This window comes from Bradyrhizobium sp. AT1, from assembly GCF_001590795.1.
GTDB lineage: Bacteria > Pseudomonadota > Alphaproteobacteria > Rhizobiales > Xanthobacteraceae > Bradyrhizobium.
Genome location: NZ_JXDL01000001.1, coordinates 2707618 through 2755343, shown reverse-complemented (window position 1 = coordinate 2755343; position 47726 = coordinate 2707618). Strand labels below are relative to the sequence as shown.

General features: G+C 65.3%; 42 protein-coding genes. 14 read left to right on the top strand and 28 right to left on the bottom strand.

Translation table 11 applies throughout. From position 1 onward, the window contains the following. Positions 1–473 (bottom strand): DUF2147 domain-containing protein (locus SE92_RS13085; RefSeq protein ID WP_063203499.1); only part of this gene is annotated, 473 nt, incomplete at its 3' end. Between the two features lie 141 nt (positions 474–614). Here SE92_RS13085 and hpnO point away from each other — a divergent pair. Then, positions 615–2006: an aminobacteriohopanetriol synthase HpnO gene (gene hpnO, locus SE92_RS13080; RefSeq protein WP_063196075.1), complete on the top strand. Its 1392-nt coding sequence runs from the start codon at positions 615–617 to the stop codon at positions 2004–2006. Between the two features lie 509 nt (positions 2007–2515). Here hpnO and SE92_RS13070 read toward each other — a convergent pair. From SE92_RS13070 to SE92_RS13040, 7 genes are all read right to left on the bottom strand, one after another. Continuing rightward, positions 2516–2701, bottom strand: coding sequence for a hypothetical protein (locus SE92_RS13070; protein WP_063196073.1), 186 nt, complete (start codon positions 2699–2701; stop codon positions 2516–2518). A 103-nt stretch (positions 2702–2804) separates the two neighbouring features. Further along, positions 2805–3572 carry an anti-sigma factor family protein gene (locus SE92_RS13065; RefSeq protein WP_063196072.1) on the bottom strand — a complete coding sequence of 256 codons (768 nt, stop codon included), beginning with the start codon at positions 3570–3572 and terminating at the stop codon, positions 2805–2807. Beyond that, positions 3569–4117: a sigma-70 family RNA polymerase sigma factor gene (locus SE92_RS13060; RefSeq protein WP_063196071.1), complete on the bottom strand. Its 549-nt coding sequence runs from the start codon at positions 4115–4117 to the stop codon at positions 3569–3571. Before SE92_RS13060 ends, SE92_RS13065 begins: the two co-directional genes overlap by 4 nt. A gap of 127 nt (positions 4118–4244) precedes the next feature. After that, a complete protein-coding gene (locus SE92_RS13055; RefSeq protein ID WP_063196070.1) occupies positions 4245–4580 on the bottom strand; it encodes a cupredoxin domain-containing protein in 336 nt (111 codons plus the stop codon). A gap of 14 nt (positions 4581–4594) precedes the next feature. After that, on the bottom strand, positions 4595–5539 hold the full coding sequence (locus tag SE92_RS13050) for a metallophosphoesterase family protein (protein ID WP_063196069.1): 945 nt from the start codon (positions 5537–5539) through the stop codon (positions 4595–4597). A 270-nt stretch (positions 5540–5809) separates the two neighbouring features. Continuing rightward, the gene (locus SE92_RS13045; RefSeq protein WP_063196068.1) at positions 5810–6691 is read right to left on the bottom strand and encodes an alpha/beta fold hydrolase; all 882 of its coding nucleotides are present in this window, start codon (positions 6689–6691) and stop codon (positions 5810–5812) included. A 12-nt stretch (positions 6692–6703) separates the two neighbouring features. Beyond that, positions 6704–8323, bottom strand: a complete 1620-nt coding sequence (locus SE92_RS13040) for a GMC family oxidoreductase (protein ID WP_063196067.1) — start codon at positions 8321–8323, stop codon at positions 6704–6706. Positions 8324–8498: 175 nt separating this feature from the next. Between SE92_RS13040 and SE92_RS13035 the strand changes: the two genes are divergently transcribed. Next, positions 8499–9671 (top strand): M20 aminoacylase family protein, encoded by a 1173-nt coding sequence (locus SE92_RS13035; RefSeq protein WP_063196066.1) that lies wholly within the window; start codon positions 8499–8501, stop codon positions 9669–9671. A gap of 154 nt (positions 9672–9825) precedes the next feature. Here SE92_RS13035 and SE92_RS13030 read toward each other — a convergent pair whose 3' ends face one another. The 3 genes from SE92_RS13030 to SE92_RS13020 all read right to left on the bottom strand — a co-directional run bounded on the left by SE92_RS13030 (position 9826) and on the right by SE92_RS13020 (position 14230). Next, positions 9826–11454, bottom strand: coding sequence for an inorganic phosphate transporter (locus SE92_RS13030; RefSeq protein WP_063196065.1), 1629 nt, complete (start codon positions 11452–11454; stop codon positions 9826–9828). 98 nt (positions 11455–11552) lie between these two features. Next, the gene (locus SE92_RS13025; protein ID WP_063196064.1) at positions 11553–12995 is read right to left on the bottom strand and encodes a UdgX family uracil-DNA binding protein; all 1443 of its coding nucleotides are present in this window, start codon (positions 12993–12995) and stop codon (positions 11553–11555) included. Next, positions 12995–14230 carry a putative DNA modification/repair radical SAM protein gene (locus SE92_RS13020; protein WP_063196063.1) on the bottom strand — a complete coding sequence of 412 codons (1236 nt, stop codon included), beginning with the start codon at positions 14228–14230 and terminating at the stop codon, positions 12995–12997. Before SE92_RS13020 ends, SE92_RS13025 begins: the two co-directional genes overlap by 1 nt. Positions 14231–14391: 161 nt before the next feature. Here SE92_RS13020 and SE92_RS13015 point away from each other — a divergent pair, with 161 nt between their 5' ends. From SE92_RS13015 to SE92_RS13005, 3 genes are read left to right on the top strand one after another with little or no spacing between them, the layout of a single operon-like run. Further along, positions 14392–15186: an ImuA family protein gene (locus SE92_RS13015; RefSeq protein WP_063196062.1), complete on the top strand. Its 795-nt coding sequence runs from the start codon at positions 14392–14394 to the stop codon at positions 15184–15186. Continuing rightward, positions 15077–16666 carry a Y-family DNA polymerase gene (locus SE92_RS13010; RefSeq protein WP_063196061.1) on the top strand — a complete coding sequence of 530 codons (1590 nt, stop codon included), beginning with the start codon at positions 15077–15079 and terminating at the stop codon, positions 16664–16666. The genes SE92_RS13015 and SE92_RS13010 overlap by 110 nt, the downstream gene beginning before the upstream one ends. Then, on the top strand, positions 16663–20145 hold the full coding sequence (locus SE92_RS13005; protein WP_063196060.1) for an error-prone DNA polymerase: 3483 nt from the start codon (positions 16663–16665) through the stop codon (positions 20143–20145). The genes SE92_RS13010 and SE92_RS13005 overlap by 4 nt, the downstream gene beginning before the upstream one ends. 167 nt (positions 20146–20312) lie before the next feature. On the opposite strand, the gene SE92_RS13000 is transcribed toward SE92_RS13005, so the two are convergent. Beyond that, the gene (locus SE92_RS13000; RefSeq protein WP_063196059.1) at positions 20313–21083 is read right to left on the bottom strand and encodes an SDR family NAD(P)-dependent oxidoreductase; all 771 of its coding nucleotides are present in this window, start codon (positions 21081–21083) and stop codon (positions 20313–20315) included. A gap of 171 nt (positions 21084–21254) precedes the next feature. Next, on the bottom strand, positions 21255–21542 hold the full coding sequence (locus tag SE92_RS12995) for a hypothetical protein (RefSeq protein ID WP_063196058.1): 288 nt from the start codon (positions 21540–21542) through the stop codon (positions 21255–21257). Between the two features lie 57 nt (positions 21543–21599). Between SE92_RS12995 and SE92_RS12990 the strand changes: the two genes are divergently transcribed. The 3 genes from SE92_RS12990 to SE92_RS12980 all read left to right on the top strand — a co-directional run bounded on the left by SE92_RS12990 (position 21600) and on the right by SE92_RS12980 (position 27536). Beyond that, entirely contained in the window at positions 21600–23000 is a 1401-nt protein-coding gene (locus tag SE92_RS12990; protein ID WP_063196057.1) for a CoA transferase, read from the top strand. Between the two features lie 145 nt (positions 23001–23145). Further along, positions 23146–24390, top strand: a complete 1245-nt coding sequence (locus tag SE92_RS12985; protein ID WP_063196056.1) for an efflux RND transporter periplasmic adaptor subunit — start codon at positions 23146–23148, stop codon at positions 24388–24390. A gap of 29 nt (positions 24391–24419) precedes the next feature. Beyond that, positions 24420–27536 (top strand): efflux RND transporter permease subunit, encoded by a 3117-nt coding sequence (locus tag SE92_RS12980; protein ID WP_063196055.1) that lies wholly within the window; start codon positions 24420–24422, stop codon positions 27534–27536. Positions 27537–27546: 10 nt separating this feature from the next. On the opposite strand, the gene SE92_RS12975 is transcribed toward SE92_RS12980, so the two are convergent. The 8 genes from SE92_RS12975 to SE92_RS12940 all read right to left on the bottom strand — a co-directional run bounded on the left by SE92_RS12975 (position 27547) and on the right by SE92_RS12940 (position 33944). Further along, positions 27547–28266: a LysE family translocator gene (locus SE92_RS12975; protein ID WP_245324570.1), complete on the bottom strand. Its 720-nt coding sequence runs from the start codon at positions 28264–28266 to the stop codon at positions 27547–27549. Between the two features lie 105 nt (positions 28267–28371). Then, complete coding sequence (locus SE92_RS12970; RefSeq protein ID WP_063196053.1) at positions 28372–29334, bottom strand: amidohydrolase family protein; 963 nt, start codon at positions 29332–29334, stop codon at positions 28372–28374. A gap of 52 nt (positions 29335–29386) precedes the next feature. Beyond that, positions 29387–29944 carry a P-loop NTPase family protein gene (locus tag SE92_RS12965; RefSeq protein WP_063196052.1) on the bottom strand — a complete coding sequence of 186 codons (558 nt, stop codon included), beginning with the start codon at positions 29942–29944 and terminating at the stop codon, positions 29387–29389. Between the two features lie 79 nt (positions 29945–30023). After that, positions 30024–30374 carry an addiction module antidote protein gene (locus SE92_RS12960; RefSeq protein ID WP_063196051.1) on the bottom strand — a complete coding sequence of 117 codons (351 nt, stop codon included), beginning with the start codon at positions 30372–30374 and terminating at the stop codon, positions 30024–30026. After that, on the bottom strand, positions 30374–30664 hold the full coding sequence (locus SE92_RS12955) for a type II toxin-antitoxin system RelE/ParE family toxin (protein ID WP_063196050.1): 291 nt from the start codon (positions 30662–30664) through the stop codon (positions 30374–30376). The genes SE92_RS12960 and SE92_RS12955 overlap by 1 nt, the downstream gene beginning before the upstream one ends. Before the next feature lie 102 nt (positions 30665–30766). Then, a complete protein-coding gene (locus SE92_RS12950; RefSeq protein WP_063196049.1) occupies positions 30767–32164 on the bottom strand; it encodes a TolC family outer membrane protein in 1398 nt (465 codons plus the stop codon). A gap of 219 nt (positions 32165–32383) precedes the next feature. Beyond that, the gene (locus tag SE92_RS12945) at positions 32384–33163 is read right to left on the bottom strand and encodes an enoyl-CoA hydratase (protein WP_063196048.1); all 780 of its coding nucleotides are present in this window, start codon (positions 33161–33163) and stop codon (positions 32384–32386) included. A gap of 121 nt (positions 33164–33284) precedes the next feature. Further along, on the bottom strand, positions 33285–33944 hold the full coding sequence (locus SE92_RS12940; protein ID WP_063196047.1) for a hypothetical protein: 660 nt from the start codon (positions 33942–33944) through the stop codon (positions 33285–33287). 289 nt (positions 33945–34233) lie between these two features. Between SE92_RS12940 and SE92_RS12935 the strand changes: the two genes are divergently transcribed. Beyond that, positions 34234–34779, top strand: coding sequence for a sigma-70 family RNA polymerase sigma factor (locus tag SE92_RS12935; protein WP_063203498.1), 546 nt, complete (start codon positions 34234–34236; stop codon positions 34777–34779). Positions 34780–34781: 2 nt separating this feature from the next. After that, complete coding sequence (locus SE92_RS12930; protein ID WP_063196046.1) at positions 34782–35420, top strand: NrsF family protein; 639 nt, start codon at positions 34782–34784, stop codon at positions 35418–35420. Positions 35421–35430: 10 nt separating this feature from the next. Here SE92_RS12930 and SE92_RS12925 read toward each other — a convergent pair whose 3' ends face one another. Both SE92_RS12925 and SE92_RS12920 read right to left on the bottom strand, forming a co-directional pair. Beyond that, positions 35431–36534: a DUF2336 domain-containing protein gene (locus tag SE92_RS12925; RefSeq protein ID WP_063196045.1), complete on the bottom strand. Its 1104-nt coding sequence runs from the start codon at positions 36532–36534 to the stop codon at positions 35431–35433. 63 nt (positions 36535–36597) lie between these two features. Beyond that, a complete protein-coding gene (locus SE92_RS12920; protein ID WP_063196044.1) occupies positions 36598–37755 on the bottom strand; it encodes a GGDEF domain-containing protein in 1158 nt (385 codons plus the stop codon). Positions 37756–38194: 439 nt separating this feature from the next. Between SE92_RS12920 and SE92_RS12915 the strand changes: the two genes are divergently transcribed. The 4 genes from SE92_RS12915 to SE92_RS12900 all read left to right on the top strand — a co-directional run bounded on the left by SE92_RS12915 (position 38195) and on the right by SE92_RS12900 (position 42431). Continuing rightward, the gene (locus SE92_RS12915; RefSeq protein ID WP_063196043.1) at positions 38195–38764 is read left to right on the top strand and encodes a sigma-70 family RNA polymerase sigma factor; all 570 of its coding nucleotides are present in this window, start codon (positions 38195–38197) and stop codon (positions 38762–38764) included. Next, entirely contained in the window at positions 38761–39456 is a 696-nt protein-coding gene (locus SE92_RS12910; protein ID WP_063196042.1) for a hypothetical protein, read from the top strand. The genes SE92_RS12915 and SE92_RS12910 overlap by 4 nt, the downstream gene beginning before the upstream one ends. A gap of 15 nt (positions 39457–39471) precedes the next feature. Then, positions 39472–41184, top strand: a complete 1713-nt coding sequence (locus SE92_RS12905; RefSeq protein ID WP_063196041.1) for a S8 family serine peptidase — start codon at positions 39472–39474, stop codon at positions 41182–41184. Between the two features lie 482 nt (positions 41185–41666). Further along, positions 41667–42431, top strand: coding sequence for a TIGR03809 family protein (locus tag SE92_RS12900; RefSeq protein WP_063196040.1), 765 nt, complete (start codon positions 41667–41669; stop codon positions 42429–42431). A 110-nt stretch (positions 42432–42541) separates the two neighbouring features. Here SE92_RS12900 and SE92_RS12895 read toward each other — a convergent pair whose 3' ends face one another. The 5 genes from SE92_RS12895 to SE92_RS12875 all read right to left on the bottom strand — a co-directional run. Further along, a complete protein-coding gene (locus SE92_RS12895; protein ID WP_063196039.1) occupies positions 42542–43912 on the bottom strand; it encodes a TIGR03808 family TAT-translocated repetitive protein in 1371 nt (456 codons plus the stop codon). 75 nt (positions 43913–43987) lie between these two features. Further along, positions 43988–44653, bottom strand: coding sequence for a pyroglutamyl-peptidase I (locus tag SE92_RS12890; protein ID WP_063196038.1), 666 nt, complete (start codon positions 44651–44653; stop codon positions 43988–43990). Further along, complete coding sequence (gene meaB, locus SE92_RS12885; protein WP_063196037.1) at positions 44650–45639, bottom strand: methylmalonyl Co-A mutase-associated GTPase MeaB; 990 nt, start codon at positions 45637–45639, stop codon at positions 44650–44652. Before meaB ends, SE92_RS12890 begins: the two co-directional genes overlap by 4 nt. 51 nt (positions 45640–45690) lie before the next feature. Then, a complete protein-coding gene (locus SE92_RS12880) occupies positions 45691–47202 on the bottom strand; it encodes a tripartite tricarboxylate transporter permease (protein ID WP_063196036.1) in 1512 nt (503 codons plus the stop codon). A gap of 6 nt (positions 47203–47208) precedes the next feature. Next, positions 47209–47726 (bottom strand): tripartite tricarboxylate transporter TctB family protein (locus SE92_RS12875; protein ID WP_245324567.1); only part of this gene is annotated, 518 nt, incomplete at its 5' end.

The following is a 47726-nucleotide window of genomic DNA, read 5'->3' as shown; positions in this document are numbered from 1 at the left end:
CCGGCGGCCTTGGGCGCGCCCTTGGCCATGGCATTGGCGGTGCTCGAGGGGATCGGCGGGCCAACCCGGGTCCAGGTCTCGCCGCCGCAGAGGAAGCCCATCACGCAGCCCTTGATTTCGAGCTGGTCGGTGCCAACAGGCGTGATGGTGGCGCTGTAGAGCTGGCCGTCCTTGGCGTTGTAGACCTGCCCTTCCCACTGATCGGCGCCGGGCTTCTTCTTCATGTCGATCAGCGTCGCCATGCCCAGCGTCGGCCGGGTCTTTTTCGAGGCGTCCGGATTGTTCTCGTCGCGGCCACCGGGCTGTTTTTCCCAGGAAACCGCGCCCCACATGCTGCCATTGCATTGGGCGACACGAATGTTGGCGACGCCATCGGCGACCCGCCAGTCGCCGGTGGGATCGGCAGCGAGCGCGGGAGTCAGGCAGGTGTAACCACCAGCCAGTAATATTCCGGTGTAAAGGGCCAAACGCATGATAGTTCCTCGGCAGTGCAACATGGTCTAAAGCTGTGCTTGCGAAGATGGTCCGAAAAAGGGCAAAAGGCCGCACAAACCGTTTTCAGTAACGGTCCGTTTTCAGTTGACGAAACGGCCCTCAATCGAAGTATGTAGCGGATGCACAGTCCAAATCCAGACATGTCTCAGCTATTCGCGGACCGTCAGGCCCAGCGTAGCGCCCTGCATAATCGGCATCTGAACGAGCAGTTCGTTCGGGTCCTCAAGACCATCGGCTACGATGTCGGCTTCCAGAAGGGGCAGGGGCAGTATCTGTACGATCGCGATGGCGCGCGCTATCTCGACCTGTTGTCCGGCTTTGGCGTGTTTGCGATCGGGCGCAACCATCCCGTCATGCGCGAGGCGCTCAAGAGCGTGCTCGACGCCGACCTGCCCAATCTCGTCCAATTCGACGTCTCGGTGCTCGCCGGCGTGCTCGCCGAGCGGCTCCTGAAATACGTTCCCTATCTCGACAAGGCGTTCTTCGCCAATTCCGGCGCCGAATGCGTCGAAGCCGCGATCAAATTTGCGCGCGGCGCGACGGGCCGTCCCGGCATCGTCTATTGCGCGCGCGGCTATCACGGCCTGACCTATGGCGCGCTGTCGCTGACGGGTGATTCGAACTTCCGCACGGGCTTCGAGCCGCTGCTGCCGGGCTGTACCTCGATCCCGTTCAACGATCTGGCCGCGCTCGAAAAGGCTTTGGCCTCGCGCGAGGTCGCAGCCTTCGTCGTCGAGCCGATCCAGGGCAAGGGCGTCAACATGCCCACCGACGAGTTCCTGCCCGGCGCGGCCGCGCTCTGCAAGAAATACGGCACGCTGTTCGTCGCCGACGAAATCCAGACCGGCATGGGCCGCACCGGCCGCTTCCTCGCGGTCGAGCACTGGAACGTCGAGCCCGACATGGTGCTGCTGTCGAAGTCGCTGTCCGGCGGCCACGTGCCGGTCGGTGCGGTGCTGACGCGCAAGGCCATCTTCGACAAGATCTTCAACCAGATGGACCGCGCCGTTGTGCACGGCTCCACCTTCTCCAAGAACGACCTGGCCATGGCCGCGGGCATTGCAACGCTCGACGTCATGGAGTCCGAGAAGCTGATCGAGTCCGCCGCCAAGCGCGGCGCCGAGCTGCGCCTGGCGCTGACGCGCATGGTGCCCGGCTATGAGTTGATGAAGGAAGTGCGCGGCAAGGGCCTGATGATCGGCGTCGAGTTCGGCCCGCCGAAATCGCTGCGGTTGCGCGCCTCCTGGAACGTGCTGGAGGCGGCCAACAAGGGCCTGTTCTGCCAGCTCATCACCGTGCCGCTGTTCAAGGATCACAAGATCCTGACCCAGGTCGCCGGCCACGGCAGCCACACCATCAAGCTACTGCCGCCGCTGACCATCACCGAGGAAGACTGCAGCTGGATCGAGAAGGCGTTCGACGACGTCATCGCCGGCAGCCACAAGGTCCCCGGCGCGATCTGGTCGCTCGGCAAGACGCTGGTGGACAACGCGGTGAGAAGGTCGGCGTAGACGATGCTGTAGCCCGGATGGAGCGCAGCGCAATCCGGGATTCTCAAGACAAGCGAGCCCGGCCTCGGATTGCGCTGCGCTTCATCGGGGTGACGACCTTGGCGCTGGCGGTATTGGCCGGAAGCCATGCCGCGCAGGCTCAGAGCGATCTCTCCGGTACGTGGAAGAGGAGTTGTGTCGATCGATTTGGTCTTCAGATCGATCGGGCGACCGAGACCCTCTACGCGATAAGGTTCTGCGGTCTCCGGCGATGTTCGGCGGACGAAGAATGGACCCCAAGATCCGCAATTCTCGGAGACCCCAAGTACAAGGTGATCTCTCCGTCGGAGCTCGGCGTCCGCAGGACCGACGACCAAACCCAGTATTTCTTGTTCCGCCACTGCCCGCCCGAACCCGAATGGCAGCGCGAGCCCAGAGCTCGTTAGTGCAGGACGGTGCTCTGATCGGGCCGCCTTAGGCTTGTTGACGGCGCTGTGCGGCGGTCGGCCTGATTTGGCCGACTGCGCCGATCAGCAACGTCCGGCGTAGTCCCAGATGTGAAGCATATTCAGCGTGAGCAAACCGGCAAAGCCGGCAATGACCGACAGCAGCGCGAACCAGATCCACTGCTTGCGCTCCTTGAAGGCCAGCAAGGCAGCGCAGCCCGCCGCGAACATCGATGGGAACGTGGCGCAGATAATCAGTGACGAAACCATGTCTGTCCTCCCAGTGGAGCTGCAATCTGCCGGATTGCGCTCGCGAGGACTGTGAGAGGCATCACCTCTGACCCATGATGCGGAGCTTCGCCCGCTACAGGAGCTACCCCTCCACATTCGCCTTCATCGCCGCCTCGAACTTGTCGACGAACTCGGCGAGCTCGTCGGCGCCGATGTCGCTGACGGCCCAGAAGTTCAGGCCGCGCTCGCCCCAGCGGCGGCAGTTGAAGCCCTGCATGGTCTGCGTCTTCGGCGGCCGGTGCTCGGTGCTCGACGTCTGCGACACGAACAGATTGACGACGTGTTGCCGCCGCTTGTAGACGACCGCGCCGATGGCGCGGGCGTCGATATAGTCGAGCCGGCCGCCGACCAGCGTGAAACCTTGCGCGGTGAGATCGATCACGGGCGGGGCGACGTCGAGCTTGCCGTTGAACCACGGCTTGACCGTATGTTGATCGGTCGAGACCACATCGGTGAGATGGCCGGCCTGGAGCGAGCGCAGATGCGCGGAGACGACCTCCGACAGGATACGCTGCTGGTCGTCCTGGCGCAGCACCAAGGCGACGATTCCTGTTGCGGCCATTGCGGAGACCGCCGAGCCCATCGCAAAGCCGCGCAGCACAGAGCGGCGGTTCGGTTGCTGGCGCTGCGCCTGCGGCAGCGAGGCTTCGATCCGGCTGCGCAGGCTGGCCGGCGCGGTGTAGCGCAAACTGGTGTCGGCGAGCACGCGCTGCATCTCGCGCTGTGCGGCGAACTCCGCGGCGCAGTCCGGGCAGGCCGCGAGATGGGCTTCGACCTCGCGCGCATGGCCGGCATCGAGCTCGTTGTCGAGCAGCGCGTGAAGCAGGATTCTTGCTTCGTCGCAGGTCATCTCGCTTGCTCCTCTTCCGCCGTCCAGGCCGCGCGCAGCATGGCGCGGGCGCGGGCGAGGCGGGACATCACGGTGCCGACGGGGGCGCCGACGGCCTCGGCGATTTCTCGATAGGACAAATTATTGATCTCGCGCAGCACGAAGGTTTCCCTGAACGGCTCGGCGAGCGCGTCGATCAGCTTGCGGATCGCACCGGCATCGCGGCTGCGTAGCACCTCGGTTTCCGGGCTGGCCTCGCTCTCCTGCCAGATCGGCGTCTGATCGGCGGCGCCGGGCGTATCGTCGATCGCGCTCGGCCGATGCGCGCGCCGCGCATATTCGGCGTTGCAGACGTTGCGCAGGATCGCGAACAGCCAGGGCTTCATGGCCGGGCCGCGATAGCTGTCGAAATGCTTCAGCGCGCGCAGATAGCACTCCTGCACCGCGTCTTCCGCGTCGGAGGCGTCGCGCAAGAGATAGCGCGCGAGCGTGTAGACGTCGTCGAGATAAGGCAGTGCCGCCTCGCGGAAGCGTTGTGCCTTCTGCAGATCGTCGGTGGCGGGCATCGCTCCTCGCTCTGCCTCTCGTTGTGCTTGCGGCTTCGTTTCGTCCCTGCGTGTGGTGGAAGGCACACGAGCCCGGCCGGCGTGGGACCACCGGCCGGGCAGGACGTTGATGCCTTGGTTGGAGACGTTACTCAACCTTGATCATCCCCGTCATGTGCGGGTGCAGCGAACAAAAATATTTGTAGTCGCCCGCATTGGTGAAGGTGAACGTGAACTTGTCGTCGGTGTCCAGGGTCTTGGACCTGAACTTGCCGGCCGACACCACGGTGTGCGGGATGTCGTCCCGGTTGGTCCAGGTCACGGTGGTGCCGACCTTGATCTTGAGCTCGGCCGGCTGGAAAACGAAATTGTCGATATGGACCTCCATGTCGTCGGCACGGGCACTTGTTGCGGGCAACAGGACGGCCGCGGCCAGAGCGAGACCAAGGTCGGCAGCAAAGTCGCGGCGGTTGAGAGTCTTCATTGTCAGCTTCCACCTCAGCCCTGGAGCGGCGTGTCGATGATCGCGAGCCGCTGCTCGTTCTGCTTGAAGTTGATGCTGGCGACGCCGAGCATACCGCGGAGCTTGGCGTCCTCGACCTTCATCGGACCGGGCGAGGGAGCGGTGCCCGGCGCAGGCTGCGGGAAGGCGGTGGAGCGCGCGGTGTGGAAGGTGACGTTGCCCTCGACCTTCTGCATCACCTGGTGGATGTGGCCGTTCAGCACGGTGACCGAGCCGAAGCCCTTCACCTGTTCCAGCGCGCGGCCGCCGTCCTCGGTGCCCCAGCCCCATTGCGGATAGACGGTCCAGAGCGGGATGTGTGCGAACAGCACGATCGGCGTCGATTTCGACTTGCCGCGCAGATCGTCCTCGAGCCAGGCGAGCTGCTCGGCGCCGAGATTGCCGAGACCGCCGGCCTTGAGGTCGACGACGTTGACGAGGCCGACGAAGTGAACGCCGCCGGCGTCAAACGAATACCAGCCGTGGCCCTTGGTGCCGCGGCCGTAGCGCTCGCGATAGAGCTTCACCTCCTCGTCAATGAAATCGTGCTCGCCGGGCACGTAATGCACGTCGAGCTTGGTCTGCGAGATGATGCGCTCGGCATTGTCGAACTCGCTGGCCTTCGACAGATGCGTGATGTCGCCGGTGTGGATCATGAAAGAGGGCTTGGCCGGCATCGCGTTGATCTTGTTGACTGCCTCTTCCAGCGTGCCGAGCGCGTTGGGATTGGCCGGCTTGTCGAAGCCGACATGGCTGTCGCTGATCTGCAGGAAGCTCATGCCGGGTGCAGCTGCCGTCGCAGCCTGTGCGGAATCAATGATCCCGAGCGAACGCGGCACGCCGCCCGTGACGGTCCAGAGCACCCCGGTGCCGGCCCAGGTCATGCACTCCAGCACCTTGCGGCGGCTGACGCCGTCGTCCCCGTGATCGTGTCCGCTCATCGCGCATCTCCACTTCGCCCGGAATTGGGCGTCGGGGAGGTGATTGGGGGAGAGGGAAACTTATTCCCGGATGGGATGACGTTTTCGTGAGGAGGACGATCTCGTGTCCCGGACGCGCTGCAACGCGGAGCGTTGCTGCGCAGAGCCGCGACCCAGCAAGCTGCATTGCGCGCCGTGAGATGGGCCCCGGCTCAGCAGCGCATCACCATAGCGCGTCGAAGACGCGCGTGAACGCGCTTATGGTGCTGCGCCGCGTCCGGGGCACGAGACCTATCTTGCGAATTCCCTGACCGCATCCACCACAGCCCCCGGCACTTCCTGCGCCACACAATGCCCGGCCCCTTCGAAGACCAGCGTGCTGACGCGAGGAATCAGCGAGACGGCGCGCCGGGTCATCTCCCAGTAGATCGGCCCCGACTTCGCAGCGGTCGTGACGCGCACAGGGCAGTCGATTTCGGTGAGCCAGCCGAATGGATTGCCGCGGGCATCGCCGACATAGACCTGCTCCATCGCCTCGTAGATCGGATGCAGGATCGCGGTCTCGATCTCGGGCGTGCAGCAGAGCCGCACTCGCCCATCGTCGAGCGACACGAAGCCGTGACGCACATAGGCGCGGAGTGAGGTCTCGGTCCAATCCGCAAACGCTGGCGCTACGCGGTAGCGCTCGTAGACGGCCTCAGCACTGTCGAACTCGGCGCGTCGGCGCAGCGTGCCTTCCACGCGGGCGAGGGATTCCTCGTTCAATCCGCCGGCGCGGGCCGCGCGCGGGTCCATCACTGTTGGCTCCATCACAAACAAGCGGGTGAAACGTCCCGGCAGCAGTTTTGCGGCGAGCAGGAGATCGGTCGCACCTGCGCTGTGGCCGACGCCGTAGACGTCGCGCAGTTCGAGCGCATTGACCACCCGGCAAACGTCATCGGCGTAATCAAGGAAATGATAGGCGCCGGGCTTGTGGCTGGCGCCGTGGCCGCGGCGGTCGAGCGCATAGACGGTGTAGGTCGAGGCAAGCTCGCGTGCGACCTCGTCCCAGACGGCGGCGACGAAACCGGTGCCGTGCACGAGGAGGGCAGGCGGCTTGCCGCTCTCGCCCCATTGCAGCATGGCGATCCCAGCATCGCCCGGGCCGATGGAAAAGCGGTGCGGGGAGATCATGAGGACGTGATGCTACTTCGCATCCTCCAGGATCATCGTCGCGCCCTTCTCCGCTATCATCGCCGTCGGCGTGTTGGTGTTGCCCGACGTGATGGTCGGCATGATCGAGGCGTCGACGATGCGCAGGCCGTCGAGGCCGTAGAAGCGCAGCCGCTCGTCCACCACTGCCATGGGATCGCTCACCGCGCCCATCTTCGCGGTGCCGACGGGGTGGAAGATCGTGGTGCCGATGTCGCCGGCGGCCTTGGCGAGCGAGGCATCGTCGTCGCCGACGGTGGGGCCGGGCAGGTATTCGCTCGGGCGATACTTGGCGAGCGCCTTCTGCTGCATCAGGCGGCGCGTGGTGCGGATGGCGTCGGCGCCAACCTGGCGGTCGTCGTCGGTGGAGAGGTAGTTCGGCGCAATGATCGGTTTCTCGTCGGGGCTCGCCGAGCGCAGCCGCACGGTGCCGCGCGAGGTCGGCTGCAGATTGCAGGCGCTGACGGTGATGGCGGGGAAGCGGTGCAGGGGATCGCCGAACTTGTCGAGCGACAGCGGCTGCACGTGGAACTGGATGTTGGCGCGGGCGCGCGTCGCATCCGAGCGCGTGAAGATGCCGAGCTGCGAGGGCGCCATGGTCAGCGGGCCGCGGCGGCGGAAGGCGTAATCAAGACCCATCAGGCCGCGGCGGAACAGATTGTAATAGGTCTCGTTCAGCGTGCGCACGCCCTCGACCTTGTAGATCGCGCGTTGCTGCAGATGGTCCTGTAAATTTCGGCCAACGCCGGGCTTGTCCATGACGATGTCAATGCCGAGCGGCGACAGCCAATCGGCAGGTCCAATGCCGGAGCGATGCAGCACCTGCACCGAGCCGATGGAGCCTGCCGAAAGCACCACCTCGCGTTTTGCGCGCGCCTCGATGATCTCGCCGTTCTGGATGAAGCGCACGCCCACAGCGCGGCCCTGCTCGATGATGAGACGGTCGACCAGCACATGCTTCTCGAGCCGCAGGTTCGGACGATTCAGCGCGGGCTTGAGGAAGCCGCGCGCAGAGGACCAGCGCCGGCCGCGCTTCTGGTTAACGTGGAAATAACTGGTGCCTTCGTTGTCGCCGGTGTTGAAATCAGGGATGCGCTTGATGCCCATCTCCTCGGCGGCGTCCCCAACGGCATCGAGAACGTCCCAGGACAGCCGCGGCGCCTCGATACGCCAGCCGCCGCCGGCGCCATGATGCTCGCTGGCGCCGAGGAAGTGATCTTCCAGACGCTTGAACATCGGCAGCACGTCGTCATAGCCCCAGCCGGTCATGCCGAGTTGGCGCCAATGATCGTAGTCGGCGGCCTGGCCGCGCATCGAGATCATGGCGTTGATCGCCGAGCAGCCGCCGATCACCTTGCCGCGGGGGTAGGCGAGCGAACGACCATTCAGGCCCGGCTCGAACTCGGTCTTGAACATCCAGTCCGAGCGCGGGTTGCCGATTGCGAAGAGATAGCCGACCGGGATGTGGAACCAGATCCAATTGTCGTCGCCACCGGCTTCGAGGATGAGGACGCGGTTTCTCGGATCGGCCGAAAGCCGATTGGCAAGAATGCAGCCGGCTGTGCCGGCTCCGACGATAATGTAGTCAAACTCACCTTCGAGCCGTCTCGGCATTCTGCTTCCACCCGGATGGTCACTTGGCGTTCCCTCCTAATAGGCAGACGCAGAGGATCGGGACAAGCCCGGCCATGCCGGCTGGGCAGGGCTAGACCCCAATCGCGGGCAGTTGGGTGGACTGCTGCTTGCATGGTAGACAGTCCCATATTCTACACAAAGCTCGAGAGCCTCCATGCCCATCGTGAACCGCGTCGCCGACCTCCAACCCGATATTCAGGCCTGGCGCCGGGACATCCATGAGCATCCGGAGCTGCTTTATGACGTGCACCGCACTGCAGCATTCGTCGCCGACCGGCTGCGCGAGTTCGGCTGCGACGAGGTCGTGACCGGCCTCGGCCAGACCGGCGTGGTCGGCGTGATCAAGGGCAGCAAGCCGGCCGGCGAGGGGCTCAAGGTGATCGGTATGCGTGCCGACATGGACGCGCTGCCGGTCGACGAGCAGACCAACCTGCCTTACGCCTCCAAGACCCCGGGCAAGATGCACGCCTGCGGCCATGACGGCCACACCGCGATGTTGCTCGGAGCAGCCCGTTACCTCGCTGAAACCCGCAACTTCGCCGGCGATGCGATCGTGATCTTCCAGCCCGCCGAGGAGGGCGGCGCCGGCGGCGCGGCCATGGTCAAGGACGGCCTGATGGAGCGCTTCGGCATCGAGCAGGTCTACGGCATGCACAACGGCCCGGGCATCCCGATCGGCTCGTTCGCGATCCGGCCCGGTCCGATCATGGCGGCGACCGACGAGGTCGACATCAACATCGAAGGCCTCGGCGGCCATGCCGCGCGTCCGCACAAATGCATTGATTCCGTGCTGGTCGGCGCGCAGGTGATCACGGCGCTGCAGTCGATCGTCGCGCGCAGCGTCGATCCCCTGGAATCGGCGGTGATCTCGATCTGCGAATTCCACGCCGGCAATGCCCGCAACGTGATTCCGCAGACCGCGACGCTGAAGGGCACCATCCGCACGCTCTCGCCCGAGGTGCGCAAGCTGGTCGAGAAGCGCGTGCACGAGGTGGTGGCGGGCGTGGCGCAGATCACCGGCGCCAAGATCGACCTGCGCTATCATCGCAATTATCCCGTCGTGAACAACCACGCCGCGGAGACCGAGGTGGCGCGCCGCATCGCCAGCCAAGTCGCAGGCGAAGCCAATGTGCACGAGATGCCGCCGCTGATGGGCGGCGAGGACTTCGCCTATATGCTGGAAGCGCGGCCCGGCGCCTTCATCTTCTGCGGCAACGGCGACAGCGCCGGCCTGCATCACCCCGCCTACAATTTCAACGACGAGGCGATCGTCTACGGCACGTCGTATTGGGTCAAACTGGTCGAGGAATCGCTGGCGGCGTCGTAAGCGCCTCCACATCATCCCGCAGGCGCCTCGCAGAGGTGAACCCGGGATCTCGAGATTCCGGATTCGGTTCTGCGGACCGCCCCGGAATGAACAGCTGGAATGCAAATGGCCAGGCGCAAGCCCGGCCATTCGCCTTTGTGAAGTGTCGTTCTTCTCAGAAGATTCGCGAGAAGATCACGTAGAGCGTGGCCGACAGCATGATCGCGCAGGGCAGCGTCAGCACCCAGGCCATCAGCAGATTGCGGATCGTCGACCATTGCAGGCCCGAACCGTTCGCGGCCATGGTGCCGGCGACGCCGGATGACAGCACGTGGGTGGTGGAGACCGGCAGGCCGAACACGTCGGCGGCGCCGATCGTAGCGGCGGCGACGAGCTCGGCGGACGCACCTTGCGCATAGGTGAGATGGGTCTTGCCGATCTTCTCACCGACGGTGATGACGATGCGCTTCCAGCCGATCATGGTGCCGAGGCCGAGCGCGATGGCCACCGCGACCTTCACCCAGGTCGGGATGAACTTGGTGGCGGCATCGAGCGAGCCCTTGTAGGCGTTCAGCGTCGCGACATCCTCCTTGCTGAGATCGTTCTCCTTGTCCTTCATCAGGAAGCGGATCGCTTCCGAGGTCATGTACATGTCGTTGCGGGTGTTGCCGACGGCTTCCGCCGGAACCTTGTTCAGCGTGCCGTATTTGGCGACCTGATCGCCGACGTCCTTCACCAGGACCGCGAGCGAGGGATAGGTGCCCTCGTTGATCTGATGCAGCGCGATGTACTGCGTCACCGCCGGGCGGGGATCGCCGATGATGCTGTGGCCGGCACCTTTCGCCGAGATCACCTTGGAGGCGGCATCCGAGGTCTTCTGGAACTGGACGACCTGAGATTCCGGCAGCGCGCGGTTGAGGGCGTAAGCCGTCGGCACGGTGCCGATCAGGATCAGCATGATCAGGCCCATGCCCTTCTGGCCGTCGTTGGAGCCGTGCGCAAAGCTGACGCCGGTGCAGGTCGCGATCAAGAGGCCGCGGATCCAGAGCGGCGGCGCCTTGTTGCCCTCGGGCGCCGAATACAGAGCCGGGTTGCGCACGATGAACTTGAGCAGCAGCAACAGCACGGCAGCGCAGATGAAGCCGAACAGCGGCGACAGCAGCAGCGCGTAGCCGATCTCGGTGGCCTTGCTCCAGTCCACGCCCGAGGTGCCATCACGGCCGCGCATGATGGCGTTGGCGACGCCGACGCCGATGATCGAGCCGATCAGCGTGTGCGAGGAGGAGGCGGGCAGGCCGAAGAACCAGGTGCCGAGATTCCACAGGATCGCGGCGATCAGAAGCGCGAACACCATGGCGAAGCCGGCGCTGGAGCCGACCTGGAGGATCAGCTCGACCGGGAGCAGCGAGACGATGCCGAAGGCGACCGCGCCGGAGGACAACAGCACGCCGAGGAAGTTGAAGAAGCCCGACCACATCACGGCGACTTCGGCCGGCAGCGAATGGGTGTAGATCACGGTCGCCACCGCATTGGCGGTGTCGTGGAAGCCGTTGACGAACTCGAAGCCGAGCGCAATCAGGAGCGCGACGAACAAGAGGATGTAGGGCAGGAAGGTCGTGACCTTGGTTCCGGTCGCGTTGACGTCGGCATAGATGCTGTAGGCGACGAACAGCAGGCCCGCGGCGAGGATGCCGAAGAACAGGATCATCGTCAGCGGATTGAAGCCCTTGTCGAGATTTGGCCGCGAGGCCGGCTGGACGGGCGCGGGATCGGCTACCGCGCGGTCGAATGCAACATCGGTCATGTCTGGACGCCCCTTAACTTTGAAGTAAGGGTATTGTCCGCGATGGATTTGAAGGCCGGATGACAACCGCCGCGTGAAAACCGTTTTCCCGCCAGTCTTTAGGCGGCCCGTGCGGATTTCTTCTGCAACGACGCCGCGATCTTCAGGTCTTCGACAAAGCGATGATATTCCAGCGCCTTGGCCTCGGGATCGGGTAGCCGCAGCAGATAGGACGGGTGCACCGTCACCAGAGCCTTGCGTCCGTCGGGCAGGTCTATGAGGCGGCCGCGGGTCTTGCCGATCGGGGTAATCTTGCCGAACACGCTTTGCGCCGCGGTGGCACCCATCGCCACGATCAGATCGGGCTGAATGGCCGCGACTTCCCGCTCGAACCATTGCCGACAGGCGCGGATCTCAGGCGTACTCGGCTTCTGGTGCAGGCGGATCTTGCCGCGCGGCACGAATTTGAAGTGTTTGACCGCGTTGGTGACATAGACCTTCTTGCGATCGACACCGGCTTCCTCCAGCGCACGGTCCAACATCTGGCCGGCCGGGCCGACGAAGGGATGGCCGGCGAGGTCTTCCTTGTCGCCGGGCTGCTCGCCGACCAGCATGATGTTGGCCGACTTCGGGCCTTCGCCGAACACGGTCTGGGTTGCGTCCTTGTAGAGAGGGCAGGCGCGGCAATGCGCGGCTTCCTCGCGGAGGGTTTCGAGATCGTCGGCTGTGGTCTTGCGTATCATCGGAGCCTCCGGCCGCTTCTGAGGCTTGTGCGGATCGGTCGCGGCGTTGGCGATCATGGCGCCGGTCATGCGTTCGGCGTCCTCGATCAGGGGCTTAATGATCGAGGCCTCGGGCAGGTTCCTCCAGTATTTCTTCGGCATCTCCGCTTGCATCGCCTTCACCTTGAGCCGGGCCGGATTGAAGATGCTGGCGTAGTAGCGCCGCCATGTTTCCTCCAGCCGGTCTTCGCCCGGCGCTTCACTCTTGCTGACGCCCGGCGTGAACGAGAGTGCGTGGCCGTCCCAATGCGCGGAGAGATCGGGCGTCAGGATCGACCATGGCATGTCGGCAAAGCGTTTGGCGAAGAAGGGCGCTGCGAGCTCGACGATGTGATGTTCCGGCTCGAACCAGGCGACGTAGTGGGCATCGCGTTCCCGGCCGATCTCGCGGAAACGTACGAAGGCATGCATCTTGTGCTCGTCGCGGTGAACCGCGCGTGCCATCGCCGTAACCTGCGCAACATCGGTGTCGGTCGCGACCTCCATGAGATCGTGGTTGTCCTTCAATCGCCAGAGCAGGCGATAGAGGATCGCAAAGCGCTGGCGATCGCGGTGCAGGATTGCGGCCTGGGCGAGGTCGACGAATTTGCCTGATACGCTGAAGGTGCCGTCGTTCACTTCGAGGATCGGAGACGGCGCGGACGGCGCGAACAACTCGGCCTCGCCGCCCCGCACGGCCCAGGTGACGTCAGTGGGCTGCACATGATGAAGCACGAGGCTGCGGGCAGTTTTGCGCCAGCCGTCGAAATCGGTTTCGGTGTCGAGGGTGATGTACTGCATCAGAAGCCAAATCCCAATTGTGTTGCCTTCGGCTTGAACCGTTCGATCAGCCGCGCGTCGTCGAGACGATGCGGCGAGGGACGGTGATCGCTGAGGACGATGAACGGCAGCGCCTTGTGCTTGGGCACGTGCAGGCGCGCGAGATCGGCGAGGCGGATGGTGGTGGTGCGCCGTGTCGCGATGATGCGTTCGACGGCCTTGGTGCCGAAGCCGGGCACACGCAGCAGCTGCTCGCGGCTGGCGCGGTTGACGTCGAGCGGGAAGCGGTCGCGGTGGCGTAGCGCCCAGGCAAGTTTTGGGTCGATGTCGAGCGGCAGCATCGCGCTGTCGTCGACGATCTCCGCAACGTCGAAGCCGTAGAACCGCATCAGCCAATCGGCCTGGTAGAGCCGGTGCTCGCGCAGCAGCGGCGGCTGTACCAGTGGCAAAGCGCGGCTGGCATCGGGGATCGGGCTGAAGGCGGAGTAATAGACGCGCCGCAGCTTGTAGGAGCCGTAGAGATTGGAGCTTGTATGGAGGATGGTGTGATCGGAGGCGCTATCCGCGCCGACGATCATCTGCGTGCTCTGGCCGGCCGGTGCGAAACGTTGCGGCCTGGCCTTCGTCTTCGCTCTCCGGTTCTCCTCGGCCTCGTCGAGCTTCAGCCGCAGCCGGCCCATGGTGCGGCGGATCGCGCGCACGTCCTTCTCCGGCGCGAATTGCTGCAGGCTCGTCTCATCAGGCATCTCGATGTTGATCGAGAGACGGTCGGCATATTTGCCGGCCTCCGCGATCAATGCGTCGTCGGCCTCGGGAATGGTCTTGAGATGGATGTAGCCGCGGAAGTGATGCTCCTCGCGCAGTTTTCGCGCGACGCTGACGACTTGCTCCATGGTGTAGTCGGGGCTGCGGATGATGCCGGAGGAGAGGAACAGGCCTTCGATGTAATTGCGCCGGTAGAAGTCGAGCGTCAGCTTGACCACTTCGTCGATGGTGAAGCGGGCGCGCGGCACGTTCGAGGAGGCGCGATTGACGCAATAGAGGCAATCGTAATTGCAGGCGTTGGTCAGCAGCACCTTGAGCAGCGAGATGCAGCGTCCGTCCGGGGCGTAGGAATGGCAGATGCCCATGCCGGGCGCGGTCGAGCCCATGCCCTTGCCGTCGCTGGAATCCCGCTTTTCAGTGCCGCTGGAGGCACAGGACGCGTCGTACTTGGCGGCGTCCGCGAGAATCTCCAGCTTGCGTTGCACGTCCATGTTGGAATCCCCTTGATTCAGCTCATGAATCCCTAGGCGCGCCAATTCGATTGACTCTTCTGGCGCCGTTAGCTTTATATTAGAACATATCATGAACAAATGAGCCAGCCATTGGTTCTCTTCGAGAGCCACCGGCCATCACCTCTGAAGGAGCGGCGAGCATGAGCGGCGCACGTCTAAGCGCGCTTGCGACCTTGCGCGGCCAGATCGAACGCATCGAGACCGCGGAGGTCGTGCATCAGTACGATCGGGTCGCGCTCGGTCATCACGAGGTCGATGCCGTGCTGAAGGGCGGGCTCGCGCGTGCGGCGATCCACGAGGTGTTTTGCGAGGGGCGCCAGGGCGCGGCCGGCACGGGATTCGTCATGGGGCTTGTGGGCCGCGTGAGCGCGCAGCGACCGCTACTGTGGGTGCGGCAGGATTTTTCGGAAGTGGAGACCGGCGCGCTGTCGATGAGCGGGCTCAAAGAGCTCGGCCTCGACCCGCGCCGCGTGGTGACGGTGCGCGCCGCCGATGTCGAGAGCGCGCTGCGCACCGCGGCCGACGCGCTCGCCTGCGATGCGCTGGGCGCCGTCGTGCTCGAGCTCTGGGGCGAGACCAGGCAGTTCGATCTGGTGGCGAGCCGCAAGCTGACGCTGGCCGCGCAGGGCTCCGGCGTCACCGGCCTGATGCTGCGGATGGCGGCGCAGCCGCTGCCCTCGACCGCGGAGACCAGGTGGATGTTGCGCGCGGCGCATTCACCGCCGGGACCTGTGTGGAGCGCCTGGGGCGCGCCGCGCTTCGATGCCGAGCTGTTGCGCAATCGTCATGGCCAATGCGGCCGCTGGATCATGGAATGGAATTGTGATGAGTGCCAGTTCAGTGAACCGTCGGCGGATTCTCAGCCTGTGGCTGCCACGCCTGCCCATCGACCGGATCCAGCGATTTTTGCAGGTGAGCGGCGGCGCGCAGGATGAGCCCGGCATCGTCGTCATCAAGGACAACAATGCGCTGGTGATCCATGCGCTCAATGAGGCCGCCGAGCGTCTCGGTCTGCATATCGGCCAGCCCCTGGCCAATGCGCGGGCGATGTGTCCGGATTTGCGGGTGTTCGATGCCGATGTCGTGGCCGATGCCAAGACGCTCAGCGACATCGCCGATTGGTGCGACCGCTTCACGCCGCTGGTGGCGCTCGATCCGCCGCACGGGCTGTTCCTCGATATCACCGGCTGCGCGCATCTGTTCGGCGGCGAGGCTGCGCTGCTCAAGACGCTGGTTCGGGCGCTTGCCCGCCAGGGCTTTGCCGTCGGTGCGGCGATCGCCGGCACCTCGGTCTGCGCGCGCACGCTGACGCGGCAGGCCTCAGGAAGCATCGTCGCCGATGGCGGGGAGGCGGAGGCGATCAGCCGATTTCCGGTGTCCGCGCTCGGTGCAAGCGAGACCATCACCACCGGTCTGCGCCGCGCCGGGCTGAAGACCATCGGCGATGTCGCCGCGCGCACAGCAAGCGAAATCACGGCGCGGTTCGGCGCGCGGTTCTCGACGCTGCTCGCGCATGCGCTGGGGCAGGGCGATGCGCCGATCAGTCCGCGCAAGCCGCTACCCGATTACATCGTCGAGAAGCGCTTTGCCGAGCCGATTGCGACCGACACCATGATCGCGATGACGCTGTCGCGCCTTGCCGACACCTTGATCGCCTCGATGGAGAAACAGGGCAAGGGCGCGCGGCGGCTGGAAGCGGCCTTCTTCCGCACCGACGGCGTGGTGCGCGCGATCATGGTCGAGACCGGACGTCCCGTGACACGAAGTGCGGTGATCGACCGCCTGTTCCGCGAGCGGCTCGATGCGCTCGCAGATCCCCTCGATCCCGGCTTCGGCTTCGACATGGTGCGCCTGTCGGCGAGCCGCACTGAGATCGTGGTGCAGGAACAGCGCGATCTCGACGCCCATGTCCACGACAATGACGAACTCGCCGCGTTGATTGATCGTATCGCCGCGCGCATTGGCGGCAAGCGCGTCGTCGTGCACCTGCCTGAGGATAGCCATATCCCCGAATGTGCGGCGATGGCCGCGCCGGCGCAGCATCATCTCGCGGCCGCCATGCAGACCGAATGGCCCGCACGTGTCGAGAGCGAGCCGCCGCTGCGTCCCCTAAGGCTGTTCGACAAGCCGGAGCCGATCAAGGTGCCGTTCGCCGCCGTGCCGGATGGTCCGCCGCATCAATTCACCTGGCGCCGTGCGTTGCATGCGGTGGTGCGGGTGGAAGGGCCCGAGCGCATCGCGATGGAATGGTGGCGGCAGGACGCCAAGCAGCTGACGCGGGATTACTTCCGCATCGAGGATGCCGAGGGCCTGCGCTTCTGGATCTTTCGCGACGGTCTTTACGAGGGAGAGGTGTTCGATGGCGATGGCAAGCCCGCTTCTCCCGGCTGGTATGTGCACGGTCTTTTCGCATGACGTCCCCCGCCTATGCCGAGATCGGCATCACCACGAACTTCTCTTTCCTGCGCGGCGGCTCGGATCCGCGCGCTTACGTGCATCAGGCGAGCAAGCTCGGCCTTCCCGCGATCGGAATCGCCGACCACAACACGCTGGCCGGCGTGGTGCGGGCCTGGAATGAGCTCGACAACGATAAGGTGGTGCACAAGCCGAAACTGCTGATCGGCGCGCGCATCGTCTTCATCGACGGCACGCCCGACATTTTCGTCTACCCGCGCGATCGCGCCGCCTATGGCCGGCTCTGCCAGCTCCTGACCCGGGGCAAGCGCGGCGACGACATCACGCGGATCGAGAAGGGCGAGTGCCGTCTCACCTTCGTCGATCTCCTGGAATTTTCGGAAGGACAGCTCCTGGTCCTGACGCTGCCGCATCGCTTCGAGCCGGCGCAGGCGCTGGATATCCTTGCCAAGCTAAAAGACAGCCGCGCCGAGGGCGTCTGGCTGGCGGCGAGCCTGGTCTATCGCGGCGACGACCGCCGCCGCCTCGCGCGGCTCGATGATCTCGCGACGAAGGCAAAGGTGCCGCTGCTCGCGACCAACGAGGTGCTGTATCACGACCCCCGCCGCCGTCCTCTGCAGGACGTGCTGACCTGCATCCGGGAGAAGACCACGATCGAGGCGGTTGGGCGGAAGCTCGAGGCCAATGCCGAACGGTTCCTGAAGACGCCACGCGAGATGGCGCGGCTGTTCCGCGATTTCCCCGATGCGATCGCACAAACCATGCGCTTTGCGGACAGGATCGATTTTTCGCTCGATCAGCTCAAATACCAATATCCTGATGAGCCCGTGCCGCCTGGCAAGACCGCCCAAGGGCATCTGGAGGATTTGACCTGGGCGGGCGTCGACAAATATTTCGGCGGTATCGAGAATATCGACGACAAGCTGCGCGCGACGTTGAAGAAGGAGCTCGCGCTGATCGCCGAGCTGAAATACGCGCATTATTTCCTCACCGTGCACGACATCGTGCAATATGCGCGCAGCCAGAACATTCTGTGCCAGGGCCGAGGCTCGGCGGCGAATTCGGCCGTGTGCTACGTGCTCGGCATTACCTCGGTCGATCCGACCAAGGTCGATCTCTTGTTCGAGCGCTTCATCTCCAAGGAGCGGCTGGAGCCGCCCGATATCGACGTCGATTTCGAGCATTCGCGCCGCGAGGAGGTGATGCAATATGTCTATCGCCGCTACGGCCGCCACCGCGCCGCGATCATCGCCACCGTCATCCATTATCGTCCGCGCAGTGCCATTCGCGACGTCGGCAAGGCACTGGGCCTGACCGAGGACGTCACCGCAGCCCTCGCCGACACCGTCTGGGGCAGCTGGGGCAAGGGCCTCAACGACATGCAGGTGAGGCAGGCCGGGCTCGATCCCAGCAATCCCATGATCAACCTCGCGGTCGAGCTTGCGACCGAGCTGATCGAATTCCCCCGCCATCTCTCCCAGCATGTCGGCGGCTATGTGCTGACCCAGGACCGGCTCGACACCTATGTCCCGATCGGCAATGCCGCGATGGACGACCGCACCTTCATCGAATGGGACAAGGACGACGTCGATGCGCTCAGCATGATGAAGGTCGATGTGCTTGCGCTGGGCATGCTGACCTGCATCCGCAAGTGTTTTGACTTGATCGATCAGCACAAAGGCAAGCGCTACGCGCTGTCGGATATCAAGGGCGAAGATGACGACGAAGTCTATCAAATGCTGCAGCGGGGCGAATCGCTCGGGGTGTTCCAGGTCGAGAGCCGCGCCCAGATGAACATGCTGCCGCGCCTGAAGCCGCGGACGTTCTATGATCTCGTCATTGAAGTCGCGATCGTGCGGCCGGGGCCGATCCAGGGCGACATGGTGCATCCGTATTTGCGCCGGCGGAACGGTTTGGAGAAGGTGACCTATCCCTCGCCATCCTCGGAGTATGGTCCTCCGGACGAGCTCTACAAGGTGCTGCACAAGACCAAGGGCGTGCCCCTGTTTCAGGAGCAGGCCATGCGCATCGCGATCGAGGCGGCAAAGTTCACCTCCGAAGAAGCCAACGGCCTGCGCCGCTCGATGTCGACTTTCCGCAACCTTGGCACGATTGGCAAATACGAGGAGAAGCTGATTGGCAACATGGTGGCGCGCGGCTACGATGCCAACTTCGCCAGGAGCTGCTTTGACCAGATCAAGGGCTTTGGCTCCTACGGTTTCCCCGAGAGCCATGCCGCGAGCTTTGCGCAGCTCGTCTACATCTCCTCATGGCTGAAATATCATCACCCCGACGCCTTCTGCTGCGGCCTCCTGAACTCGCAGCCGATGGGTTTTTACGCCCCGGCGCAGATCGTCGGCGATGCTCGCAAGAACGGCGTCGAGGTTCGCGACATCGACGTGTCCTACAGCTTTGCGCAGAACACGCTGGAGCAGGGCAGCGGTAAATATTGCGCCGTCCGTCTCGGCTTTCGCCAGATCGACGGCTTTCATTGGCTGGATGAAGATGAGGAGCGGCTGAAGAGGGATCGGCTGTCATTCCGGGGCGCGCGGAGCGCGAGGCCGGAATCCATCGGGCCGCATGCGCCTGGTGGAATGGATTCTCAGATGCGCAATTACGCATCAGAGTTCGACGCTGACGCGTCGCCCCGGAATGACAATGCGGAGAAATCACAAGACTGGGCCGACCGCATCGTCGCTGCCCGCAACCGCCGTCCCTTCACCTCGCTCGAGGATTTTGCCCGCGACACCGGCCTGCCCAAGCGCGCGCTGATCCTGCTGGCCGATGCCGACGCATTCCGCTCGCTCGGGCTCGACCGCCGCGAAGCGCTGTGGCAGGTGCGGCGGCTGCCTGACGATGTACCGCTGCCGCTGTTCGAGGCAGCGACCGCGCGCGAGCAACCGGACGAGCATGCGAGGCCCTTGCCCGAGATGCCGCTCTCCGAGCAGGTCGTCGCGGACTACCAGACCATCCGCCTCTCGCTGAAGGGCCATCCGATGGAATTCTTGCGCGAGATGTTTTCGCGCGAGCGGATCGTCGCCTGCAGGGAGATCAGCCACGAGAACGAGCGGCGCCGCGTCCGCTGCGCCGGCGTGGTGCTGGTGCGGCAGCGGCCGGGCAGTGCCAGCGGGGTCGTGTTCATGACGCTGGAGGACGAAACCGGCATCGCCAATGTCGTGGTGTGGCCCAAGATCATGGAGCAGTACCGGAAGGAAGTGATGGGCGCGCGCCTCATCGAGGTCCAGGGCTATATCCAGAGCAGCCCCGAAAAGGTGACGCACCTGATCGCCCAGCGCATGATCGACCGCTCGCACGATCTGGTCGGCCTCGCCAACGACGCGCTAGGCGGCAAGCATCCGGCAGCTGCCACCGACGAGCCGCTCAACGAGGACCCGCGTGCTCTCGCCGACATGCCGGCGCAAAAAATCCGCCACCCTCGCAACGTCCGTATCCTGCCGCCGTCGCGGGATTTTCATTGAAGGATGGCGCGAGAAGACGAGTTTGTTGCGACGACGGTGCGCCACACTCTCGGTCGTCATGCCCGGGCTTGACCCGGGCATTCACGTCTTTCGGCGAGCACGGCAGCGCGTGGATGGCTGGGTCAAGCCCGGCCATGACGGAAGAGAGAGCCCGGCAAGCCGCATCCTCAAAAATTCACCCGGTTCGAGATCGCGCCGTCCACAACGAGATTCGATCCCGTGGTGAACCCCGACACCGGGCTCGCCAGAAACACCGCCGCGCTTGCGATCTCCTGCGGCGTTGCCATGCGGCCGGTCGGATTGCGCTTCATCGCGTCGTTGTAGCGCTCGGGCATGTTCTTCTCGATCATCTCCCAGACACCGCCCTTGAAATAGACGGTGCCGGGTGACACCACGTTGACGCGGATCTTCTTCTTCGCATGCTGCCGCGCCAGGCCCTTGGCCATGTGGATCAGCGCGGCCTTGATCGGACCGTAGGAGCTGGCGGTGTCCGCCTGCGCCGCGGAGATCGACGAGATGATCACGAAGGCGGCATCGCCGCTGCTGGCGCCGCTCGCTTCGAGGAACGGCCGCGCGGCATCGAAGGCGTGCACGGCGCCGAGCACGTCGAGCTGGAAATTCTGCTGCCAGGACGCCGCGTCGTGGCCCTGCGCCATCGCGCCGGCATTGGAGAACAGCATGTCGATGCCGCCGAGCTCCTTTGCGGTATTCTCGATCCAGGCCTTCAGCGCCGCGCCGTCGGTGACGTCGACCGGACTTCCGGCGGCGCGAACGCCGCTCGCCTTCAGCTCCGCGACGGTGGCCGCCACCTGATCGGCATTGCGCGCGCACACCGCGACATTGGCGCATTCACCGGCTAGCGTTGCCGCAATCGCCCGCCCGATGCCGCGCGTGCCGCCGAGCACGATGGCGTTCTTTCCTTTGAGACCGAGATCCATTGTTGGGCTCCTTTTTGTTGGCGTGGAGAATGTAGCTCTTCCGAGAAAATTTAAGAAGCCTCCGCATCGTCATTGTGAGGAGCTCTTGCGACGAAGCAATCCAGGCTGCCGCTGCGGAAAGATTCTGGATCGCCTTCGCTGCGCTCGCAATGACGTGGAGAGAGACGGGCCTCACTCCGGCGCCGCCCCCACCGGCGGGCCGCCGGGCGGGCGGTGCAGGAAGGTCAGCGAGGCATAGGCGCCGGCCCAGGAGCCGATCGCCGCGAAGGCGACATAGAATGCGTTTTCGGTGTAGCTGATCACGGCGTAGGAGGAGAGCATGTACCAGACCGCGCTCCAGTTCGCCGCTGACATGCGCTTGCGCGCGATCACGGCCGAGGTGAACATCACATAGACCGCGTCGGTGGCCGCTGTTGCAACGAACACGGCGCCCGCGGTGAGGGGATCGATGGCGGCCATTGCAAACCTTTCTGTGAACGTGACATGCTCGGGGAAACTAAAGGGAGAGAAGCGGCCATGCAAAGCCCCGCCGACATTCTCAAGGGCATCTGGACCTCTGCAGGCGGTGACGCGGCCGCCCTCGATCGCGTGCGGCTGACCGGCGAGGAGCCTCAAATCCCGTCCTCGTTTCGCGTCGCGGTCGCCGGGCAGACGTCGATAGCTGCCGCCGGCCTCGCTGCTGCTGAAATCTGGCGGCTGCGCAGCGGTGAGACGCAGGACGTTTCCGTCGACATGCGCCACGCCGTCGCCGAATGCCGCTCCGAGCGCTATCTCCGCCTCGACGACAAGCCGCCGCCGCCGGCCTGGGACGTCATCGCCGGCGTCTACAGGACCGGCGATGGCCGCTTCGTTCGCTGCCACACCAACTTCCCGCATCATCGGGACGCCGTCTGCAAGGTGCTTGCTTGCGAGCCGGAGCGCGGCAAGGTGCAGGCGGCGCTCATGCAGTGGACGGGAGAAGATTTCGAGACTGCGGCCTACGCCGCGGGGGGCGTCGTTGCCCTGATGCGCAGCTACGACGAATGGTCCGCGCTGCCGCAGGCGCGCGCGCTGGCGCAATTGCCGCTGATCTCGATCGAGAAGATCGGCGAAGCCGCGCCGAAGCCATGGCCACAAGGCGATCGTCCGCTCGCGGGGCTTCGCGTGCTTGATCTCTCCCGTGTCATCGCAGGTCCCGTCGCCGGCCGCACGCTCGCCGCGCACGGCGCTGATGTGCTGCTGGTGTCGGGTCCGGAGCTGCCCGCCATCGACTGGCTCACCATCGACACCGGTCGCGGCAAGCTCACCACCTTCATCGAACTGAAGAGCGAGGCGGGCAGGGCGCAATTGCGCGAATTGCTGGCGGATGCCGACATCTTCTCGCAAGGCTATCGCCCGCATGCACTCGCCGCGATCGGCTTCGCGCCGGAGGATGCAGCGAAGATCAATCCCGGCATCGTCTATGTCACGCTGTCGGCCTATGGCCATGCCGGTCCCTGGGCTGAGCGCCGCGGCTTCGATTCGCTCGTGCAGACCACGACCGGATTCAACCACGCCGAAGGGCGCGCGGCAGGTCTCGACGGTCCCAAGGAATTGCCGGCGCAGATGCTCGATCACGCCACCGGCTATCTGATGGCGTTCGGCGCGATGATGGCGAGGGCGCGTCAAGCTCGTGAGGGCGGCAGCTGGCACGTGCGGGTGTCGCTGGCGCAGACCGGGCGTTGGCTTTGGAATCTCGGCCGGCTCGACGGCGGACTGAAGACCCCGGATCTTACGGGCGAGGCCGTACATGCTGCGTTCATCGAGAGCATGCCATCTGGATTCGGCATGTTGAAGGCGGTGCGCCATTCGGCGCTGCTGTCGAGCACACCGGCGCGATGGTCTCGTCCGGCGATGCCGCTCGGCTCTCATCCGGCACAGTGGCCGGCGCGAAGCTGACGTGAAGCTGACACGTCGCAAAAATTTAACGCAAACCGAAAGGTGCGCAGCGTTTTTTAGGTTGTTTGAAATCCTAATTCGGCACTATTAGCGCAACCGATAAGGCAGGTACCTGCCGAGATCGTCGCAGACACGACCGGGCTCCATGGTAGTTGAAAATACCAAGCGATTGCAGGTGTTTACAAAACAACGGGTGATCACATCCGTAGTTCTACTAGCTCTTGCCGGCGCCGGTGCCTACGGCCTCCTGTCTTTGGGCCCCAGGGAAAAGAAGCACTCCGAGATCTCCAGCCAGTCGCGCAGGAATGCGCAGAACTTCACGCCGACGCCGTCCGAATGGGCGACGCTGACAATCGAGCCGGTCAAAGCCAAGAGCTTCCGGGCCGAGTATGTCACCGAGGGCAAGGTCGCCGTCGACGAGGATCGTTCGACGCCGGTGTTCTCGCCCTATGCCGGCCGCGTCACCAAGCTGCTGGCAAAGCCCGGCGAGATGCTGAAGCAGGGTCAACCGCTGTTCACAATCGAGGCCGCCGACACGGTGCAGGCCCAGAATGATTTCATCGCGGCGATGACCTCGCAGAACAAGGCGACGTCGGCGCTCGAGCTGTCCGACATCCAGTTCAAGCGTGCCAAGGACCTCTATGAGGGCCATGCCATTCCGCTCAAGGATTATCAGCAGGCGGAAGCGACGCAGGTTCAGGCGAGGAACGACATGCGATCCTCGCAGACCGCACTCGAAGCCGCGCGCAACAAGCTGCGCATCCTCGGCTTCACCGACGAGACCATCAAGGCGTTCCAGGACAAGGGCGTCATCGACCGGGAGGTCACGATCTATTCGCCGATCGCAGGCACGGTCGTGCAGCGCAAGATCGGTCCCGGCCAGTACGTCAATTCCGGCGCCAGCGATCCGGTCTTCGTAATCGGCGACCTCTCCACCGTCTGGCTCACCGCCTTCGTGCGCGAGAGCGATGCGGCCGCGGTGTGCATCGGTCAGGATATCACCGTCAACGTGATGGCGCTGCCGGGCCGGCCGCTGACCGCCAGGATCAACTACGTCGCCGCCGCGATCGATCCCAGCACCCGCCGCCTGCTGGTCCGCGCCACCATCGACAACAAGGACGGCCTGCTGAAGCCGGAGATGTTCGCCAACGTCACGATCTATTCGGCTGGCGACCGCGCCGCGCCGGCGGTGCCGAAGCAGGCGTTGATCTATGAGGCCGACAAGGTCCGCATCTGGGTCGCGCGCGAGGACAAGTCGGTTGAGCTGCGACAGATCAAGACCGGCCTCATCAACGGCAATCTCGTCGAAGTCACCAGCAACCTGAACCCCGGCGAGCAGATCGTCACCAAGGGCAGCCTGTTCATCGACCGCGCGGCGTCCGGCAGCTGATCGACGACCCAAGAAAATTGAAGACCTGAATGGATCGTCTCGTCGCCCTTGCCGTCAACCGGCGCTTCCTGATGGTCGGTATGTTCGTCGCTGTCTTGATCGGCGGCGTGATCGCGTTCAACCAGCTCAACATCGAGGCCTATCCCGATCCGACCCCGCCCATGGTCGACATCGTGACGCAGAGCCCGGGCCTGTCGGCAGAGGAGATCGAGCGCTACATCACGATCCCGATCGAGACCCAGGTCGCAGGCCTGAAGAACGTCACGACCATCCGCACTATCTCGCTGTACGGTCTCTCCGACGTCAAAATTCAGTTCTCCTTTGCCTACACCTATGACGAAGCGTTGCAGCAGGTGTTGAACCGCCTGGCGCAGCTCGCGCCGCTGCCAGGCAACGTGCAGCCGCAGATTTCGCCGCTGAGCCCGATCGGCGAGATTTTCCGCTACCGCCTCGTGGGCCCGCCGAACTACAGCGTGCTCGATCTCAAGACCATTCAGGACTGGATCCTGCAGCGCCGCTTCCGCGCGGTGCCAGGGGTGATTGACGTCACGGGGTGGGGCGGCAGAAGCAAGACTTATGAGATCCAAGTCGACTTCAACAAGCTGATCGCCAACGGGCTGACGCTGCCGCAATTGCTCCAGGCGGTCGGCAATTCGAACGTCAATGTCGGCGGCAACACCGTCAATATCGGCCAGCAATCGGCCGTCGTGCGCGGCGTCGGCCTGATCCGGTCGATCGACGATCTTGCCAATACCATGGTCTCGCAGACCGGCGGCAATCCGGTGCTGGTCAAGGACGTCGCCACCGTCACCGTCGGCCAGAAGCCGCGCCTCGGCATCGCCGGTATCGACGAGGCCGACGACATCGTGCAGGGCATCGTCCTGATGCGCCGCGGCGAGCAGAGCTCGCCGACCATCAAGCGGGTCCACCAGCTCGTCCAGCAGATCAACAATTCCAGCATCCTGCCGCCCGGCGTGCGCATCGAGCGCATTTACGACCGCGGCGACCTGATTGCGCTCACCACCCACACGGTGCTGCACAACATGGTGGTCGGCATTCTCTTGATCGTGCTGCTGCAGTGGATCTTCCTCGGCGATTTGCGCAGCGCGCTGATCGTCGGCGCCACCATTCCGTTCGCGTTGTTCTTCGCCGTCATCATCCTGGTGCTGCGCGGCGAATCGGCCAATCTGCTGTCGGTCGGCGCGATCGATTTCGGCCTGATCGTCGATGCCACCGTCATCATGGTGGAGGCGATCTTCCGTCGCCTGACACAGACGACGCCGACGTCGGAAGCCGAGCACATGTCCAATGAGACGCTGTTCGGCATGAAGAGCCACGCCATCCTCAGCGCGGCGGCGGACGTCTCGCGCTCGATCTTCTTCGCCGCGGCGATCATCATCGCGGCCTTCCTGCCGCTGTTCACGCTGTCGGGCGTCGAAGGCAACATCTTCGGGCCGATGGCCCGCACCTATGCCTACGCATTGGCCGGCGGGCTGCTTGCGACATTCACCGTCACGCCGGCGTTGTCCGCGATCATCCTTCCCGCGCATGTCCATGAGACCGAGACCAAGGTGATGCTGATCCTGCACCGGCTCTACATGCCCGTGCTGAATTGGGCGGTGGCCAACCGCAACATCGTCCTCGGCGCCGCGGTCGGCCTGGTGTTGATGACGGTCGCGCTCAGCCGGCTGCTCGGCCTCGAATTCCTGCCGAAGCTGGAAGAGGGCAATCTCTGGATTCGCGCCACGCTGCCGCCGACCATCTCGCTCCAGGAAGGCAACAGCTACGTCAACGAGATGCGCAAGGTGATCCGCGCCCGGCCGGAGGTCGAGTCCGTCGTGTCGCAGCACGGCCGTCCCGATGACGGCACCGACGCCGCCGGCTTCTTCAACGCCGAGTTCTTCGCGCCGCTCAAGCCCGTGAGCCAGTGGCCCGGCACGCGTGACAAGGAAGAGCTGACCGCGGAGCTGCTGAAGCAGCTCGACGATCGTTTCCCCGGCGTCGAGTTCAACTTCTCGCAATATCTCCAGGACAACGTCTCCGAGGCCGTCTCCGGCGTGAAGGGCGAGAATTCGATCAAGCTGTTCGGCAGCGATCTGCAGGCGCTGACCGACACCGCCAACAAGATCAAGCAGGTGCTGTCGACCGTGCAGGGCGTCACCGACCTTGCGGTGTTCACCTCACTCGGGCAGCCGACCGTCCAGATCGACATCGACCGCGCCAAGGCCGCGCGCTATGGCCTTGCGCCGGGCGACATCAACGCCACGATCAAGGTCGCGATCGGCGGCGACACCGCCGGCGATCTCTATGAGCCGGGCAGCGACCGTCACTTCCCGATCATCGTCCGCCTCGCGCCGGAGTACCGCAGGAGCGCGGAGGCGATCCAGAACTTGCGGATCGGCGCGCCTGGGCCGAACGGCACGGTCACCCAGATTCCCCTCAGCGAAGTCGCCAACATCAGCCTCGTCTCCGGCGCGGCCTATATCTATCGCGAGCAGCAGGAACGCTATCTGCCGATCAAGTTCTCGGTGCGCGAGCGCGACCTCGGCAGTGCGATCCGCGAGGCGCAGCAGAAGATCGCCGACCAGGTGCAGCTGCCGCCCGGCTCGCACATGGACTGGGTCGGCGAGTTCGGCAATCTCCAGGACGCGATCCGGCGGCTGTCGATCGTGGTGCCGATCTCGCTGGCGCTGATCGGCGTGCTGCTCTGGTTCAATTTCGGCTCGATGACCGACACGCTGCTGGCCATGAGCGTGATCCCGATGGCGATCTTCGGCGGCGTGCTTGGTCTGTTGATCACGGGCACCGCGTTCAGCGTCTCCGCGGCGATCGGCTTCATCGCGCTGTTCGGAATCGCCGTGATGGACGGCATCATCATCCTGTCGCAGTTCAACCAGCTCATCGAAGAGGGCATGGACCGCCTGAGTGCGGTGGTGCGTACCGGAGAGCTGCAGCTCCGCCCGGTGCTGATGACGTGCGTCGTCGCCGGCGTCGGGCTTCTGCCGGCGGCGCTGTCGGAGGGTATCGGCTCGCAGGTGCAGAAGCCGCTTGCGGTCGTCGTCGTCACCGGCATGATGCTGGCGCCGGTCGTGATCCTCGTGACCTTGCCGGTCCTCATTTCGTTCTTCTCGCGCCGCGCGCGCTGAGCGCCGTCGATCATAACATCCGTTGTGCGATCCGCAGCAACATCGTGGCGCCGAGGGCGAGCAGAATCAGGCTGGCGAGCCGGCTGCTCAACGACAGCATCCGAGGCGTCAGTCGCGACCGCGCGGTTGCAACGATCGTGCTGAGCATCATCCACCAGACCGCGGAGCCCACGAAGACGCCCGCGATCAACGGTGCCGCCGCGGCCTGGGTGGAGAACGCGTGCAGCGCCGCCAGGAACAGGATGACCGTCAGCGGATTGGTCAGTCCGAGCGCGATGGCGCTGAGATAGGCGCGCGCCAGACGCACTCTGTCGATCTCGCCGACATCCTGGAGCACGATCGAACATCGATGTGTCCGGACCGCGAACCACAGCAGCGTCAGCGCCGAGACGATTCCTAATCCAGCCGCATTGGCCTCGACCCAAGGCTGCGCAAGCGAGCCAAGTCCCAACACCGCGAAGGCGCCGTAGGTGAGGTGCACGGTCGCCGCACCGAAACCGGTGGCGAGCCCTGTTGCCATGCCCGATGCCAGGGTGCGCTGAATGCACAACATGCCCATTGGCCCGATGGGAGCGGCGACGGTGAAACCAATTCCAGCGCCGGACAAAAGCGCGGCGAGATAATGCGACAGGGACATACGACCGCACAAACAAATGAAATCTGTGCGTGCGTATCGGTGAAACTGAATCGCCGCCTCAACCGAAGGGTTGAAAAGCCGGCGCGGGCACAAACACGTTCGTGTGAATCGCGCGTGCCTGCGCCCTCGCGACAACGGTTCCACCGCGCAGACCGCAATTGCGCATGTTCCGTTGAACCTTATCGGGCGCGTCGCGACTCAGAAGCCGTAGAGTCGTGCGGGGTTGTCGACCAGGATCTTCTTGCGCACGCTCGCATCCGGCGCCCAGACCGGAAGCTGATTGAGCAGGCGGCCGTCGTCGATCTGGTAGAGCGGCGCGATGTCGGTGGCCTTGCGTCCCTCGACCCGGCTCGAATCCGGATGTGGCCAGTCGGTGCCCCAGACGATGCGATCCGCATTGGCCGCGATCAGGGCCTGCGCATAGGGCACCATGTCCTGGTAGTCGGGCGCGAGCTTGGACGAGCGATAGGCGCCGGAGATCTTCACGTGGGCCTTACCGGACTTCACCAGCGCGACGAGATCGGAGAAGCCCGGCTGCTCCAGCCCGAGCGACGCCTCGAGCCCGCCGAAATGGTCGAACACGACGGGCACCGGCGCCGTCTCGACGAGGTCCTTGATCGCCGAGATCATGGCAAGCGTGGTGTAGAGCTGCACGTGCCAGCCGCGCGCCTTCATGCGCTCGACTGCGGCGGTGAAGCGCGGTCGTCCGACATTGGGATCGTTGACGCCGCCGGTCGCAAGATTGAGGCGGATGCCGCGGAAGCCGTCCTGATGCATCGCATCGAGCTGTGCCTCCGTCGTCTTGTCGTCGATCACCGCCACACCGCGCGCGGTCGCACCGCGTGCCTTCATGCCGAACAGGGTGGAGGAATTGTCGGTGCCGTAGACGCTCGGGGTGACGATCACCACGCGCTCGATATGCAGGGCTTTGTGCAGCGCGGCCATTTCTTCAGGGCTTGCCGGCTCCGGCGTGTAGACGCGCCCGGCGAAGAACGGAAACTTTTCGACATCGCCGTGGATATGGGTGTGGCAGTCGCAGGCGTGCGGCGGGACGTCGAAATTGACCGGCGTCGCAGGCTGCGCCGCCCGGGCGCGGGCTCTGTTGGTCATGGCTACTCCGGCGGCGAGGGAGGCAAGCAGGACGCTGCGTCGGTTGAGCACGGTTTCTCTCCCTGTTTTTGTTGTTTGGCAGTGCAGCCGGGACAGTATCACATTAGCCCGGCAACCGCTGCGCCTCGTTGCATAGCTGCTCGACAAGGTCGGCAAGCGGGCGTGAGCCGTCAACGCGCACGACCGGGCAGGGCAGGCCCGAGAGCCAGGCCTCATCCTTTGGGAGACTGCGGCCGTCGCGATCGCCGGCTTCATAGTGTGAAGCCCATCCGACAAAGGATTCGGTCTCCTGATGGCGCCAGCCGCCCGGCACGACGGCATCCGCCCCGAAATGTGCAGCTTCGCGGGCACGTAGGCGCTGCATGCGAAGTTCGCGCGGTGTCGTCACGAAGACAACAAGATCGAACGACTGGATGAGCTCGTCGCCCCAGCCGGTGACGGTTCCGCTCAGCACCCAATCAAGACGCGGCAGGAACATCTCGCGCATCAGGCGCAGGCGGTCGGCCGCCGGGCGCGTCGTCTGGTAGGGCGGCACGGTCGGCAGCCAGAAATAGTCGTCGCTGTCGTGATGCGGCAGCGCAAGCCGGCCCGCGAGCGCGCGACCAATCGTGGTCACGCCGGCTCCCGAAGCTCCCATCAAATGAATGCGGCGGCTTTTCATGTTCACCTGACACTGCCTGAACCGATAGGGCGGCCGGTCACAGCAATCGCGACGTCCAGGCGCCTTGCGGCGCGCTCCCTCAGGCGGCGCGGCGGCGCTTTGTCGCTCGTCCGCTGGCCGCGGGTTGAGCCGACAATGTCAGGCCCAACGCCGCGACAATGCGCATGACCGTGCCAAACTCAGGATTCCCCGTCTCTCCGAGGGCCTTGTACAGACTTTCGCGGTTCAAACCGGCTTTCTTGGCGATCGTGCTCATGCCGCGCGCACGCGCAACGAGACCAAGCGCGTCGCGCACGAAATCGGCGTCGCCGGTTTCCAGCGCGGCAGCAATATAGGCGGCTTGGCGCTCTTCAGTGTTGAGATAGTCGGCTGCGTCGAAACGGGTCGTCTTGGATGCCGCTTTGACCGTCGTTCTTGCTGCTTTCGGCATCACAATGTCTCCGCTAGTTGCTGTGCTAGCTTGATGTCTTGTCGCTGCGTGCGTTTGTCGCCGCCACATAGCAGGATCACGAGCTGCGTTCCGCGATGCACATAATAGATCCGGTAGCCCGGACCGTGGTCGATGCGCATTTCCCGGATGTTGTGGCCGACGCCCTTGCTGTCGCCGGGATTGCCCATCTCCATGCGGCGAAGGCGGACGGTGATCCGGGCAACCGCGCTGGCATCCTTGAGGCGATCCAACCACTCCGAAAAAAGCTCAGTCTGCCTCACCTCGATCATAGGCCACAATTGTAGCCCATGGGCGACAAAATGTCAAAGAAGCAGGGTGGCGCGCCGAGAAGGCCGGCGGTGCAGGATGCTGCAAAGAGATGCTGCGCGGGCCTACTGCCCCGACGGCGTGCGCAGGCCGTGCCAGGCATCGCGGACCTGATGGTAGTGCACCTCGGGCAGGTAGTCCGGCGTGTTCAGGCTCAGTGTCTTGACGTCGAGATGGCCGGTGGCACTGAGCAGCGTGTACGAGGCAATGACACGGTCGCGCAGCGCGCCGATCAGGCGGGCCTTGGCCTGGATCAGATCGGCCTGCGAGTTCAGGACGTCCACCGTCGTGCGTTGTCCGCCGGCGGCCTCGCGCTGCACGCCTTGCAGAGCGACGGTTGCGGCTTTCACTTCGGACTCCGAGGCCGAGACCGTGATCTTGGCGCCCTCATTGGCGACCCAGGCGCTGACCGCCGCCGTGCGCGCCTGGTTGCGCACCTGGTCGAGCACGAGCCGGCTCTGCGCCGTGATTTCCTTGGCCTGCCGGGTCTGCGCCGCGGCCTGGCCGCCGTCATAGATCGGCGCGGTGACGCTGGCGACGATCGAGGCCTGGTCCTCGGCAAAGGTGCCGAGCGTCGGGTCGTTGTTGCGGCTCTTGCTGGCGCTGCCCTGAATGGTGGCGCTCGGCAGCAGCGCGCCTTCGGCGATGCGGATGTTGGTGGAGGCGACATCGACGTCGAAGCTGGCGGCCATCACCGCAGGATGCTGGCGGATCGCCATCGTCATGGCGTCTTCGCGGCTCTTCGGCAGATAACGGTCGACGACCTCGGCGGGCCGTAGCTGCGACGGCGAATTGCCGATCACTTGCGCATAGGTCGCCTGGCTGATGGCAAGGGCGACTTCGGCGGCGTTGAGATCGGCAAGGCCGCGATTGAGGCGTGCCTCGGCCTGCGCGCTGTCGGTCGGCGTGACATCGCCGGCGTTGAGGCGGCGCTGGGTGACCGCGAGCGTCTCGCGCAGGAAGGCGACGTTGGAACGCTGCGCCTCGACCAGCGACTGGTTGGCGAGCACATTGGTATAGGCGGTGACAGCGTCGAGCAGCACGCCCTGGCCGACATTACGCAGCGCCTCGCGGCCCGACTGCACCTGGAGCTCGGCGGCCCGCACGTTGTTGGCGGTACGGAACCCGTTGAACAGGGTCTGCGTCACGGTGACGCCGATGATCCATGGCTTGAGGTTGCCGGTCTGGATCGTGTTGTCGGGCAAGAGATTGCGCACCGTTTGCAGGCCGGCGCTGAGGCTCGCCACGATCTGCGGCCGGTAGCCCGCGAGGGCCTGTGGCACGTTCTCGTCCGTGGCGCGTTGTCGCGCCCGTTCGGCATTGAGCTGCGGATTGGTCTGGTAGGCCTTGGCGAGCGCATCGGGCAGGGCTTCCGCCGACGCAGCGGAGGGCAGGGCGCAGCAGAGCGCCAGCGTGGTCCATGTCGCAAGCGCAGGACCCACGCCCGATCGATGCCGCGTCATCTCGCGACCAGCTCTGGCGGTACGCCCAATCATGTAATCCCGCTTAACCCCGGCTGTCCGCCCCCGCCGACGAGGCCTCTTAACTGTTTAACCAGCCGAGGTCCCGCAGGCAAACTGCCGCGGGGGAAACCCCCATGAAATCCGTGCTTGTTGCAGCTTCGTCACAGGATTTTGGGGGAACACGGCCGAGCCTTACACCAGCCTGACCGTGCGCCGAGATTACCGGTTCTTGTTCACCGGCTTGCGCTTCTCGATGAACGCCGCCATGCCCTCGGAGCGGTCCTCCAGCGCGAAGGTCGCGTGGAACAGGTTGCGCTCGACGCTCATGCCCTCGGCGAGCGTGGTCTCGAAGGCGCGGTTCACCGCTTCCTTGGCCATCGCGACAGCAGGGCGCGACATCGACGCGATCTTGTCGGCTGCCGCCATCACTTCGTCCATCAGCTTGTCAGCGGGTACGATGCGGCTGACGAGGCCCGAGCGCTCGGCTTCCGCCGCATCCATCATGCGGCCGGTGAGGCACAGGTCCATCGCCTTGGACTTGCCGATCGCGCGCGTCAGGCGCTGGGTACCGCCGATGCCGGGAATGGTGCCGAGCGTGATCTCGGGCTGGCCGAACTTGGCGGTGTCGGCGGCGATGATGACATCGCACATCATGGCGAGCTCGCAACCGCCGCCGAGCGCGTAGCCCGCGACCGCGGCAATGGTCGGCTTGCGGCAGCGCGCGAGGCGGTCGCCGCCGATCGCGGCAAAATCCTCGGAGAACATGTCGATGAAGCCCTTCGGCTGCATCTCCTTGATGTCGGCGCCGGCGGCAAAGGCCTTCTCGCTGCCGGTCACGACGATGCAGCCGATGGCGTCGTCGGCCTCGAGATCGTCGACGGCAGCCGCGATCTCGCGGAAGACGCCGAAGGAGAGCGCGTTGAGCATCTTCGGCCGGTTCAGCTTGATGATACCGACTGCGCCTTTGCTCTCGACGATGATGTGTTCGAACGTGCTCATGCTTCACCCACGCTTTTGATAGGGCGGGCAATGTGCCCGCTGGCGCGGATGCCTTCAAGGGGCAGCGGACAAGGAGCAGCGACGCAGGACGCGCGGGCTGCGCGTCCTGCCGGACCGGCAATCAGGCCATGAACATGCGTGCGGCCGAGGCCAGCGTCAGCAGCGTGCCGACGCCGATGAAGATCTTGCCGATCAGCGAGCTCTGGTCCCAGGCCGAACTCTGCTGGCTGCTCGCCATCACCGGCGCCGGCCGCGGCTGGGCCTCGGTTGCGGCAATCACCGCCTTTTGCGGCGGCGGGGTGTCCTGCTGCAGGGCGCGGTCGATGTCGTTGAGCTGATCGGGTGCGACGACCTGGCTCTCGGCGTTCGCGGCGCCGGTATTATCGGCCGCCGCCTGGACATTGTCGTTGGCGCGGTCGGTCATCGCGGTGGCCGCAGCCGCGGTCGGCGTATCGGCGGCGGCGAGCTGTGCATTGGCATTGGCGACCGCCGGCGGCATCTGGCCCGAGGCCGGCATCTCGTTCTCGGCCTTGTTATCCGCCTTCGGCTCCTCGGCCTTTGCAGGGACGTCGTTCTTGTCGTCGGATTTCTGTGCCGTCTTGCCGCTGACGGTACGACGCGACTCGTGGCGCCGGTGCTTGCCCGGCTTGGCTGTGTCAGCCTGTTTGCCCGCGCCGTCCGATTTGCCGGTTGAACTCGGCGCCGCCTGCGCGACGCCTCCGAACAGCACGAAAAGGCCGGCAAGAAGGATCAACGCCGCGCGCCCGCTGGCTTTCATCATGTTGACGATCTCCCCAATTCCGCCCGTCCCGGGAGCGAACAGAGACCCTGGGGCGTGACGACAGCGGGGCAGAAAATGGGAATCTTCGCGCTCCTCCGGGCGAAAACGGGGCAAAGCGGTGCGATGCGGCCTGCCGCCGGGTGCGGGGCGTGCCGATCGGTGTTATGAGCCGTCGCAGACGTTTTGGTCGTATCGGTCGCGTGCTGCGGCCCACGATCACGAATTCGTGATCGTGGGCCGCCCGCGTAACAAATTGAACGAACGGCCGAATTGCATGGTGAGGGCGCGCGTGCGCGGACGTGAGGACGAATGGACCGGCCTGATGCGGTCGGCCATGGCTGGCGATGATGCGGCGTATCATCGCCTGTTGAGGGCGGTCACGCCGGTGCTGCGCGCCGCCGCAAGGCGTGGCTTGGCGCGGGCCGGGCAACCTCCAGACCAGGCCGAGGATATCGTGCAGGAGATTCTGTTGGCGGTGCATTTGAAGCGGCACACTTGGGACAGCGAAGCCCCCTTCGCGCCCTGGCTGTTCGCGATCGCCCGCAACAAGCTGATCGATGCCTTGCGGCGACGCGGCAGGCGCATCTTCGTCAACATCGACGATTTCGCCGAGACCTTGCCGGGCGAGGCACCGCAAGAGACGGCCTCCGCGGGCGAGGTTGCAACCCAGCTCGGCACGCTGCCGCAGCGCCAGCGCGACGTGCTGCAGTCGATCGCGGTCGAGAGTGCCTCGATCAAGGACACGGCGGCGAAGCTTTCGATGAGCGAAGGCGCGGTGCGGGTCGCACTGCATCGCGGACTTGCAGCACTCACCGCCAAACTGCGGGACCATTAGTGATGGACACCGACCAACTCATTCGCTCGCTCGCAGCCGACAACGCCCATCGCATGCCGCGCGTCGGCGCCATGCTGACCATGGCGCTGCTGGTGGCTGCGCCCTTGTCGATCCTGATCTTCGCGACCTTCCTTGGCGTGCGGCCGGACGTGATGACCGCCATGCACAACCCGTTCTTCGACATGAAGTTCGCGGTCACGCTGTCGCTCGCGATCCCCGCCATCATCGTCAGCCTGCATCTGTCGCGTCCGGAAGCCTTGATGCGCGGCTGGGGCTGGCTCTTGCTGCTCCCCGTAGGGCTGCTTGCGGTTGCGATCGGCAGCGAGGCGATGATGGCGCCGGCCATGCCGATGACGATGCGGCTGGTGGGCAAGAACTCCAGGGTCTGCCTGGTCGCGATTCCCGCGATGTCGCTGCCGCTGCTCGCGGGCGCGCTGTTCGGCCTGCGCCATGGCGCGCCCTCGCATCCGGCGCTCGCCGGCGCGCTCGCTGGCCTGGTATCGGCCGGCCTTGCCGCGACGCTCTACGCCTCGCACTGCACCGACGACTCCCCACTGTTCGTCGCGACCTGGTACACGCTCGCGGCGGCGCTCGTCGCGGCGATTGGGGCTGCGGTGGGGTCCAAAGTCCTGCGCTACTAGCAAGCCGGCGTCACGCCGCCGGAATCGTGCTCTGCTGCATACGGTGGAAGCGCAGCACCTGCTGCGCTGTCGAGCTGCGGAGCGCCTCGTAAGCGTCGCGCAGCGTCAGCATGTCGGTCTGCGAGCCGCCTGAGAGCTTCTCGCGCATGGCGATGATGGCGCGCACGCTCGGCCAGGACATGCCCGCGACCTTGGCGAGGATCATCACACCCTCGGTGCGGCTTTCGATCATCATGGTCTCGGCGGTGTCGACCGCGACGCCCGCGAGCGCCGCGAGCCCCGCATTGGTTTCGTCGAACTTGCCCTGCTCGGCGAAAGTGGTGACCTGGAATTCGTTGAGACGGCCGTCAGCGTGCAGTGACTTCACCAGCGCACGGGCCATCTCGGTTTGCTTGGTCATCGCGGCGGCGCGGATCCGCTGGGCCACTTCCTGGACCACGCTCGACACCTCGTCGACGAGCTCCGGATGCGCGGCCTCGAGCTTCCTGCGCACGCTCGAGGACGCCTTGGCGACCAGTTTCAAATAGTGATGACGCGGCAGGTCCGTCCGCAGGCCGATGCAGGTGGCGAGGTCGTCGTCGCGTTCGGCGCGGGTGATGAGATCGGTGAGGCTTCCCTCGGAAAAGCGCGCGCCCGGATTGCTGACGGTCGACTGCACCACGTCCTCGTCGCCGCGGCTCACCAGCACGTCGGTCAGCGCCTCCGACAGCACCCGTCGCAGCGAGATCGCCTTGAGATGAGCCTGGCCCCTCGTGTGCGCGATCTCGATCAAGGTCGTCTCGTCCAGCCGTTCCGATTTCGACAGCACGGGGCCGGAGACCTCGACGACCTCGTCGAGCGCGAGCGTGCGGATGATGTTCGGCGGCGCGGCCGCGATCGGCGCGAGGCGGTCGGCGAGCAGCGCCCTGGCCGAAACCTCGATCTGCTCGATCAGGCACTGGAACACGTCGTCGAACACGCGGATGTGGTCGTCGGAATAATCCACCGCGTTGCCCACGAAGAGATCGGTCACGCGGCGTAGTGTCTCGACCCGGCGCGCGACGGTGCCGTGCGAGAGCGCAGCCTGCAATTCCTCGAGCAGATTCTCGGATGATCTTGTGGATTTGGATCTCATTGCCCTGTCCTGGAGCGTTCGGTCCGGCGTCGGCTTCTGTCGCACCGGGACGAAATGGATTGGTCAACTCGTTGCAATGCGGTTGCGCCCTTGCGCCTTGGCGGAATAGAGCGCGCGGTCGGCGCGCGCGAGAAACGTGTCGGCAGTATCGTTGTCGCGCAGCGTCACGACGCCCGCGGAAATGGTCACGTGCATGCCCGGAGAGAATGCGCTCCAGTCGAGATCGGCGACGATGCTGCGCAGGCGATCGAGCATGCGCTGGGCGGCGTCGCCCGAGGTGTCCGGCAAAATCAGCAGGAATTCCTCGCCGCCGTAGCGACCGAAGCAGTCGGCCGGGCGGATGTTGGCGAAAATCGTGATCGCGAAGGTGCGCAGCACCTCGTCGCCGACGGGATGGCCGTGGGCGTCGTTGATGCGCTTGAACCAGTCGAGATCGATCAGCGCGATCGCGCAAGGCGTCGAGGCCTGACGCGACTTTTCGATCTCGGCATCGAGAAGCCGCATGATGCAGCGGCGGTTGTAGGAGCCGGTGAGCTCGTCGAGCTCGGCCAGTTCCTCGATGCGCTGATAGGCGGCCTTCAGCTCGATGCTGCGCCGGTACAGGATCTTGCGCAGGGTGGCGCCGAACAGGCCGAGGAAGGCGCACTGGCCGATCACCAGCACGAAGCAGAGCATCGAGGCGGTTCGCTCCAGGCGGGTCGTCACCGGCAGTCCGATCGGCAGGTCCGAGCCCAGGAAGACCAAGGCAAGCCCGAAGGTGGCAAGGCCCCAGGTGACCATCGCCTGGCTCGACGTCATCCGCAGCGTGCCAAACGCGAAGATCAGAAACAGCACGGCGAGGAACGCGACCCCGATCGTCGGCACCGCGAGCAGGAACACCAGTTGCAGCGCCATATGCGCCGAGATCTGGAAGACGGTGAGATAATGATCCTCGAACCGGTCGCCGAAGCCGGCTTCCGACAGCACGGTGAACGTGCCGATGATCAGCAGGCCGCCGAGCCAGAACAGCGAGGGGACGGCCATGGAGACCGCCCCGGCATAGGCGTAGAGCAGCAGGACCGAAGCGCCCAGCGAATAGCTCGCGACCTGGCCGATATACATCTGGCGGCGCTGGCGGGCCCGGCGCGCCAGAACCTCGGGGGCCGCCGCCTCGGGCGCGAGGACGATCTCCGCGACCTCAGCGGCATTCCTCTCGGGAAAGGACGTCGCGGCCGTGTTCATGGTCCCGCCGGTGATGGATGTCAGCGTAAAAATCTACGTGGCAAGCCTTTAGGTTTGGTATCCTTGGAAATCGAATCCGAACGGTGCAGCACGGAACAAGGTGTTAGGCCGGCGGAAGAAATTTCGCCGGTGACCAGTCATTCGTTTGCGGTGCGATCGAGCCAAAGTCAGGCTTGGCGAGACATATGTCGTGCAGGACTGCTATGGAACCGGATGTGGCCGGGCCGCCTGTGCCGGACAGGCATTCCGCAGGGAAGTATCTCAGTATTATGTTACCGATCTGGATTGTGGCGGCCGACGGCCGCGGGCGGGACGAGAAAACTGCACGTATGTGGGGTGGATCACACAGGCGCCCGTATGACTGCGGTACCCTGAACAATTTTGCCCCCTCTGTCGAACCGTCCGCCGCGCCGACCCGACCAACTTTGCGAGACGGGCATTGAGCGTGACACAGGCGGCTTCGGACGAGGTCCTGATCGCCAGGATCGCTCAAGGTGACCGGCTCGCCATGCAGGTGCTGTACGGGCGGCACCATGTCAGGGTGTATCGTTTCGGGCTGAGGCTCGTGCGGGACGAGCAGGCGGCGGAAGACCTCATTAGCGAGGTGTTTCTCGACGTTTGGCGTCAAGCCGGCAAGTTCGAGGGCCGATCCGCCGTTTCTACCTGGCTGCTGGCAATCACCCGATTCAAGGCCCTGTCTGCGCTTCGGCGCAGAAAGGATTTTGAACTGGACGAAGACGCCGCGAACGCGATCGAGGATACGTCCGACGATCCGGAAACGGTGGTGCAGAAGAAGGATACCAGTGCTGCGTTGCGGGAGTGTCTGACGGGCCTCTCGCCGGACCACCGGGAAATCGTCGATCTCGTCTACTACCACGAGAAGTCCGTGGAAGAAGTGGCCGAAATCGTCGGAATACCGGAGAACACTGTGAAGACGCGCTTGTTCTATGCGCGCAAGAAATTGGCCGAACTGCTGAAGGCAGCCGGCATTGAGCGAGGCTGGCCATGATGGCTTTGAGCAAGAAGATGCTGGAGCAAGAGCCCAGTGAAATTGAACTGCTGCTGCCCTGGCACGCCGCCGGCACGCTGAACGCGCGCGATGCGCGCCGTGTCGAGGAAGCGCTGGCGCGCGATCCCGAGCTCGCCAAGCAATATGCCGCGATCCGCGGCGAGTACGAAGAGACCATCCATCTGAACGAGAGCTTAGGGGCTCCGTCGACGCGCGCGATGCAGAAGCTGTTCGCCGCGATCGAGGCCGAGCCGGCGCGGGCGAGCGGCTCGCTGCCGCTGTCGGCGCGTATCTCGAGCTTCTTCGCGAGCCTGTCGCCGCGCACGCTGGCCTGGTCGGCGAGCCTTGGCGCCGTGGCGCTCGTGCTGCAGGCCGGTGTCATCGGCGCCGTGCTGATGAAGAACCAGCCGGCGACGTTCCAGACCGCTTCGCTCTCGACCAGCGCGCCGATCACACGCGAGCTTGGCGGCACGGTTGCGCCGTCGCGCGCGCTGGTGCGCTTCACGCCCGAGGCGCGCATTGCCGACATCACCGGGCTGCTCGACAGCTATCAGGCCTCGATCATCGGCGATGCCAAGGGCGGCATGTTCCGCCTCCAGTTCGACAGGGCGATGAGCCAGGACGAGCTCGCTTCGCTGCTCGGCAGGATGCAGCGCGAGAAGTTCGTCAACCTCGCCGTCGCGGCGCCTTAAGGCGTCGCTGAACCGATGACGGGCAAGTCCGAGAGCAGGGTGCGCGCCGGGGTCACCGCTTCATCGGTCGGCGCCGCGCTCCTGATCGCCGCCTGTCTCGGCGTCGAGGTCGCGCAGGCGCAGGCGATCATGCGCACGCCGACGATCAGCGTGCCCTCGCGAACGCCGACCATCTCTCCGAGCATCACCCCACGCGTCAGCCCCAATATCGCCGCACGCGCGGTCAGCGTCGATCGCGGCCCGCGGACGATGGCGGCCATCCCGCACACCACCTCGCGCATCCGGCCGACGACGGTGCTGCTGCCCTATGCACGCTACTCGCCGAACCTCTATCCGGCCTGCACCGCGCCCTACCGCGATGCTGACGGCGAATGCCTGGCGCAGCCGAATGCGGGCGGCGGAGGCTCGGCCAAATCCGGCAAGAAGAGCGCCGGCAAGGGCCGCGGCGACGCCACACCGGCCGCCGCCAATCTGCGCAGCTTTGCCAACGAATTCGTGGCGGAGATCGATGGCACGCTGACGCCTGGCGATGCCGACGAGCTTGCCCGCCGGCACGGCTTGACGCGCGTCTCTTCGGAGAGCTTCCCGCTGATCGGGGCCACGTTCGGCCTGTTCCGCATCACGGATGGCCGGGCCACCGAGACGGTACGGCGCGAATTCGCCGCCGATGGCAGCGTGCGCTCGGTCCAGCCGAACTTCCGCTATGTGCTTCAGGACCAGAAATCGACGACGCCGAGCGAGGGCGATCCCGCGCAATATGCACTGGCAAAACTCCGCCTGCCGCAGGCGCACACGCTGGCGCACGGCGCCAACGTCACGGTTGCCGTGATCGACTCCGGCATCGACGCCGGCCATCCCGAGCTTGCCAATTCCGTCTCCGATAATTTCGATGCGCTCGGCAGCGCCGAGGGGCCGCACGTCCACGGCACCGGCATCGCCGGCGCGATCGTGGCCCATGTCAAGCTGATGGGCAGCGCGCCCGAGGCGCGCATCATCGCGATCCGCGCCTTCGGCGGCACCAACGGCGGCGCCGAGAGCTCGTCCTACATCATCCTGCGCTCGCTGAATTACGCCGCCGAGCACGGCGCGCAGATCGTCAATATGAGCTTTGCCGGTCCGAAGGACGCGGTGATCGAGCGCGCCATCGCGGCGACCGCCGCGCGCGGCCTCGTGCTGATCGCGGCCGCCGGCAATGCCGGTCCGAAATCGCCGCCGCTCTATCCCGCTGCCAATCCCAACGTGATTGCGGTCAGTGCGACCGACCAGCAGGACAGGCTGTTCACCGCGTCCAACCGCGGCAATTACATCGCCGTCGCGGCGCCCGGGGTCGACATCTTCCTGCCCGCGCCGGACGGCAAGTACCAGATGACGTCGGGAACCTCGTTCTCGGCCGCCTATGTCTCCGGCATCGCGGCGTTGCTGCTCGAGCGCAATTACGCCCTGAAGCCGGAGGCGCTGCGCATGACGCTGGCGAAGACCGCGCGCGACCTCGGCTCCCCCGGGCGTGACGAGCTGTTCGGCGACGGCCAGATCGACGCATTCGCCGCGGTGATGGCAGTTCCCGCTGACGGAGCGACGCCGGTTGCGGCTGCATCCGGTACAACAAAACGTGAAGATGCCGGGACGCGTCGCGATGGGCCCAACAGCCGCGCGATCGAACAACCCTCGCTGTCGAGCGCGGACGATAAATCCACGATTTCTCAGGCGGATAGGCCGGCGCCCCGATAGCGGCTGCGACAAAGATGCGCGCGGACCGAAGCTCAAAAAAGCAAACGCCGCATTGAACGTTCAGCCAGCTGCCACGACCAAATTATGTGGGAGCGGTCATCCCTCCCCATCAGTCATATTAGGCGCGAGCGCCCATCCACCCCAAGCGCCCATATGGCTCGACCCGTCCGGTTGTCCCCCCGGACGGGTCTTTTCTTTTTGGGCGTCCGATTTTTTGAAACTCTGCATGCGTTCAGCTTTCGGTTGAAAGGTCGCGTCGGCATTCCGGCCGCCGCTCGAGCAACACGCCGCAAGCCCGCTATGCTTGTGCGAAGCTTGACTCGAAAACGCAGTAAATCTCCGCACGACTACGGAGTTTGGCGACGCGCGGGGTGTCGTTGCTGGACAAGTCAAAACTTTTCCACAAAATATTCATGTCGCTTCTAAATTGATTCGTGTGCGTTGCGTCCCCGCGTCCGTGTTCTCTCCTGACGGGCTGGTCTATGACACTTCGCCAAGAATCTAACGGCGCGTCTGTGCGTGCCGTAGCTGTTGGCCGCGACGTCGCGGCGCGCTGGTGCGCGCTCGCCGAGCAGCGGCTGCAGCATCTCTCTGAGATGTTCGAGACCGGCCGGTGGCGCCGTTATCATTCCGAGATCGCATTCCTCGAAAACATCCAGGAAGCCAAGCGTGCGGTCCAGACCTGGCGCGCGCTCGCGACCGGCGGGGACGTCGCCGAGGCGGCTGCGAGCGTGACGCCCGCATTCGGTTGGTCGCCGGCGACGATGCCCCGCGTGTTTTCGCGCGAGCAGGCGCCGATGATGCAGCCGAAAGCCGTCCACATCGCCCCCGAGACGACCGTGCCGGTCAGGCTCGATCCAAAGCCCGACGTTCTGGCGGAGATCACCGAAGCCCCGATCGCGCCGTTCGCCGTACCGGCGCCTGCGGCGGTCGCGTCGTTCATCGCGCCTGCCGAGATGCCGCCACTGAAGGCTCCCGCTGCGCGAGCGCCGTTCACAGCACCTGCCGTGAAGCCACCACTGGCCCCTGCCGCAATGGCGCCGTTCACCGCGCCGGAAGTCAGGACGCCGCTCGCAGCGGCTGCCCCGAAGCCGCCAAAGGCCGCGCCTGCCGCGATGGCAGCGCTGCTGCCGCAATTCGCCCCGCCGGCCGAGGAGATCGTCGCAGCCCCCGAACGCGTCGTCGAATTCACCTTCAGCCTCGACGGCCTGGAAGCCAAGTACCCGCTGCTGCGGAACGCGTTCTAGGGAACGTCCGGCAAGGGATTTTCATCCCGTCATCCTGAGGTGCGGGGCATGGGACGCGGCGCGTCCCATGCGGGGCCTCGAAGGATGTACGGCCCGGCTATTGGCCGCGCCTACCTTCGCACCGCATTTCCGCCGAGCACCACCTGGGCAAATCGTTGCGCGCCGTCGGCCGACAGATCCGACGTCACCGCGCGCGCGTGATCGAGGCCGACGACAGCGCCGCGCGGGGTTTCCGAGATCATGTTGTTGTTGACGAGCGCGATGCCGGCGCCGGGCACGACGGAGACGCCGACACCGGCCAGCGCCTTGCGGATCACGTTGCCCGTGATCGCGACGTCGCGCAGATATTTGCCCCAGCCGGCGACGATGCCGTAGGACGGCGCGTTCTCGATCACATTGCCGGTCACCGAGGTGTCCGCCTCGATGTAGATGCCGACGCCGGCGTCGTCGTCCGGTGCGGTGCCGATCGGGCGCTTCGGGATCAGGTTGCGGATGATGTTGCCCTGAACCACCGCAATGCGGCCGCCTTCGTTGAAATTGCAGACGGAGACACCGACGGCCGCGCCGTCGACCGTATTGTTGGCGATCACCGCAGCCTCGAACGCGAACTCGGAATAGAGCGCGACTTCGCGTACGTCGCTGACGCTGTTGCCCGAGATGTGGATGTTCGAGGCGGAGTTGCCGCGCACCGCGGAGTAATCGCAGTTCCTGATGCGGTTGCCGCGCACGATCACGTTGCCGGCGCGGAAGGCGTTGATGGCGTTGCCGTACTGACCGGAGCCGCCGGGGCCGGCCTTGATGTTCTCGATGCGGTTATCGGCCACCAGCGTGCCATCGTCGCCGATCGCGGTGCGCAGGATCTCGATGCCGTTGTCATTGGTGCCGAGAATCGTGTTGCGGGAGACGTTGAGCCCTTTGGCATCGAACGACACCACCGCCGTCACCGCGATGTCAGTGAAGATGTTGCCGGAGATCTCGCCGGACACCTGCTCGAGCCAGATGCCGCTGCCGCCCGAGTTCGTGATCTCGCAATCGACGATGCGGACGTCGCGTCCGCCGAGAACATGGATCAGTCCGCGCCGCGTCGGCAGCGGAATGCTGCTGCCGTCGAAGGTGATGCCGGTGAGCCCAATCGCGTCGGAGCCGTCGCTCTGGATCGCCGAAGCTCCGCCGGTGAAGATGATTTTCGTTGCGCCGCGCACGCCGATCAATTGTGTGCCGCTCGGCAGCCGCAGCAGCCCGCTGCGATAGACGCCGGGCGACAGCGCCAGTGGCATCTGCGCTCGCGCCGCCTCGTCGATCGCACGCTGCAGCGCGCGGGTCTGGTCTTCGCTGCTGCCGGGTCGCACGCCGTATTGCGTGGCATCGCGGCCGAGCAGGGACGTCAGCGGCGCCGCGCGCGCGGCGTCGGCCGGCATGGCCAGCGCACCGGCAATGCCGGCAGTGGAAGCTCCGATGAGGTGGCGGCGATTGAGGTCCATGACGCGTCCTCCGCGCGGATTAGGTAGCGCAGGGCGGACGCGGGCGCGGGGATTGTTCGCGGTAGGGTTAAACGTTTACCGCGGCGGAGGCGCCAGCGTGTTCCGTCGCTTCCTTGCCAACCCCACCATTTCCATCAGCATGGCCTCGCCGGCATCAACGAGTTCCTCCAGCGTAATCCGGGCTGCGCCCTTCCGTCGCACCGCGCCGCTGCGCCCAAGCAGGGGGATGTGGATGAACGCCGCAAGCTGCGGACCACCGGCCTTGACGTTCTCGATCGCGCGCCAGCTCAAATAGTTGCAGAGATAGGCGCCGGCATCGCGCGAGGACCGTGCGTCGATGCCGGTGAGGCGCGCGGCGCGCAGCAGCCTTGCCGTGTGCGGGCCGAACGCCATGGCGTCCGCGGTGCCGGTGATGCCGCGCTTGCTCGAACGGGTGTTGGCGGCATCGGGCCAGAGCATGGTGACGGCGTTGCGCGCGCGGGTCTCGACGCGCAGGTAGGGCGTGCGCGCAGCGAGGCCGAACATCAACAGCGCATCGGGCTTCTGCTTTGCCAGCACCTCGGGCAATTGGTGGTCGACCGCCGCATAGGTGACCGGGAAGATGTGGCTCGAGATCGCGACGTCATCCAATGCTGGCCGGCGCAATTGCGCGAGCCGCGCCACCAGCGGCTGGGTCGGGTTGTAGGGCGCGCCGGGAAACGGCCCGAAGCCGGTGAGGAGAATGCGGAGCCTGTCGCTCATTGCAGCAACTCCAAAATCTGCTCGGCGGCGAGGGCCGGGGTGAGGTGGCCTTCGGCGACTTCAGTCTCGATCTTCTTCACCTTGGTGCGAACCGATGCCTCGCTGCGCAGCCGCGCCAGCATGCGTTGCTCCAGCATCGACCACATCCATTTCACCTGCTGCTCACGCCGCCGTGCGGCGAAGTCGCCCGATGCGTTCATCGCCTTGCGGTGATCCAGAACCTTCTGCCAGAGCTCCGCGATGCCGGTGCCGGCCAGCGCCGAATAGGTGACGACGGGCGGATGCCAATGCTCGGACCGCGGCGCCAAAATATGCAGCGCGCCGCGATAGTCGGCGGCGGTGATGTTGGCGCGCTTGAGATTGTCTCCGTCGGCCTTGTTGATGGCGATCATGTCGGCGAGCTCGACCAGGCCCTTCTTGATGCCCTGCAATTCGTCGCCGCCGCCCGGCAGCATCAGGGCGAGGAAGAAGTCGGTCATGTCGCAGACGGCAGTCTCGGACTGGCCGATGCCGACGGTCTCGACCAGCACGACGCCGAAGCCGGCAGCCTCGCAGAGCAGCATCGCCTCGCGTGTCTTCGCCGCGACCCCGCCGAGCGTACCCGAGGACGGCGAGGGGCGGATGAAGGCATGGTCAGAGGCCGACAGCCGCGCCATCCGCGTCTTGTCGCCGAGGATTGAGCCGCCGCTGCGCGCCGAGGACGGATCGACCGCGAGCACCGCGACCTTGTGACCCTGCTCGATGAGATAGGTGCCGAGCACATCGATGGTGGTGGACTTGCCGACGCCCGGCGAGCCGGTGATGCCGACACGGAACGCCTTGCCGGTGTGGGGCAGCAGCGTCTGCACCAGCTCTCGCGCCAGCGCCTGATGGTCGGCACGGCGGCTCTCCACGAGCGTGATGGCGCGGGCCAACGCCGCGCGGCTGCCGGCACGGAGATCACGGGCGAGGGATTTGATGTCCAGCGAGGCCTTCTTCTCAGTCATGCCCTGCTTTACAACGCCGAGGGCAGGCAGGCGAGGGTCACTCGCCCGGTATCACCTGCTCGTTGCCGCCGCCGTTTGCGGCGGTTTCACCTTGCGCCAGACCCACACCATCACCGGCCACAGCAGCGCGCCGATCGCCATCGCGGCGAGGATGGCGGCGACCGGGCGCTCGAAGAACGGCAAAATACTGCCGTCGGACTTGATCAGCGACGTGACGAAGGCCTGCTCGACCATGGTGCCCATGACGATCCCGAGCACCATGGCGGCGACGGGATAGCCGTTGGCTTCCATGACGTAGCCGATCACGCCGAAGGCGGCGACGGTGACGACGCCGAACATGTTGTTGCCGATCGCGAACGAACCGACCGCGCAGCACAGCATGATGATCGGCATGATTGCCGAGCGTGGAGCGAGCAGGATGTAGGCGGCGATCCGGATCATGGCGATGCCGAGCGGGATCATCAGGATGTTCGCGATGATGAACATCAAATAGATCGCGTACATGCTCGACGCTTTCTCGGTGAACAGCGTCGGGCCCGGATTGAGGCCCTTCATGTAGAGCACGCCGATCGCGATCGCGGCGATGGTGTCGCCGGGAATGCCGAACAGCAGCGAGGGCACCCAGCCCGAGGCGATGCTGGCATTGTTGCTGGCGCCGGCCTCGACCAGTCCCTCGACGTGGCCGGTGCCGAACTTCTCCGGCTCCTTGGAGAAGCGCTTGGACATCGCGTAGGACACCCAGGCGGCCATGTCGGCGCCCGCGCCCGGCAGCACGCCGATGATGATGCCGACGATGTTTCCGCGCGTCATCTGCCAGTGATACTGCTTGGTCAGCTTCCACTGGCCGGCCATGATGCTTCCGAATTTTCGGCGCGGCAGGGGCGGCGGTTCCGGCGTCAGCATCGCGCGCATCACCTGCGCCACCGCGAACACGCCGACCAGCGCCGGGATCGGCTCGATGCCGCCGAACAGATCGGTGAGGCCGAAGGTGAAGCGCGGCACGCCGCCGGGATTCTCGATGCCGACGCAGGAGACGAGCAGGCCTAGGAACATGCCGGCGATCGCCTTCACCGGCGAGGAGCGCGCCACCAGCGTGGCACACATCAGGCCGAGCAGTGCCAGCCAGAAATATTCGAAGGTGGAGAACGACAGCGCGATCTCGGCGAGCGGCGGCGCCGGGATCATCAGCGACAGCACGCCGGCGATGCCGCCGACGGCGGAGAACCACACGCCGGCCCCGAGCGCGAGCTCGGCCTGGCCCTTGCGTGTCATCGCGTAGGCTTCATCCGCATAGGCAGCTGAAGCGGGCGTGCCGGGAATGCGCAGCAGTGCGCCCGGGATGTCGCCGGAGAAGATCGCCATCGAGGAGGCCGCGACGATGGTCGCGATCGCCGCGATCGGCGAGAGGTAGAAGGTGACGGGGACGAGCAGGGCGGTCGCCATCGTCGCCGACAGGCCGGGCAGCGAGCCGATCACGAGGCCGTACACGGAGGCCGCGACCATCGCGATGATGACCTCCCAGGTGGAGATCAGGGCGAACGCTTCAATCAGGGTCTTGAGCATGGAGAATTACCAGGGCGTCGGCAGCAGGCCGGCAGGAAGCGGCACACGCAGCAACTTGCCGAAGATGAGGTGGATGGCGAAGGGCGAAAGCGCCGCGAGCGGCAAAGCCAGCTTCCACTTGGCCCCGAGCGCGGTCGAGGTGACATAGACCATGATCGCCGCGGTGATGATGAAGCCGAGCCGGTCGGCTGCAAACACGTAGAACAGCAGCAGCGCCGGCGGCAGCAGCGCGCGCAGGCCGTAGAGTTTGCTTTGCGGCGGCGGGGCTGCGGCCTGGCCATCCTCCAGCGGGATCAGCTCTTCCTCCTCCTCGAAGGAGTGGCCGATCCCGAACACGATCGCGAGCCCGCATAGCGCGAGCCCGCTGCCGATCACCAGCGGAAACACGTTGGGGCCGACGGGCTGTCCAGGCACCGGCGGCAGGATGTAGCCGCCATAGGCAGCCGCCGCGCCGAGTGCGACGAGAAACGATCCCGTGACGGAGTCGGGAAGACGCATGGAGAGGGCCTTAATCTTCTCCCTCT

Coding starts and splice junctions, on each gene's coding strand:
- hpnO (WP_063196075.1), top strand. CDS start 615: ATGCACAGTCCAAATCCAGACATGTCTCAGCTATTCGCGGACCGTCAG.
- SE92_RS12945 (WP_063196048.1), bottom strand. CDS start 33,163: ATGAGCACGTTCGAACACATCATCGTCGAGAGCAAAGGCGCAGTCGGT.
- SE92_RS12910 (WP_063196042.1), top strand. CDS start 38,761: ATGATGGCTTTGAGCAAGAAGATGCTGGAGCAAGAGCCCAGTGAAATT.
- SE92_RS12895 (WP_063196039.1), bottom strand. CDS start 43,912: ATGGACCTCAATCGCCGCCACCTCATCGGAGCTTCCACTGCCGGCATT.
- SE92_RS12940 (WP_063196047.1), bottom strand. CDS start 33,944: ATGATGAAAGCCAGCGGGCGCGCGGCGTTGATCCTTCTTGCCGGCCTT.
- SE92_RS12890 (WP_063196038.1), bottom strand. CDS start 44,653: ATGAGCGACAGGCTCCGCATTCTCCTCACCGGCTTCGGGCCGTTTCCC.
- SE92_RS12880 (WP_063196036.1), bottom strand. CDS start 47,202: ATGCTCAAGACCCTGATTGAAGCGTTCGCCCTGATCTCCACCTGGGAG.
- SE92_RS13010 (WP_063196061.1), top strand. CDS start 15,077: ATGAGTGCCAGTTCAGTGAACCGTCGGCGGATTCTCAGCCTGTGGCTG.
- SE92_RS13000 (WP_063196059.1), bottom strand. CDS start 21,083: ATGGATCTCGGTCTCAAAGGAAAGAACGCCATCGTGCTCGGCGGCACG.
- SE92_RS13025 (WP_063196064.1), bottom strand. CDS start 12,995: ATGCAGTACATCACCCTCGACACCGAAACCGATTTCGACGGCTGGCGC.
- SE92_RS12980 (WP_063196055.1), top strand. CDS start 24,420: ATGGATCGTCTCGTCGCCCTTGCCGTCAACCGGCGCTTCCTGATGGTC.
- SE92_RS13070 (WP_063196073.1), bottom strand. CDS start 2,701: ATGGTTTCGTCACTGATTATCTGCGCCACGTTCCCATCGATGTTCGCG.
- SE92_RS12930 (WP_063196046.1), top strand. CDS start 34,782: ATGGACACCGACCAACTCATTCGCTCGCTCGCAGCCGACAACGCCCAT.
- SE92_RS12950 (WP_063196049.1), bottom strand. CDS start 32,164: ATGACGCGGCATCGATCGGGCGTGGGTCCTGCGCTTGCGACATGGACC.
- SE92_RS13045 (WP_063196068.1), bottom strand. CDS start 6,691: ATGATCTCCCCGCACCGCTTTTCCATCGGCCCGGGCGATGCTGGGATC.
- SE92_RS12925 (WP_063196045.1), bottom strand. CDS start 36,534: ATGAGATCCAAATCCACAAGATCATCCGAGAATCTGCTCGAGGAATTG.
- SE92_RS12955 (WP_063196050.1), bottom strand. CDS start 30,664: ATGATCGAGGTGAGGCAGACTGAGCTTTTTTCGGAGTGGTTGGATCGC.
- meaB (WP_063196037.1), bottom strand. CDS start 45,639: ATGACTGAGAAGAAGGCCTCGCTGGACATCAAATCCCTCGCCCGTGAT.
- SE92_RS13020 (WP_063196063.1), bottom strand. CDS start 14,230: ATGGACGTGCAACGCAAGCTGGAGATTCTCGCGGACGCCGCCAAGTAC.
- SE92_RS12905 (WP_063196041.1), top strand. CDS start 39,472: ATGACGGGCAAGTCCGAGAGCAGGGTGCGCGCCGGGGTCACCGCTTCA.
- SE92_RS13065 (WP_063196072.1), bottom strand. CDS start 3,572: ATGACCTGCGACGAAGCAAGAATCCTGCTTCACGCGCTGCTCGACAAC.
- SE92_RS13005 (WP_063196060.1), top strand. CDS start 16,663: ATGACGTCCCCCGCCTATGCCGAGATCGGCATCACCACGAACTTCTCT.
- SE92_RS12900 (WP_063196040.1), top strand. CDS start 41,667: ATGACACTTCGCCAAGAATCTAACGGCGCGTCTGTGCGTGCCGTAGCT.
- SE92_RS13015 (WP_063196062.1), top strand. CDS start 14,392: ATGAGCGGCGCACGTCTAAGCGCGCTTGCGACCTTGCGCGGCCAGATC.
- SE92_RS13060 (WP_063196071.1), bottom strand. CDS start 4,117: ATGCCCGCCACCGACGATCTGCAGAAGGCACAACGCTTCCGCGAGGCG.
- SE92_RS13030 (WP_063196065.1), bottom strand. CDS start 11,454: ATGACCGATGTTGCATTCGACCGCGCGGTAGCCGATCCCGCGCCCGTC.
- SE92_RS13040 (WP_063196067.1), bottom strand. CDS start 8,323: ATGCCGAGACGGCTCGAAGGTGAGTTTGACTACATTATCGTCGGAGCC.
- SE92_RS12985 (WP_063196056.1), top strand. CDS start 23,146: ATGGTAGTTGAAAATACCAAGCGATTGCAGGTGTTTACAAAACAACGG.
- SE92_RS12965 (WP_063196052.1), bottom strand. CDS start 29,944: ATGAAAAGCCGCCGCATTCATTTGATGGGAGCTTCGGGAGCCGGCGTG.
- SE92_RS12920 (WP_063196044.1), bottom strand. CDS start 37,755: ATGAACACGGCCGCGACGTCCTTTCCCGAGAGGAATGCCGCTGAGGTC.
- SE92_RS12990 (WP_063196057.1), top strand. CDS start 21,600: ATGCAAAGCCCCGCCGACATTCTCAAGGGCATCTGGACCTCTGCAGGC.
- SE92_RS13055 (WP_063196070.1), bottom strand. CDS start 4,580: ATGAAGACTCTCAACCGCCGCGACTTTGCTGCCGACCTTGGTCTCGCT.
- SE92_RS13035 (WP_063196066.1), top strand. CDS start 8,499: ATGCCCATCGTGAACCGCGTCGCCGACCTCCAACCCGATATTCAGGCC.
- SE92_RS12995 (WP_063196058.1), bottom strand. CDS start 21,542: ATGGCCGCCATCGATCCCCTCACCGCGGGCGCCGTGTTCGTTGCAACA.
- SE92_RS13050 (WP_063196069.1), bottom strand. CDS start 5,539: ATGAGCGGACACGATCACGGGGACGACGGCGTCAGCCGCCGCAAGGTG.
- SE92_RS12960 (WP_063196051.1), bottom strand. CDS start 30,374: ATGCCGAAAGCAGCAAGAACGACGGTCAAAGCGGCATCCAAGACGACC.